Below are 57,671 nucleotides of genomic sequence, written 5' to 3' on the forward strand. Positions count from 1 at the left end.
GCAAAAAACCCCTAATCGGGCAGATCAGAAGGTGTTGAAGCCTTCTTAAACTGGCGAATAGGGGTTATTAGGTTTCTATTTAGGTATTACTTTTTGCTTGCAGCTGGGGATGTCTCTACAGAAGTTAAACGGTCGTAGAAGTCTACGAAGTTATTTCTTTCTGCGGAATCAAGCAATGCCATTGCCGTACGCGGATGCTCATCAAGAGCACCAACGATCATGTAAGGAACGAGGTAGCCCCAATCCCATTTCTCGCGCATCGAGATCATGTGTTTCTCAATCAGACCAAGAACAGGACGAACGTCGTAACGAGCACCTTTGAGGTAGCTGAGCAATAATTCAGTTGTACAGTTACCAGCGGCACGGCCCATGCCGTACACGGAGGAATCCAAGAACGTTACGCCTTTGTTAGCCCCTGCGATCGTGTTAGCGAAAGCTAGCTGCATGTTGTTGTGCATATGTAAGCCAAGTTCTTTCTCAGGAAGCAAACGTTGGAATTTGGATACCAGGTAGTCGATATCCTTGTTGTCCATGCTGCCATAGGAGTCTACAACGTAGACCACGTCTACAGGGCTTTTGTTGATTTCTTCAAAAGCTTCTGTCAGCTCATTCTCCATTACGTGGGAAAGCGCCATGATGTTCAGGGATGTTTCGTAGCCCATGTCATGGAATTTTTGTACAAGCTCAAGGCCTTTATCAACATCTTTGATGTAGCAAGCTACACGGATAAGGTCAAGTAAACTGTCTTCACGAGGCAAAATGTCATTCTCATCCACACGTCCAATATCGACTAGAGCGGAAAGCTTTGTATCTGTCTTCTTGGTGATCACGTCACGTAAGAAAGATTCGTTAAGGAATCTCCAAGGGCCTGAAGAACCGCCTTTGAGCAGCTTCTCGGAGTTTTTGTAGCCAATTTCCATATATTCTACGCCGGCAGCACTTAATCCGCGGTACATGTCTTGGACAAATTCTACGCTAAAATCCCAATCGTTCACTAAACCGCCATCTCGAATCGTACAATCCAAAATCTTATGCTGGTGATGCTTTCCCATACTCGTATTGCCCCTTTCGACAGCACTTGTCGCCTTCTGATTTTGCTATATTATCACTTATGAACAGGTGGCTTGTCAATGATGGCGTAGGGTTTGAGATCAACTTTTCAGGGAGGATATGGTAATCTAGAAGAGACAGACCAGATCTCACGAAGGGAATGACGTGAATGAATCGAAACGAATGGACATTAGCGAGAGAAGTTGCCACGAAAGCGGCTATAAAAGCAGGTACACTTGCCAAGAAACGTTTCGGTGGTCAATTAAACCTTCAGCACAAAGATGAGCGGGGTGATCTGGTTACAGAGGTCGATGTGCAGGCAGATCATCTCATTGTAGATGACATTCTGAGCATGTTCCCTACGCATCGTATCTATAGTGAAGAAGCGGGCGAGGGTGGCGCAGCAAGCGATTGGGTCTGGCATGTAGATCCGTTGGACGGAACGAATAATTTCGCGCTAGGCATTCCTTTATACGGCGTTTCGATTTCATTGAGCTACCAAGGGCGTATCGTGCTGGGTGTTGTGCATGACTCGGCTATGGAACTTACCTATGTGGCTGTTCAAGACGAGGGTGCTTGGCAAGGGGATAGGAAGCTCGTAGCGAAGCCTTACGGGACACTAACGAAGTCCACGATTTCTTGGATTCAAGGGCATGGCGTGGGCAAGGACAATCAGGAAGCATTAGCCGTGAGGTATCATCTGGAGCATTCGGTCAAAAGAGTGCTGCGCATGTGGGCGCCATCGCTGACGTGGGCGATGCTGGCAAGAGGCGATTTGCACGGTGTTGTTCTGTTTAACTCCGAAGGGGAGGATCTGTATGCGGGCCTGTTGCTGGCACAGGAGGCTGGTGTGAAGGTCACAGATTTCGAGGGCCGGCCGGTAGCGTTACTCGGAGGAAGCTCAGATGTACATGGAGGAGCTGGAACGGAGAAGGCTATTTATTTGGTAGCGGCTGTGCCTGAGCATCACGGGGAGCTGCTTCAATTCGTCCAGGAAGCATTAGTGAAGAAGGTATAAGCTTCTCGCATAGGATAGGAACAATTGGCGAAACCTAAAGGCAGACTTTCCATTTGAAGGAAGAAAGGATGCTGTGGGATGAAGGACTTTGTTCCTATCTTTTTTGAATTTGATCAAAGGCGGGATGCGCTGCTGGCGCTAGATACCTTGGAGGAGCTCGGCTACAAGCCGGAGCTGCTGGAGGCAGAGCGCGCGACGCTGCACATCCACTTGGATGAGCAGGAAATCACGTCAGCGCTCGAGATTGCGCAGTCGCATGGCGGGCGTCATGTGGATCAGCCGCAGCTGCCATCGGAGCAGGCGACATACGCCATGGCGTATGATCTAGAGGGCTCGATCCGCATACCCGCGCACACGGTGAATGAGGACTGGTCCGACAGCTATGCGGCGTCTGCGGGTGTGGCAGAGCGCGATGCGCTGCCGAGCGATGACGAAGCGGCGTTCGATCCGTCGGCCGATGACTATAATCATTTTAGCGCCGGTATTCGGATTTAACCGAGCGGGCTGGAAGAACCCAAGGGGCGTATCCTTGGGTTCTTTGTTGTGGATAAGCATGGCTAGCGGTCATGCGATTGGGCTATGTTTCACGGGAAAAGATGCGAATATGCAAGCTATTCGAAGGGTTTCGGTCAGCGGCTGCTGTCTAATTGCAGAAAGTGCCATCCTTTTGCACCCTAGTCGGCCGAAAACAGGGGCAGGCGGCCGGAAAAGATGCATTTCGTATCTATTTCGGATAAAACGATGATTTGAGCGGAAATTGCTTCGCTTTCACAGTTTTTTGCTGAAGAGGAGGGGCGTGTAAGTTTATTTTGAACCAGGATCAATTCGTTGTAACCTTCCGCTACCCGCATGCGTTTGGTGTAATAAGGAAGTTATTTGAAGAAGGAGTGGTTCGCATGGGGAGCAGGAGGAAGTTCGCCACGGTGGTTGGTAGGGTCATCGTGATTAGCATGGTTAGCGTTCTAGTTGGATGTAGTGCGCATCAGGCCGATGTTCGGAGCACAAGCAGCAACACGCCTACACCGAGCCCTGTAACGAGCCCTACGACGGGCTCAACGACGCAACCAACGCCAGGCGTGACTGCATCGCCCTCCCCTGAGCCCGTTTCCACTGGATCGTCGCCGACGGCGAATCCGACATCACAACCAACCTTACCTGCACCTACAGCTAAGCCTCAGGTAACAGGAAGCCCGAAGCCGGTCCCAGTTGCAACGGCACCGAACTTTGCGACCCCGGTGGATGCGCAGAAAGTCATCGAAGCCCGAGCGCAAGAAGCAATAACCGCGATCAAGGACAAGGACATGACTAGGCTTGCGAGCCTTGTGCATCCGCAGCTGGGCGTGCAGTTTTCACCGTATTCGTACATCCGCACAGCGACGGACATACAGGTTCAAGCCAGTAATCTTGCGGCGCTTTGGGCAAGTACGAGTCTTACACACTGGGGCACGCTGGATGGTTCAGGTGATCCGATTGATCTCACCTTTCCGAATTACTGGGCCAAATTTGTCTATAACGCCAACTTTGCTGGCGCGCCACAAATTAGCTATAACACGATCCTTGGCAAAGGAAACATGATCAATAATGTGTTCAATGTGTATCCGACAAGCGCCTACATTACCGTTGAATACTATTTTCCTGGTTTTAATCCACAGTATCAAGGTATGGATTGGACCAGTTTACGAATTATATTTGCTTATGCTAGTTCACAATGGTATCTCGTTGCTATCGATCATGATCAGCATACGATATAGACGAATCTATTGATTTTTCATATAAATCAAGTTAAAACCGAATGTACTGTTCTTACTAAAGGAGAGATCGTTCGGTTTTTTCTGTAAATTGGTAAAATTATTCATTGACAAGAGATGTGACATGTCATATATTATTCACAATTAAACCGAGTAAAACGGTGGGAATAAGGAGATGGTTACTGTGCAGAACAATTTAGTATCTGCGTTTCAAACGAACTGGGTAAGTTTACTCATTTCTATTGTGGTTATCGGATTCATTGCTTTTCTAGGCAAGAAGAAAGTAAGTTTCGGTAATCGTGTCTTCATAGGTTTAGGGCTTGGTATTGTGGTTGGTGTTATTTTAAACCAAGCGGGACTGCAATTTAAAAGCATTTCGACGCTCGGAACGATTTATGTTAATTTGATTAAAATGCTAGTTATGCCTCTGGTACTTATTCTTGTTATTAATAGTATTTCGTCATTATCCAGCATGGCTCAACTGCGTAAATTAGGCTTCAAAACAATTGGTTGGTTCTTGCTTACAACAGGTATCGCAGCGTTGATCGGTCTACTTGTTGCTCTTGCGATTGATCCAGGTAATGGTATCGCACAAGCGGTTCCGAAGGATTTTAAAGCCAAAGAAATTCCGACATTCTCTCAAGTAATTCTTGATCTAGTCCCTTCCAATCCGATCAGCGATATGGCAAGTGGGAAAGTTGTACCGGTTCTGATCTTCGCCATTTTCGTAGCAGTAGCGATTGTACAGGTGGGTTCCAAGAAGCCTGAAGTCGTAGCACCATTGAAGTCATTCATTACTTCAGCTGCAGCTGTTATGCACCAAGTAGTTAAGTATGTCATTCGATTGACTCCATATGGCGTGTATGCGTTGATCGCGGCAATGGCAGCGAAATATGGTTGGGACACGTTAGAGCCATTAGCTAAAATTATTTTGACTTCCTACGTGGCATTAATTATTCACTTTGTCGTGGTATTCGGTGGTCTTGTGCTGCTAGTTGCCAAAGTAAATCCTATTAAATTCTTCAAAAAGGCGTATCCAACGATCGCCGTTGCTTTCACAACGCGCAGTAGTTATGCGACGTTGCCTGTGAATTTGGAAGTTATTACGAAGCGTCTGCGCATTTCACCGCGTATCGCGAGTTTCGTGGCACCACTTGGGGCAACGATGAACTTTAACGGTTGCGGCGGCGTTTGGCCGGCGGTTGTGGCGATTTTCGTAGCAAAAGTTTACAATCTTCCGCTTAGCATTTCCGAGTATGCGTTGTTGATCTTAGTAGCTGTCATTTCCTCCATCGGGGTAGCTGGTGTACCAGGTCCAGCATCCATTTCAACAACGGTTGTTTTGACAGCACTTGGCTTACCGCTTGAAGGTATGGGTCTTGTACTTGGCGTTGAAGCATTGATCGACATGGGTCGTACAGCGGTTAATGCAACTGGAACGACAGTTACAGCATTGCTGGTTGCTGAATCCGAAGGCGAATTCGACCGCGCTGCGTTCGATCGTGACGAGGAAGAAGATTTAGAATTGGCGACTGCTTAATAGCGATCGTGAATGAGAAAAGACGAACGACACCAAGGGGGTGTCCGTTCGTCTTTTTGTTTTGGGGGAAGCTGGTCCATTACAACCAGACAGACCTCTTTGTCTAAAACCGCGGGAATACATAACGGACCAGGAAATACAGCAGTCCGAAAATGATAATGATGTAAGCAGCATATTTGATAAAGGTTGATGCGACAAGTCCCTTGTCATATTTTTGCTCAATTCGCTTCTGCTCAATATCCACGCTTTTCATCGGTTCCATTGTTTTCAGCTCCCTTGTTTGGTGTGTGGTTTACCTTTACCCAATAATACCCCGTAGGGCGGGAGCTGAAACAGTGGACAGCTACAGACGGAACAAAAAGTAGATGCCTTGTATTTTTAAAGATGAAGCTGCTACTGCTCGTCGAATAACTGGAAAACATACAGCTAATTCCGTCGTTTCTATCCCGACTCTCCATATAAATGGAAAACTTCCAGCTATTTCAGCGCTTTGGGCTCAATTCGAGCAAAAGCTGTGAAAATAGCTGGAGGAAACCCAGTTATTCGCTATTAACATGAAAATATGTGAAATTAACTGTAGTTTATGCCGTTAAGTGAATTCATGGCGCGATGCCGTGTCAGTTGACGTTGCAGCCTGATCTCTTAACTAGTACGCTTCGCCCATCGCTGCATGCGTACCCGCCATATACCCCGTCGAGAACGCCGCGGTAATGTTATACCCACCCGTGTATCCGTGGATGTCGAGGATTTCTCCGCAGAAGTACAACCCGCCAACAAGCTTGGATTGCATCGTGCTCGGATCCACTTCTTTGAGCTGCACGCCGCCGCCGGTGACGAAGGCTTCCTCTAAAGACAGCGTCCCCTTCACGATGACGGGGAAGGCTTTTATGAGCTTACAGAGCTCCAACCATTTCTGCTTCGGAATGTTGTCGTACGTCAGCTGCTCGTCCAGCTCGGACTTCGTTAGCAACAGCGGAATCAGCCGCTCGGAGAGTAGAGGCTTGAGCACGTTCTTGATCGCTTTCTTCGCATCGCTCCGCGCCAGCGCCATGCTCTCGTTGTACACCTCGTCGGTGCTCAGATCAGGGAACATATCTATCGTGACGAGCACTTCCTTACGCTCGGATTTGTTCAGTTCCTTCACGACAAACTGGCTGCAGCGCAGCGCGATCGGCCCGGACAGGCCGAAGTGGGTGAACAATAATCACTCCCAAATCTATTGAAATCAACTTAATCTATGAATATACTGGTAAAAGATTAATAATTAATACAGTTAAATTAAGTAGGAGAATTGAAGTTATAGATTTTATTTTCGGTTAAGGTGGGATAGCTTGGGGTATCAAGAACTTCTTAAATTGGTAAACATAATGGACAATAAATTAAGGTTAGAAAGTTTTGCTAGGGTATATACAGAGAAACAGTTGGATGGGTTACATTATGCTAGTTTTCTTCCAGATAAGAATATACTTTCCATTTCAAGACCAGATCATACTACGGTTCATGAAGCTACTTCATTTCTGATATCAAGGAAAAGCGGTGGTAAGGCAATTAATACAGTAAGGAATGAAGCAAATGATATAAAGAAATTCTTAGATTTCATATTGATTTGGGAGATTAAATTGATAGAGTCAGATTTGTTAGTTGTATTAGAAGGGTTTACAGACTATCTACAGTTGATTAGAACGGATGTTGGTATAGAGGATGCTTTAGAGTGGGTAATGCAAAAAACTATTCCCTTAAATATCTGGGGGGGATCAGGGGGGAAAGTCACTAGTATTCACAGAGATGAATTTGGGAAGCTACAACGTTCTGAGATTAGTAGTTACTCAAGTACGAGTATAAATAAGATTGTGCGTACATCTGTGCAGTATATTCAATTCCTAAAGAGAAAGTCTTCGTACTATGCATCACTTCAAATTAACGAACTACCACATAGGAGTAAAAAGTTAAGAGGTTTTATATCGAGTATAGTTGGGGATAAACGAGTTACAACGATCGATATCTTATCGATAACTAGAGATGTAGGAGTTAAGACTCAATACTATGGTTTGAAAAGTTTGAAGGTGGATTCGATATTTACACTGGAACAAACTGATCAATTTATAGAAACTGCAAGTAGTTATCAGGATAAGCTTCTTTTTAATATTTTGCGTTTCTTAGGCACACGGGCAAGTGAAGCAGCAGGAATATGGATAGCTCCTACTTCCATTCCAAACAATTTACTAAGGATGGATTACCATAAAGCTAAAAGGCTAATAAAGCAAGGAATAGAAGGCGATATAGACTTCTACGAAAAAGATAACAAAGGGTTTTGGGTTTGTAAAATAAAGGATAGGGATAATCCGGATTTTAGATCAGGTCATAAACGTGATGGCGAGTATAGGGAGATACCATGGTTATTTTCTCAAGAGGGTTTCTTGAATTTACTTTACGAAGCATTAAGAGAACGTCAAATTTTAATGAGAAACATTGAAGTGGACCATGGATATTTATTTGTATCTAGAAATAGAAGAAATCAAGGACAACCTATAACCGGGAAAGCTATCGCGAAGAAATATGAAAACATTAATAGGCAACTTAAACGAGATCGTGGAATAGACCTTTCTGAAAATAGTCCCCACACATTTAGACATTTCTATGCTACATATCTGTTGAAAAAACTGAATATTCAAATAGATGATGTTAGTAGATGGTTAGGACATAGAAGTACAGAAACGACTCGTACAACTTATTCACACTGGATTCCTAATAGTAATAGTTCAGCAAATGATGGAACGGTACGAGATATATTAGAGACCTTCAAAACAACAAAACAATAAGGGAAAGTGCACAAATGAGTTACAAATGGTTAGAATGGGATGAATTTTCGGAGATATATATGAAAGCTTTCCATAATACAAGAGGGATCATTAAGCCGCGCCAATACTTAAAGCAAAATTTAAACTATCTTAAAGTAATAGTAAATAGATTGCATCATGACTATAAGGACGGAAAACAATGGTTGGAGGCTCCTCTAAATGAAAAAAAAGGGTATAGGGAAGAGTTTTTCACTGAAATGTGCTATATAATCCCATGGTACGCTTATATAGAGAATAAAAATGAAATCGATCAAAATATGATGTTAAAGTACTTTCAATCAGATACAACTTCTTTGCAGATACACTATACTTGGTCAAAGTATTTTGGTCTCGTAACAGACATTGAAGATCAGTGGATTTCTCGGGATGTAACTTTTAGACGTACTGGCTTTAGGAAATGTCTCGGGATGCATACTATTCTTATAATGAAGCCATTTCATTGTTTTAATGATGATGATAGCAAATTCGCAACAACGGTTGGGTATCCGAATACTAATCGATATAATCCAAAGGTACTACAAGACTTGCGTATCAAATTAGGTTATTCTACTATTCGTCTTGCTCAAAAAAAGAAAACGAATAGGGATAAACTTTTAGGACATTTAAATCCAGTTTGGGCAAGTGTTGTATCAAAATATTACAATTATTTGTTAGTTTCTGATGCCAGCGAAAATTACCTAAATAAAATGACTAATATTCTAAACGAATTGTTTGAGTATCTAAATGAAGAGAATAAAAAGGATTGCACATCATTTTCAATAAAAGATTTTAGTAAATTAACCACTAAGTTTAAGCAGGGACGAGTAAAAAAAGAAAATGGTACACGGTATCAACTAAGTAAAGTAAGTCTCTTAAGAAGGTTTTTTGAATGGGGAGTCGGAGAATTGCCTTCATTTTTCCCAACTCATTTAATTTTTCCAGATGAGGAGTGGGCTAGTTTATCAAAGAAAGCGTCAAAGGAATATTTAAATAGTGAAGGTTTTGCTCCCTCTTCGAATGAAATTGCAATGAAAATGGTAGAGGGTATTTATAGATATCTTCCTAAAAATGAAAATGAGGAATTATGTAGGTGGTTTTGGTTGATTGTGGCTAGTGCTCCTCCAAGATTTAGTTATGTAATCAATCTCGAAAGCAAACAAGCATTAAGACCGTTGCCTAATCAGCCTGAAGCTTTTGGGTTATATTCGCAAGACGAAGATAAAGCAGGCAATAAGTATGGGCAATTTCCCATTCTTGATCCGATAGGTTATGAAGCCATTACTGAATTAGAGAAACGAGCTAACCGACTTCAATTAAAACCAATATGGAATATAAAATACAATAGAGAATTTATACACCTGTTCCAGTTCAATCGACCACCATGGATATTGTCAAATTCTGCAGTTCGACGTTTTTTCGATAAAATGAAACTAGAGGTACTAAATGAGGACGAACTTTCTGAGAGAATAAGTGCTCATAGATACAGAACTTTTTTATTAACTCATATAGCAATGAAAACAGGCAGTCTCGAGGCTGTTCGTGTAGCTGCAGGTCATAGAAATGAAGAGATGACAAGGCTGTATTTAAAGAGCAGGGTTTCAAGAAATGCGTTACTTCATCGTGTGCTTTCAAAGTATGAACAAGGTGAAGTGAGTGGTAAATTTTATGTAAGGTTGTTGCAATTTCTAACGTCCGAGGACCCACAAATAGAAGATATGATGAATGCGCTCACAACAGAAATGGCACTTGATGAATTCCTTCTTAAATATGGGAAACGGATGGAGATGGGTTTTTGTTTGAGTCAAGAATCTTGTGATAATTGGTATAAATGCTGGGGTTGCAATAATTTTCTTATGCGCCGCGAGGAAATAAATGATGCGATAGTTGTTCTAGTTAAACAAATTCTTAACTTGAGAACAATGATTAAACATAGCACAAATTATACGTCTAAGAACTCCATAGCGGCAGGTCAAATGAGAACAATTTCTTTAATTATAAAGAGATTAATTGAGCTAGGACTTACGGAGAAAAAAATAGATGAAATGGTACTAGAAGTGATAACCAAATTTACCTTAGAGGGAAGTTAAGTAATGAGTGATTCAGTTAAAGTTGAATATAATCATAGTATTACTTGTGATGTAGGAGTGGATAGACACTTCACGAAATTGGAATGGAAAGATATTTGTTCTGGAGCTTGGGGTAAAATCGAACATCTTACAAAAGTTGATTTAAACAGATTTACTGATGTTACTTTTTATAAATCACTAAACAAGCTCGAAAAGCGTTACGTTAACTATTTACTATTATATCAGCGAATCGTTTGGCCTTGGGAAGATGCCCTAAAAATAAAATTTTTCACACTTCCCCTAGAGAAAGTTAACAATTTCATATGGATTGCAGAAAAGGTTGATATTTATTTTGGGGTATTATTCCAACTAGAATCGAATATTGAATCTAAAAAAAAGCAATTTAAGATTGATATTTTGATTTTAGCGTTTCGTATTTGGGCAGCGGGGTATGGATTTATTAGAAATGAAGGTAGGAAACAAGTTGGTGATGACGTTCTAGAAATCATTAAAAAAGTTATTGATAAACATTGGAGTCGTAGATTAATAAAATTAAGTATAATTCTAGAAAAAGAAAAAGAATCTCCTGTAAAAAAAAGGATAATTGCAAGGGGAGTTCCAAAGCCTAAAATAGAACTTGAAAATAACCAATGGAAGATATTATTTAGCAAATATGATTCAGAACTAGCTAAAAGTTTTCATGATTTTATTTATGACTACTTATTACCACATGTAAAAGATTTAGATATGAAAGCTTTACCACAAAAAGTTAGTCAAACAAGTAATATAAGAACTTCAATCAAACTGATAACATTCGCTACTTGGGTTTCAGAATCTAACCTGTTGAGAAGTTATGTTAAATTATTTTATAGTTTTGGAATAAATTCACCTGCAGAATTAATTACAGGGGGAATAGAGAAGGTAATTATTATTATCAATCGAAAATGGAGTAGGAAAAAAATAAAAAATTTTCGATATGTACTAAGAAAATGGTTAACCTATTACATTGAAAATAATAATCTGAATTTGGTTGTAAACACAGTAATCCCTTCCGTAATGAGAAGGCAATCAAGGGAATTTGGGAAGATTCTTAATTTAGGTAATGCTTATACTTTAATTGAAACCCTATTAGATGAGCAATCACCTTACATTAACGAGAATGATTTATTAGAGTTTCGTTGTAGAAGAGTTTGTCTTATTCAATTAGCAACAGGTTCGAGGGTAACAGCAGTTTGTTTATTGTTTAAAGATTGTATTACTACAGACCATAATGGCGACAAGTGGTTGCATCTACATAAAACGAAGAATGGTAAGCCACAAGTTGTTAGGGCTACTGCCGATGTTCAAAACTGGATTAATCAATCCTCTAAGGTTGCTCCAAAAGAGAAAGTGTACTCTCCGAAAAACAATAACTACTATGGTGATGGTTTAACCGATTATAGGTTATTCGCAAACACAACCGATATAGCCACTTTAACAAGTAACCTAATAGGGAACTTCTTAGTTAAGATTCAAAAAAGACTTTGGCCTGATACCCCATTAAATGAGTATTTCACCTCTCATGACTTTAGGCGAATGCATGCCATTTACATGGTAATGAACAAAAAAAGTAAACATGAGATACAAGATCAATTAGGGCATAGTAGCCCCAATTCATTAATTCCTTATATAGCGACATCCACACCTGAAATTCAGCAATATTACAGTGAGATTTATAAAGAAGGAGTATGGAGTAATGTTTTAAATAAACAAGAAGAACCAACAGATCTTGAACTCGACCCTCTTCTTGAACAAGCTTCAAAAGTTGTACAAACTGAAAATAAGGAACAATTTATTTCATCTCTAATTGAGAAGTTCAAGGACGAAGAAGCGGAGTTTGGCTTCACTAACGATGCTTCATTTATGCCCATAAATAATGTCTCTGCTGGATTCCCGAGATTCACTCATAACTGTGTAGCACATGAAATGCTCAACTGTGGTCATACAGAACTTCATTGTTTCAAATGCAATTACTACAAGCCTGATGATGATAAATATAACGAGCATATTGCCGAAATATTTAGGTTTATGCTATTGGCGTTGCGCGGGGAAGAAATGGCGAAGTCAAAACGTGACTCCATTCAGAAAGAACTAGTTAGTATACGCTCACATGACATTATAGAGCTAATTGATGAATCCTTTCCAAAGTTATTGGAGAAGAAGTTTTCAATTACCCCAAGAGAGATCCCGAAATTGAAAAAAGGTTTATGGGACAAAGCTAAGAGTTACTGGAAAAAACATAAGCAAACCAAGCCAATATTAACTTTTGAAGAAGCACTTCATTACTTGAAAGTAGGAAATTTGGAATGGGTAGGAAAAGAAGCTTTACAATGAGTGAATTGAAATATGAAGCAGGGCAAGTTAAGAGGCATATTATTAACGAGTACAAAAAGGGAAGATTATTAAAAATAGTTAAAAAGGACGTATTTTTACTCATAGCAAATCGTCCTAAAATCAATTTGAAAAGTGACCGTACTCTATGGGAAGGCGAAGTTTGGACTTACCTTGACGAGTGGTATTTGAAATTAGAAAAAGAAGTAGAAGAGATTAAGATATCTCTAGACAAACAAGGTACTAGTGATGAAACTTCAGTTAATCATAAAGATTTAGCTGACCTTATGGAGAGAAATCGCAAACAAAGGGATTTAATCTCTGAGTACAGGAAGGCTCTTCATGTATTAAGAGAAGAGAATGAAAAATTAAGAATCTTGTTAATTGAGAAGCATGGATCTATAGACCTGGTATGAAGATAAGAGACAGGGGAGGTAGCTATAATTAACCAAGAGGCATACTTAAACCAATTAAGTAAAGGAATATCCGAGATGGAAGCTACAGTTGAGAGGCTGCGTGAAGAGATTCAGAAGTTACAAACAGAGCGAGTTGCATTACTGACTGGAAATTCATCTTTATACGAACAACGATGCAAAGTGTTGCCTGATTTTTAAAAAATGCCCCTTATCTTTAAAAAGAGATAGGGGCACTTTTTTATTCTGATAAAGACAATGCTGCATTCTTACCTGCAGTATAACCTGACGAAAAAGCAGCCGTAATGTTGTATCCACCAGTATAACCATGGATATCAAGGACTTCTCCACAAAAGTATAATCCATTCATGAGCTTGGATTGCATTGTTTTAGGATCGATCTCTTTTAGATTAACGCCGCCTCCTGTTACAAAGGCTTCTTCTATGGAGAGAGTACCTGATATTTTGATTGGAAAAGCTTTAATTAATTTGCTTAATGCCATCCAATTTTGTTTAGGAATATTATCGTGTGTAAGTTGTTCATCAAGTTCAGCCTTCTGGAGAAGCAAAGGGATAACCCTTTCATTCAGATATCCTCTGAGAACGTTTTTAACGGCCTTCTTAGGCTCGTTCTTAGTTAAAGCGAGGGTTTCATCATAAACCTCATTTAGGCCCTTATTTGGCTGGAAATCAACAGTAAGGATAGTTTCTTTTAGTCCACTCTTTGATAATTCTTTGACAACGAATTGACTACATCTTAATGCAATGGGTCCAGAAATACCAAAGTGTGTGAAAAGCATGTCACCACCATGAGAAATTAATGGCTTACCTTTACTATTCCATACCGTCAATGTTACATCTCTAAGTGAAAGCCCCTGTAATTCGCGACTTTTAATAAAAGAATCATTAGAAGTTAATGGGACTTCTGTAGGGAAAAGATCAGTAATTGAATGACCTGCATCTTTGGCCCATAGATAACCGTCTCCAGTAGAACCCGTATGTGGGACGGATTTACCGCCGGAGGCTACAATTACATTCTTACTTCGAATAGTTTCCCCAGACTTCAAACGTACACCGTTGACAGAGTCATTTTTATAAATGATGGTTTCGACAGGACTATTAATTCTTATATCTACACCTTGTTTCCGAACTTGATTAACAAGTGCGTCCACAACCGTTTTAGCTTTATCACTTACAGGGAACATGCGGCCGTTATCTTCTTCTTTAAGTCGAATTCCGAGGTTCTCAAAAAACTCAATAATATCCTTGTTACTAAAGTTACTGAATGCACTATGTAGAAAGCGACCATTGCCAGGGATATGTTTGATTAAATCATCTGTTTCTTTATTGTTTGTAACGTTACATCTGCCCCCACCAGAGATCCCAAGTTTACGCCCCAATTTATCTCCCTTATCCAGGAGAAGAACTTTAGCTCCACTTAAGCTGGCAGCTATACTTGCCATTAAACCGGCAGATCCTCCACCGACCACAATTACATCATATGCCATACAAAACTCCTTGACTCATTTTTGCAAATTGTATCATTAATTAGAACTAAACCCAAATAAGAAGAGAATACATAGCTATTTAAATAACAAAATATCCTTAATAATTCTGTAAAGCGTCTTCAACTCATCAATTTTTAGGTTAACCAAAAGAAGATCTATTTTATTAAGGAGTTCATTTTTTTCTTTGTTTGTTCTGTCTTTTTCTTCCTCAAATAATTGAGAGGGGTTAATATTCAACACTTCAGAAATTTTTTGTATCGTTTCAAGCGTAATATTAACTTCTCCTCGTTCTATTTTACCGAGATAGGATTGATCAATGTTTATAAGCGCTCCCAGTTCCTCTTGGGATAGTTGCGCAGCTTTTCTGTAGAATCTAACTCGTTTTCCAACACTAGCAAAGAACTTCGACATAAACTCACCTCTCTACTTAAAGAGTAGGTAAGTGAGTTCAAAGTATGAAGTATAATATACTACTTAATACCATTTGAAAATAGGTGTTTTATAACCTAAAATAAGGTTACACTAACCTACAAGGAGAATAACATCATGAGCAATTTGATGAGCCACCACGTAATTGAAAACGTGATTCAATATAAAATGCGGGGTAAAGTTGCTTATTTAGGTAACTTATCTACAACTTCTGCCTTACAACTCACTTATGTGAAGCCATTTGACCATCCTTCAGGTAAAGGCTATCAACGTCCTGTTGATATTAAAAGATGTAACGATTTTGCTATGTACCTTTCAAAAGGGGATAATGCGTTATTTACCCCGATTTTGTTAAATGCGGAAGCTAAATGGGAGTTCTCAACTTATGATAAAACTAGGCCGTCCTATGGTAGGCTAATATGCAAGGAAAAGGCTTCACTAATGGATGGACAACATAGACTTGGTGGAATCAAACGCTATGCACAGGATACCAACTCAGAAATAAACGTCCCTTTCTTGGCGTTCCACTTTCTCGATGAGGATGAAGAAATTCAGCTATTCGATACAATAAATACAAAGGCAAAAGGAATCGGAATATCTCTTAGTAGATACCTACGCAGATATTCTGATGATTTCAGTTGGATAGCTACTGAGCTTATTGTTCGAAGCGATAGTCCATTTCATTACATTGGCACGATTACTGGTAAAAGGAGTACAGGTAGACATGTTACCTTGCAGAATTTATATAAAATATTAGAGTTTATGTTGAAGGCAAATCATGTAGCAAATTTATCTAAGGATGAAAAACTCATGATAGTCTTGGTGTACTTTAATGCTTTTAAAGAACATTTCAATATGGAATGGTTGGATTATAAGGAATATAGAATCACACATATCGTTTGTTTAAATGCTCTTGCAATGGCAGGGGCTGTGATTTTTGCGAAATGTGTTTCTGAGGAAAAGAAGCAAATTGATTATAAACGTATGGCAAGCTATGTGAAGAAGCTTAAAGCTATAGATTGGTCCAGTTACGGCCCATTTAAGTATATTAAAGGTATAAGTGGTTCCCGAACATTAGCGGCGGAACTGGTCTCGCAGATGTTATCGGAATAATTGAAAGGAAGTAGTTTCTGCAAGGTACAGATTCTAAACAGCGAAGAAAAAGTCCCTTTGAGGTATATGTGGGGACAGCACTTGGCTTTCGGTAAACCATTTTTAGAAGTCGGGTGTACGATCCGTTTACTGGAGAACATTAAAGTAATTGCTGACGAACTGGATGTTCCTGAAGATCAACCCGCACGTGTAAAACGTGGAATTACTCATGAATGGCCGTGGGTTGAGGAGACATCAGGCAATATGACGGATATTTCTGTGCTACCGGCAAAGGGAACTGCTTCGGAAATCGTATATCTAAAAGGATTTGAAGATCAGGGGTGGTATCAATTAGACAATGCACGGCTTAGTGCAGCAATTCGTGTAGAGTGGGATGCCAATTCGATGCCATACTTGTGGTACTGGCAGGAGTTCGGAAGTATGACCGAATACCCTTGGTTTGGCAGGCATTAATAATATTGGTTTAGAACCGTTCTCAAGCTATCCGACTCAGGGCTTATCCGAGACTGTTCGAAATGGAACTGCGGGGTATATTCAAGGAAGAGAGACACGGACGTTTTCAATATCAGTAATTTTGTTGGAATTATAATAAATTTTCTTCAGCACATGAACCGTCGGGATAATCTATCCTGACGGTTCTTTATTGTGATTTTTGTCGAACCGAAAATATGTAAATTAAGTTCGATAAACTTCGTGAGCATAGTGCGAAATAAATTTACGCTGCAAGGTCAGATACCGAGTAACACAGTAGAGTAGAGGGGGAATAGAAGACCAATATAAATCTTTATCTAAGTTATGTGAATAATTGTTATATTTAGAGGTGTGTATAATGAATACAACAGCGACGGGAGTAGCCGACATGATAAAGAAATACAGCTTTGCTCTAGACACGTTTAAAAACATACAAGAACTTATTCGCTTCGTTGATCAAAAGTCTTCGGCTGTTCTTGTAATTTACGGATTCATACTATCCGCGTTTATTGCTACTACGAACAAACTGGACTTTATCAATCCCTTCAGTCTAACTTTCACTAAAGGGATGATTTCCTTACTTGCATTCGTAGTTGGGCTCAGCACTCTGGCTCTCTTACTCTATAAAATTTACATTATTATCAACAAAATTTTACGGCCACGTTTAGCTAATAACTATCTTCCAAACAAACATTCCATTTTTTATTTTGAGCACATTTACAAAATGGGGAAAGACAGCTATCTTGAAGAATTCCAAAATATGAATGAGGATGATTTCGAAAAGGAAGTAGCAGCACAGGTATTTGAAGTCTCCGGAATCATGGTGAAAAAAACGGCGTACCTAAACAAAGTTATGACACACTTGTTTTATTCAATTGCATTGCTGTTATGTTTTATCTTTTTGATGCAATTTCTATCTACGATTGGGGGACCAAGATGGGTTTGAGAAATGATATTGAACAAAAAGTGAAGGCAATTATGGATACTGAATTTATGGTAACAGATGTAGACTATGTACCCGATATTAATGACAGCAGATTAACTTTTGGAAACACAGGTTTACGCTTTGAAGCGACTGTTTTGTTCATTGATATGCGCGGATCCACGAAAATTCTAAACAAACATAACCGGCGAACTGTCGCAAAAATCCACATGGCATACCTGCATACCGTTGCTAAAATTTCAAAAGACCACGGTGGTGAAGTTAGATCATACAACGGAGACAGCATGTTAGTATTTTTCCAAGGAACAACGAATGCATCTATCAGTAGTGCAATACAAGCAGCGATGAAAATGAAATTCATGATTGCCGATAGTCGAGGTGGAATTAATCAATACCTTGCTAAATATTCTGCAATTGATTTTGGCATCGGAATCGATGATAGTAAAATCCTCTGTACGAAAGTAGGTATTTCCGGCGAGAATAATAGAGATGTCTTTTGGGTTAGTAATGCAGTCAATAAGGCTGTAGTACTGAGCGATAATGCAAAATCTCCAAACCATATTAATATTTCAAAATATGTTTATAACAGTCTAACGGATAATGTGAAATATCACGATCCAAAAGGAAAGAGACTTAACATGTGGACTGAGAAGACTTTTAAATACAACGATGTAGATGAAAAATACTATTCAACTAACTTTCAATGGATAGTAAATTAACATTTTTAGTTTTGTGGAGTATTGCTTAAATGGAAGCCAAACGTAGCAACAGTACCTTATAAAATAAGGGGCTAACTGGAAGGCAAGCTATATTAGTGCTTATCACTGTCTGCGGAACGACTATGTTCGTGGGAGTAGTTGTATGAGTGTTGGCTGGCGTCGTAAAGGTATTTAGAAAGAATTAATTACAAGCACCAACAGCAGGCTGTATTCGCTTTATAGGCGTTCCTAGGAGCCTTTCGGGAGGAAATCTCAAAGAGCGTGCAGAGGGCTCTCCTTATGGAAGATATTATTGGTATTCAGTTATTTTCGAAATAATCAATGCTAAAGATTTCTCTAGAGAAGTATAGACTTTGCTCATGGTTGAAATTGTAAAGGTTAATTTAACAACGAGGATATCTCGTTAGACTAATCAATAGAATTGCAAAATCTCTTATATCTTGTTACATTGGATTGTGAATGGGGGGAGTCCTTTGATCTTTGATGTAAAACATGAAGAAAGTAAAACCAAACAAAATCAAAGAAATAACATACTAAATCAAGCTTTTAAATTATTCATTGAGAAGGGAATTCAAAATGTAACTCTGCAGGAAATTGCGGATGCGTGCGCTATTCAGCGCCGTACATTGTACTTTTATTACAATAATAAAGAAGATGTGGCGCTTGAGTTAGTTAAAAACGTTATTTTGGAGTTTAAAAAAGTCTCCGTAGTTTCAAATATTCCGGATTACATAAACACTGGTTATGCTCGCATCGAATATATGCTATATACTTATTTGGATTACTTGCTAAAGAATGAAGATGTTGTTCTATTCACGGTTCAAGCGGATTATTTTTTTCACAAAACTTATGGAAGTGCAAATGCCGATAATGCTTTTATCTCCATTTATGAAGGGCAAGAGCAAATATTTCAGAATGAATTGCAACGCGGAATTAAAGACGGCAGCATCAAACAACAATATGCTCATAATATCGAGGAAGTCTTCTTTGTTTCCAGTTCAGCTGTAATGGCTCTTGCACAACGATTATTATTCCGAGAAGAAATTATTAAAATGGAAGCAGGATACGACAGAAAAAGCGTGTCACTGCTCGTTGAGGTGATTTTAAGCGGCTTAAAGGCATGATCTTCTACGTATCCGTTCGTGGTGAATGGATTTTTTTATCAACATTTATTTCACTTAATGTGAAATAAATGTTGATAAAATACTCATTATGAGATATTATTCGTTTATATCATATAAGGGGGCACACCAATGCTAATCATTCCAAAAATAAATGGCAGCTTTTTAAAGAGGGAACACTATTTTACGCTACAAGACCAACTTGACATTCACATCGGATCTTTCAATCCGTCGATTGTGGACGTATTCGTAAAAAGAATGAGTCAAGAATGTCAGATTCAAGTGAATGTAAGCGCAAACAAAAATGCTGTTATTAAACTTATTAAGAATATAGATACCGAAAATGAAGCATATGTTGTGGAAATCGAGCAGAATGAGATTCGTTTATATGCTCTTGATGATGCAGGTATGACTTGGGCACTGACTTCGATGTATCAAATGATCGTTGAAGCGCAGAAAGAAAATGATGGCAAGCTCGATTGTATATGTTTCCAAGATTATCCAAACTATAGGCACAGAGGATTATTAGTCGATGTTGCACGTCATTTCTTCCATGTTGAAGAAATGAAGAAAATTATTGAAGAGATGTCTTTATATAAATTAAACGTGCTGCACTGGCATTTAACAGACGACCAAGCTTGGCGAATTGAAAGCAAAATTTTTCCGAAACTGAATGAAGTCAGTCCTTCCGGAAATTACTATACCCAAGAGCAAATAAAAGAGATCGTATCCTTTGCGGCTAGTAGAGCTGTAGAAGTTGTCCCTGAAATTGATATGCCTGGACATGCATCAGCGGCTATTGCTGCTTTCCCAGAATTGAGTTGTTTTGATGAACACATTCAAGTTACGGAGAAACCAGGTATTTATAAGGTGATCATGTGTGCAGGCAAAGAGTCCACGTATCATTGGATTTACCAATTAATGGACGAGATCATACCGCTATTTGCCTCCAACCGAATCCATTTGGGAGGCGACGAAGCTCCCAAAGATAAATGGAAAACATGTTCTCACTGCAATGCGTATATGAAACTAAACCAAATTGACAACTACGAAGATTTGCAAGGTGTCTTCACAGAAAAAGTTGCCAACTATGTAACAAACAAGGGGAAGACTGTTACTTGTTGGAACGAGAGCTTAAAGTCGGATCACCTGTCCAAAGATATTGCCATACAGTATTGGATAGAAGCAGAACCGACAAGTTATGTTTATCCGCATTATGAGAAAGGCCAACCGATGATTTTCTCTGAGGTCTTTCATATGTATTTTGACTATCCTTACTGTATAGTGCCATTAAAGAAAACCTATGAATATGAACCTAAGATTAGAGAGAATAAACGTTTGAACGGCGCCAACATTTTGGGGATTGAAGGGGCGATTTGGACAGAAAGAGTTTCTACGAATGAAATTCTCGAATCCATGATATCTCCGCGAATTCAAGCACTTGCTGAGGCCGCGTGGACGGTTGATCGTAACTACGAAGATTTCTTAATTCGTCTAAAGGCACATTTAGAGTATATAGGTTTAAGCAAGCTCGGATCAACGCCGTTTGAAGAAGCCACGATCCATGGTGAACAAGCGAAGGCACAAGCAATTTCATTCTTGCAAGGCTTTATGGGGATGATGGCAAGTCCGGATGTTGAATTAGGTTTATCGCCTGAAGAAATGAAAGGGATGGCCGTGATGTTCATCTCGAACATTTTTGACGAAGAGACAGCTGCTGGTATGTTGAAATCATTAAATTTTTAAAAATTTGATCTGGGGGAACCAACATGAAAGAGCAGACGACAACATACGTAGCAACGCGGTTTGAAAGAATTAGCTACGACATGTTTTTTACAGGCCAAAACATCATCTACATGGTTCTTTCAACGTTCTTAGGCGTTTACTACACTGGAAATCTAGGAATCCCAGCGACAGCTGTTGCTGCTATTCTCCTCGTTGCGCGGATATGGGACGCTTTTATGGATCCTCTACTTGCGACAGTCATTGAAAAATCCAATTTTAAAATCGGTAAATTTAGACCTTGGGTATTGATGGCTGCCTTTACGGTTCCGCTATTTATGTTATTGTGTTTTAGTTTCAACGATTTTCTGATTGGACAAAGTCTAGTAGTGAGAATCATATATGCTTCCGTGACTTATTTTATCTGGGGTACCTTATATGCGGCGGCTGATGCACCGGCTTATGCGCTCTCAACCGCGATGACTCCTGTACCTGAAGAAAGAAATTTGCTTCTCTCATATAATAAGCTCACAGGACTTATTGGCGTCATTATTGGCATGGTTTTATTTCCAACTATACTCAATGCCACGGATAACAATTACTTTATTTCTGTCCTCGTGATGTCCGTTATCGCATTCTTGACGATGATTATGATTCGATTTACCAAAGAAAGAGTGAAACAAGAAGGAAGAAAACAACCTGCAGTTAGTGAAATCTTTAAGTCCATTGCAGGCAATAAATATTTAGTCCTTATTGTTCTTATAGGCATAATTGCCAATGGTACGAATTTCGCAATGACACTCACGCCGTTTGTTGCGTTAGATATTTATGGTGATTCAACAAAAGTGACTGCGATGTTGGGGCTTGGCATTATTCCAATGTTACTAATTGCTCCCCTGTCTCCGCTATTAATTAGAAAATTTGGCAAGAAGAACTTAGCCGTATTCTCCTTTGCGGCTACAGCTATCTTTTCAATTCTGATCTATTTCTTTGCAAAAGATAATTACATGCTGTATCTCTTGCTGTCGCTGATTCGTGGGCTCTTATCTGCGCCGTTTATCATTGTTTCTGCTTTATTCTTTACCGATTGTATCGAGTTTGATGATTACACCAACGGGAAAAGATTTGAAGCTGTTACCTTTGCTGCCCAAACGTTTATGTCTAAACTCGTAGGTGCCATTTCTGGGGGAGTAGGCATGTGGATTATTGGAGTTGCTGGTTATAAAGCAGCTGTTGCAGGCGAAACGGTGACACAAACACCATCTGCACTGAATGCTTTGTGGGCGGCTATGAATATAGGGCCTGCGGTAGGTTCGGTTATTGCCATTATCATTATGCTAAAATTCTATGATTTATCTGAAGATAAGGTCCAGATGATGATTGAATCGAATTTACAAAAAACAAAATAATTATGTGATTAGACGATAGGGCAGTCGATCAAGTTGATCGGCTGTCTTACTTTCTTCGGAATAATAAGTCAATTTACGTTCTGTTTTCTTCCTGTTCAATTCGGAAAAGGCGGTTTTGATGATGCTCAACTATGGTTATGATTGGAATGATTTTATCCATAAGCAACAGGGGTTGCCTTATGATCCTGGAATAGAAGCAGCCAGTGGCTTAGAAAACGTATGGAAAATTAGAACCGTTAACTCTGTTCTGACTTATGAGCTTGCGGTTCCATTTGGTGCCAGTATTGTATCAATTAGTCAAACAATATCCAAATTTATCTCAATAGGTGGCAAGCGGACCGTCACTCTGGATCTCGATACGTTTTCGAAAGAGGCTAAGCATCAAGGCTTGACAGAGGTTCATGACATGCATAGCCATAACTATTATGAATTGATGTATGTTTGTGGCGGGGATGTTCCTATTACGATTGAAGATCGCACACATATATTCCGAGCCGGAGATATCTGTTTGTTGGATTCCAAAACACGACATCTTGAGACATATTCAGAAGGAAATCTAATTTTTTATTTTTGCATGACGAAAGAGTTTGTCAATCGTATTCTTGTGTCTAACAATATTGAAAATGCCATTACGAAGTTTATTTCCAGAAGTTTAAAGGAGAAAGAGAGTTATAAACATAAGAGCTACTTGTACTTAAAGCCAGTCGCATTCAATCCTCAACTTACCAAAAAAATTTCAGCTACGATTGAGCAATTACTTCGTGAGATGTCAAGCAATGATGTTGGCTGCGAGTATATGACGCAAGGTTTGTTGATGCGTTTATTTTCTTTGTTTTCCGATCAAAATTATGAATCAACGGATGAAAGTGTCCTGTTGAAAATCGAGCCTGATTCGCAATTATTTGACAAAATCGCAATGGTGGTACTTCATAGAAATGGCAACGTTACGCGGCAGGAAGTTGCTGAGTATTTACATTATAATTCGGATTATATAAACAGAATAGTTAAAAAACACGTGGGGATTTCATTCTCTGAATATTGTAATGCCATTCGCTTAAATAAAGCAGAGGATCTATTAGTCACTACCATGCGTAGCATCAATAAGATTATTGATGATGTAGGTTTTATTAATAAAACCCACTTTTATAATTTGTTTTTCCAAAAGCATGCAATTACGCCAGCACAATACCGCTCAGAAAAAAAGTTCAACACATGTCTGAATAAGATACTGTCACAAAAGATGAAATCGCTTTCAGACAATGATTTATAAATCCTCTTTGTATACTATAGGTGTAGACACACTACTTGAATCATATAAGGGGATAACCTAATGAACATTCAAACAGAGAAAAATTTTGCAACTTCAAGATGGGAGAGGGTAAGTTATTATAACTATTATTTAGGACAAAACTTAGCGTTTATTATTGTAACTTCCTTTTTATCTGTGTATTACACGACAACATTAGGCATTTCTGCTGCTGTTGTTGGAACCATCCTACTGCTTGCACGCGTTTGGGATGCATTGGTCGACCCCGTACTTGCAACGATTATTGAAAAATCAAACCTAAGGGGCGGTAAATTCAAACCTTGGATTAAGCTTGCATCGTTCACTGTTCCCATTTTAACAGTCTTGTGTTTTGGCTTTGAGCATCAGCTGTTAAACGCGGCTTTAGGACTTAGAATTACTTACGCAGCTGTAACCTATCTCTTGTGGGGCACGATTTTTGCTGCTTCGGATGCACCGTCCTATGCACTGGCTACTGTAATGACGCCTTATCCGGAAGAAAGAAATAAGTTGCTCTCATTTCTTCAAATTAATTCTATGGTCGGCATTCTACTTGGGGTCATTGGATTTCCAATCGTTCTTAACGCGACAAATAACAATTATATGATAACCATCCTTATCTTTTCCGTCATCACTTTCGTATTTATGTACATGGCTCGGTTTACGAAAGAGCGTGTCAAGCAAGAAGATAGACCATCACCATCCGTCAAACAAATTCTAGGGTCGGTTGTCAGAAACAAATATTTAGTCGCAATTATAGGTCTTAGTATCATTTCATGGGGAACCAACTTCGCTCAAGCCATAGCTCCATATATTGGAAGTGATATTTATAAGGACGAAAATGTAACATCGCTCATTTTAGGTGTCGGCCTTTTACCTATTTTACTTGTAGCGCCATTTATACCGGCATTGATCCGGAAATTCGGGAAAATCCATTTGCTAGGTTTTTCGTTTGTAGCAAACATTGTCCTTTCACTGATCATACATTTCGTAGGTCCACATAATTTGAACTTGTTTTTAGCCTTGTCATTTGTGAGAGCGGCTTTAAGTGCTCCGCCTATGATCATCTATTCTTTATTTTTCGCAGATTGCATGGAATACGACTGTTACAAAAATGGTACCCGATTTGAGGCGGCTACTTTCGCTATGCAGACTTTGACGTCCAAAATATCTCTCGCTATTTCTGGAGGGTTGGGACTATGGCTATTGGCTGCGGTAGGATTCAAAGAATCTATAGCAGGACAAACCGTCGTGCAAACGCAACACACGCTTGACGGCATGTGGGCCATTTACAATTTGGGTCCGGCAGTGGGTTGTTTGCTTGGTTTATTTATTCTCTATAAATTTTATGATTTAACCGAAGAGAAAGTAAAAATGATGGTCGATGAAAACATGAAGAGAGCGAGAATAGGTCAAAGTTCTGATGTTATTCAGAGTTCGTCCAATTTTAAAGCTTGATTGGCGCTGTAAATTATGTTTGGAGGAAATGTTATGCATAGAATCGATATTGTTAAAATCAATGAGTACTTGCAAATAGATGATTTCAATTTGAATTTAATTCTTAAGTGTTTGGATGAGATTCATCAATTACCAATTTTGCAAGAACAATTATTAATTGCAAAGCATCAAATTTTTATGGAGAACCAATTTGACTTGTCCGATGAATTAAAAGCAATTGTGGAAAATAATTTACAAGGAGCAAATTTTTTTCCGCTAATTGTACTTTTAGAGAAGTTCGATGACGTATTGAAGTTCTATTCGAAACATAATCTTCCGAAAGAGATCTTGCACCATACCTTTAGCGACGTTAACTTATGGATTCGAAATTATAAAGAAAGATATCAAAAGGACGGATTTGAAGAGATACGATGGTTAAAGAATCATTTTAAAAATGAAATTTTTAGATTAGGACGATTGCAGTTTATTTATAAAAAAAATTATTTAAAAGCAAGAGTGTATAAGCATAAAATGACAAAAGAACTGCTGATTGTACCGCATGATCAGGTTGAATTTGATGATGAGGGGTTTGTGAAATTCACATTCCCGATAGCCGTACCTGGTTTGGATACGAATATAGCTTATTTTTCTTCGGAAGTTACAGAGTCCGAAACGGTTATTAACTCCAATTGCCTCCTGAATAATGGGACTATGATGCAGGGAAATGTGATAATTACCAAAGCAGATTATGAATGTATCTTGGATGAAAACGATTATGTCTTAGACGTACATGTTCCAGGTTATGAACCGTTGGACACACTTAAATGCAAACAATCTTTTGAACAAGCCGTACAATTTTATAATACCTATTTTAGTGAGTACAGCTATAAAGCATTTGTGTGTGACTCGTGGCTTCATACGCCGCATTTCAAGGAAATTCTGGATGCTGATAGCAATATACGCAAATTCAGTTCGTTATTTACTCTTGTAAGTGGTGTTGCTTTGAATTATGCTTTTTTATTCTTTGTTTTTGGTACATCGGACCCTGATTTGGACAAACTGGTGAGAAAAAGCAGCCTGCAAGAAGCAGTTTACAATCATTTGCAGTCAAACAAAAACTTATGCGTAACAAGCGGGTTAATAATGATTGAATGAGATATTGAATAAGGGCTCGTATGAAGAAGACTGTTCATGGACGAGCTCTTGCTGTCATTTTCAAAAAGCTAGTGTATAGGAAAGCTAATTCTCCCATAACCTACCAAGATGAACTGGTGGGAAGGTGTGAAAACATGGCGTTTCTTCTATATTTAGTACTTATTATTTTGTCCACGAAAGTGGCAGGTGATCTATCAGTCCGAATTGGGCAACCTGCAGTGCTTGGAAAGCTTATTGCAGGTATTATTTGGGGGCCAGCACTTTTAGGCTGGATTCAGCCTAGTGAATTTATTTCCCATTTTTCAGAAATTGGTGTTCTGTTACTCATGTTCATTGCTGGATTAGAAACAGATTTGGATAAATTGTTGAGCAATTGGAAATCCTCTTTCGCGGTGGCGGTTGGGGGGATCATCCTACCTTTTATTGGCGGCTATGGGATTTCTGTATCTCTCGGACTTTCGAACACACAGTCGCTTTTTATAGGATTACTGCTATGTGTCACTTCGGTTAGCATATCCGTTCAAACCTTAAAGGAAATGAACCAATTAGATTCTAGAGAAGGGACGACGATTCTGGGAGCAGCTGTTGTGGATGATGTGATTGTTGTTGTCCTACTTGCCGTTATGATGAGTTTACTTGGTACAGCGGGGGATACATCTATCCTATTTCTCATTCTGAAAAAGACTGTATTCTTATTCGCAATCGTCTTACTTGGATGGTTTATTGTTCCAATGATGATGAGAATCTTCTCACGTTTAAACGTCAGTGAAGCTGTCATAAGCGCCTCACTCCTATTTGTTTCGCCTTTGCCTATTTTGCAGAAATGATGGGCATTACTGGAATTATAGGTTCATTTGCAGGTGGGATTGCTGTCTCGTAAACCAAATATAAGCACGATGTAGAAACAAAAGTTGAACCGATTGCTTTTTCCTTATTTGTCCCTGTTTTCTTTGTAAGTATAGGATTAAACATTACATTTAAGGGATTAAGTAGTCATATCGTGTTTATTCTACTCGTTGCTGTTATTGCGATTGTGACAAAGATAATTGGAGGAGGGCTGGGTGCCCGCCTAACTGGATTTAATCTACACGATTCGCTAGCAATCGGATCTGGGATGGTTTCAAGAGGAGAGTTGGCACTCATTATTGCAGCGGCTGGTTTAGAATCAGGACTCCTGATGGAGGAATATTTTACGTCAATTGTTATGGTGGTCATTTTGACTACATTAATAACTCCACCGATGTTGAAGGTGTTTTTCAGAAAATGATGTTCGTATTCGTTTAAGACCATTCAACATTTCTCAGGGGTTATATTTGAAGGCTTGCGTATTTAGTGATGCCTAAAGAGTGATTTTCCTGGATTATTTCCTTTAAAACTAGTTGTGTTATGGCACGCAATGCTTGTTTTTCCACCTAGTCACATCCAAATAGAAGTTCCCCGTTACGGTCAGCTCCAATGAGATCAGCTCCATCCTCGGCATCCCTTATTCGAACCTTCCATAACCTCAAGTCTTTACCTTCAATATTAACCTTCGATCAGTACTAAATCCAAATTACCAAAACATGTATATTAAAGAGTGCTTATTGGCATATTACTTAGTACTTAGTTTTGTTGAAAGGAAAGCATATGACAATCACTCCTTCCCTTCAAAATACGTTTGTACTATTGAAAGAGGCGTTCTCATCAAGTACGGATTTAAAAATGAAAACAATGAAGTTCCCCCATTGCGAATATGGGTTATTTTACTTAGATACGATGATCGATACGACGGTTTTTCAGGATCATATAGTAAAACCGCTAACTGAAAGACCTGATATAACTGTCGAGGAAGTTATTACCCTCCGGGTTATTGAAAAGTCAGAGACCTTCCAAGAAGTAGTCAATGCCATCGTTCAAGGGAAGACCGTATTGCAAAAAGAAGGCGAATGTGTTTTGTATCTTCTTGGTACTGAACTGCAGAAAGAACGTTCAATTAACATTCCTACAAAGGAACGGGTGCTAAGAGGTTCAAATGAAGCTTTTATAGAAAACTTAGATACGAATATTAATATGGTTAGGAAAAATGCTCCTTCTGCCAATCTTGTTGTCAAGTATTTCACGCTAGGCAGGGTCTCGAAAACCAGAGTTGCAGTGGTCTCCATTAAGGGAATCGCAAACCCCGATGTTGTTACCATGATTGAACGACGGCTCCAACAGATAGATATTGATTATTTGGAAGCACCTGGATTTATTCAGGAATTTATTCAAGATAAACGTTTTTGTCTGTTCCCACAAGTTCTGACAACGGAGCGGCCGGATCGAACGAGAGCTTATTTAATGGAAGGAAAAACAGCCATCTTCACAGAAGGTTCACCTGATGTGACGTTGATGCCAGTATCATTTTGGGCTTTCTTTCAGTCTCCAGATGATTATCAAATTAATTGGTTCTTTGGAAGTATTTTTAGGTTACTGCGAATATGCTGTTTTTTTATTGCCATTGGTTTACCTGGGTTGTATATTTCGTTGGCTTCATTCCAATCCTATGTGCTTCCGTTAAATGTCGCATTGACATTTCAAGGCGCATTAAAATACATCGCATTGCAACCTGTCGTTGAGACAGTTCTCATGCTGATAGCCCTCGAAATTTTAAGAGAAGCAACCGTAAGGCTTGCGAATCCTATTGCGCAAGCCATAGGTGTAGTAGGCGGGATTGTAATTGGAACTGCCGTGGTGCAATCCAATCTAGTTTCTAATACCGCGGTCATCGTAGCTTCGTTTACAGGGCTAGCTTCCTTTATCATACCTTCCTATGAAATGAGCAGTTCGGTCCGGGTCATTAACTATCCTGTGATCTTTCTTTCTTCGATTTTTGGTATGGTTGGCTTCGTTTTTTCTCTTTTTTGCCTACTTGTCTATTTATGCCGCATGAACACAATGGGGCTTCCTTATTTCTATCCGGCACTGTTCGGTAGTGAGGCTAAAGATACACTCATTAGAGCGCCGATTTGGAAATTAAGAGAACGACCGAAAGAAGCGGCGCCTCTAAATCGGCTTCGCCTTAGAAAACCTAAAGGGTGAAATAAAGGATGAAGGAAGAATCCATAACGAATAAACAGCTCTTTTTCCTTGTGTTGCTTGCGCAGATAGGCAGTCGAGTATTGACCTTGCCTTACGCTGAGGTTGAATATGCCGGTACAAATGGCTGGCTGGCAGTGCTTCTTGGGGGATGCGTCGCACAAATCTGTATTTTCATCATATGGATGCTTGGTAATCAGTATCCCTCACAGCATATTTATCAGTACCTCAAAACCAGTGTTGGAAAGCTGCTTGGCGGTACCTTAACTATTGTTTTTGGATTGTATTTCATGTATTCTGCGCTCATTGTCTCCCTGAGATATGTAGAAATGTTAGACCGATGGGTACTACTACAAACACCATGGTGGGTCATTTTGCTCATGTTTTTCATTGCAAGTGGATATGCAGCTATGTCTTCCTTACGTGTGCTTTCATTCATTAGTAAAACAGTTTTCATAATCCTCGTTCTAGGATGTGTTCTGATTATTTTTAGTGGATTAAAGCAAGCTGATATTAGATATGTTCTCCCTCTATGGCATGGCGGAGGAACTTCATTTGCATATGGCGTATTCCAAGGATTTTTAGCGTGTTTGGCATTTGATATACTTTTATATGCCTATCCCTTTGTACAAAAAGGGAAGGGGAAGATACTTAAAGCAACAACATATGCGAATGTATTGTCAACCGTTATGTATGCCTTGGTAGTACTGATTTGTTCGTTGAATTTTACGCCTGAGCAAATGAGTAGAGTACCTGAGCCCATTATTTTTATATTAAAACAATACAATTGGGAAGTCATACAAAGCATAGATATTATATTTATCATCTTTTGGTTCGTGATTGTCGCAACAACTGTTTACGTCTATTTATTTTTGACCTCGAAAGCTATTAATCATATAGGGGAAAAAGAAGGAAAGAACCATGTGCTATGGGTGTGGATATCTACGGGGATCTGTTTCACGCTAGCTTGTTGGATTTCCGCAGACAAAAAAGCAATCTCGTTCGTAACGGGCTCGCCATATGAAATCAGCAGTGTAGTTTGTGTATTTGTCATACCTTTGCTGTTATTGATAGTGTCCAGCATTTCGCACGCAAGGAGAAGAAATCTATGAAACAACTTGTCTGTTCCATATTCATACTACTGATCATGAGCGGTTGTTGGGATCAGAATCGGATCAAAGATCTCGAATTGGTTGATGTAGTCGGATTAGATACGGTTGGGAAATCCAATCTTACTAAAATGAACCTCGCGATATCATCACTCAATGAAGCTCATCAGGGCGGCGGAAAACCTGGTATGGAATTGATTACAGCGCAAGGTGGCAGTGTGGGTGATGCTATAGAGAATATTGATTATAGAACCGCAGGCGGACTGTCATTTAATCAAAGCCGGTTGTATATCTTAAGCAAGTCGTTTGCTGCTAAAGAACCAACTGAAGATATGGAAATATTTGGGAGAGTTGCGAGTTGTCCATTAACATCTAGTGTAGTCGTGTATGATGGTGAAGTAACTGATCTTCTTGCTATGAAGAAAAAAGAGGGGAAGACCATTGCCAACTATTTGGTGGTTTTGTTACGTCATGCGGAATCTCTACACAACACGCCAAAAGAAACATTGCTTCGATTTATCGTTGGAAAAGCTGATCCCTACGGGGATTTGGCATTACCCTTAATTAAAATGAATGGTGATAACATTCAACTTTCTGGCGCAGCTTTATTTCGTGAAGGCAAATATTCTGGCATTGATTTATCCCCTAACCTAACTAAATTGAGTATGCTCTTGAAAGGAGAGAACGGAACAGGAGTTTCTCTGATCATAGAATCAGGGGGGGATACCTACGAATTATGGGTAAAAAAGGCTAGTAAAGATTTACACGTTAAATCTAGTGATAACAAGGTTAACGACATCATACTGCCTTTACATATACAAGCTGTGCTAACAGATGCCGGCAAGAATAATAAGGCCAAAGCGTTGTCACAAAGCAAAATCGATGACCTGGAACGTATGTTATCAGAGGAGATAAATAAACAGGCTTTACAAGCCATTAAGACATTACAGAAGGCGAATTGCGACTATTTGGAACTCGCGCGTGAAATTCATGCGTTTCATTATAAGGAGTGGAAGCAAATGAACTGGCGGGAGGATTATCCGGAAATGAATATTCGTCCAGAAGTTAAGCTTCAGATTTTGAATTCGGGTGTAATGCTTTAAGAATGTAATTCTACTGTTTATTGAAGGCCTCACCTCCTTCGGAGAGGCGGTAGAAACGTTTTTGGATTTTGAAAATATGATCTCAAGAAAGGAGAAATATCTTTTCGGTTTATCCACCGATAAGTTATTTCTCCTTTTTGATTAATACCCCGAACTGAATTATAAAAAAACCACCCCTAACTTAACCTTAATTTTCTTGCATTACAATAGTAAACATTATTAACGAACTTTATTTTCCTTGATCACTGATAAGCCTCGTTATATGCCTTTAGAACTCTAATTCTTATGCGAAGAATAACAAGTGTAAAATAAAAAAAAAAAGCCCTCTAAAAGTGTTAATTTAAATGGGGATTTCACTCTATGCACTTATGCATGTGGGTGATTCATCCGCCATATCGCCGCGGTGCGCGATAATCGGTTTGCCCTTCGCGTTCAGCACGCTCAGCGTCACGTCGCGCAGCGACAGTCCTTGCAGCTCGCGGCTGCGGATCCAAGGCTCCTTCGAGGTTAACGGAACCTCGGTAGGAAAAAGCGGCGTGATGGTATGCCCGCCCGCCTCAGCCCACGCATATCCGTCTCCCGTGGAGCCAGTATGCGGCACCGAGCAGCCGCCGGAGGCGACGATCACAGCGTTGCTGTGAAGCGTCTCGCCGCCCTGCAGCTGGACGCCGCTGACGCGGCCGTCCGCGTACAAAACCTTTTTGGCCGGACTGTTGGTCCGGATCTCCACACCCTGCCGCCGGACTTGGCCGATCAACGCGTCGACGACGGTTTTGGCCTTATCGCTGACGGGGAACATCCGACCGTTGTCCTCTTCCTTGAGGTGGATGCCGAGATTTTCAAAAAAATCAATAATATGCTTATTGCCAAAATGGGTCAAAGCACTATAAAGAAAGCGTCCGTTGCCAGGAATATGCTTGATCAATTCATCCATATCCTTATTGTTCGTTACGTTACATCTGCCGCCGCCAGAAATACCGAGCTTACGCCCCAGCTTATCTCCTTTATCGATGAGCAGCACGGTTGCGCCGTCCTTGCTTGCAGCAATGCTGGCCATCAGGCCCGCAGAACCGCCGCCAATTACAATTACATCATAAGTCATCCGAATAGAGCCCCTGCCTCGCGAAATTTGAAAGTCGGTTATCGGTTGCACGATTACCGTTTATCCTTGCATCATAGCACGCGAGAGGCCTTATATTCAAAAGATACACACAGTCCGTGGATAATATGTTGATAAAACAGCCCTATTTGTGGGTAAGTAACAGTTGTTATGTGGATAGATGGATCCAAATTGTGGATAACTAGCATTCTGATCCAATTCCATCCACAATCCGCCTGCACGGCTGACCATTTTAAGACAAGCTATCCAGACGATCAACACCCTGCCTGTTATTAAAATGATAATGATCCACCTGCAAGTCGAGCCATCTCTGTCCAAGAGAGGCCTCTTGGCCATAATAGTGCAGCTGCCCTTGTTTTGAAAGCACAATAGCCTCACAGGAATCGCTGCGTTTGGCAAGCAGGGAGAGACCCTCTTCCATGCCCAGGGAGCCGAGCAGTCTTGCCCATACGTGGCACTCTACGAGATCTTGGCCCGCGACGGTGCATTGCAGTACATCACTGCTAGCGTAGCTCTCGCTGTCTTCCAAGGGGCTGTAGGTGGACAGCGCGCCATCTGTCATGACGACAGCACCAAGCTTGTCGTTATGATTCCAAGGATTTTGAATACCAACGATCCAGGGATCTAATCCCTGTTCTTGTTCTTGCTCCTGTTCTTGCTCTTGCTCTTGTTCCTGCTTGTTGCCGCCACGCCCCCAAACCGCTACATCGCCATCCGCAACAATGAGACCCTGTGAGAAGGATAAGGTCTTCTTGATATAGTCGACTAAGCGTTTCAGCGACCAGCTTTTCTCGATGCCTTGCAGATGAATGCTTGTATGCTGGGGCAGCGTAACGGACTTCATCGTCGGATTAACCTTCCAACCTACATGGCTAGGGGTCCGTTTGAGCGTCTCGGTTGTTGAATCTATATATAGAAGCGGTGTGTAATTACCGTCGGTGATCGCTTGATACATTTCGGCTAGGAAGAGAACTTCCAGCATGGGATTGGACACAAGGCAGCTTTCACCGGCCAATGTATTTAAAAGGTTAATTTCACTGTCCGCCAGCTCAGGGCTGAACCGCTTTTCCTCACGGCCAAACCAGTCTCTGCCGATTTCATGTATACGTAACTGTTCACGCTCCTCACAGGGGAGCAATAGGTCAATGGCCGAATCCATCATTTGAAAATGAAAAGGAAGGAAGGCTTGCGTAGTCTTGGTCATCAGGGTTTCCTCTTTTCTTTCGAGTCCTTACTTATCTAGGTTCAGTATAAGGGGGCTAACTGAGATTCAATTGATTGTTAGCTGAAAGATAGCTGAAATTTGTCTGATCTTCTTTATATAGTAGAAGGAATACTGGAGCCGGATCTTTTTGCGGGGTTCGGCTTTTCTTCGCGCGCCCAACTTTCAGCAAGTTTTCAGCCCCTGCTCAGATTGCTTTTAGGCAGGATATGGGATACTGATTGTAGAAGTCCTGTACGATTGAAAACCGGGGGAGACGATACAGATGCGCCAATTAAAAGGGATTAAAATATTGCTTGTCGATGACGAGCCACACATCTTAGAATTTCTGGAGCTGGGGCTCACGAACGAAGGCTTCGAGGTAATGACGGCCCAGGATGGCATTAGTGCGATCTCAGCTTGCAATAAATTTCAGCCTCATATCGCGATACTGGATGTGATGATGCCAGGGATGGATGGCTTCGAGGTATGCCGGATGATCAAGAAGCAGGAGAATATCGCGGTGATCATGTTAACTGCCAAAGATGAAATTGATGATCGGGTGAAGGGGCTAACGCTTGGAGCCGATGATTACATGATCAAGCCGTTCAGCTTTGAGGAGCTGCTCGCCCGGATCTACGCGCGAATTCGGAACCATTTTCCAAACTTGTTCGGGGAAGTCATCATTGGACCTCTTCGTATGGACGATCGCCGCAAGGAAATCAGCATGAATGAACGTGTATTGGAGCTGTCGCCTACGGAGTATGAATTGCTTAAATTTATGGCGATTAATCATGGGCTTGTACTAAGCAAGACGATGATTCTTGATAAAGTATGGGGCTATGATTTCGGCGGCGAGGAGAATATTGTCGAGGTGTACATACGTTCTTTACGCGACAAGCTGGGTGATAAAGAGCATAAACTGATTCGTACGATTCGCGGCGCTGGGTATCGGATGGATTTGACATGAATAAGCGCGGCTGGTTCGCCGATGCGTTCGTGACCCGCTCTTTGAAGTTTCAATTACTCTCCCGCACGTTATTGGTGATGTCTGCGCTGCTGCTGTTAATTGGTGTCTTTCAATATGTGTTCATGCAGCAGTTTATGTATCAGAATAAAGCAGAAACCATCCGCAACCAGCTTGCTGCGCTGCCGCCCAATGTGTGGCTTCGTGTGGAGGAGGGGCAGGATAAGAACTCAAGTCCTTTCTTGCCGAGACAGGATTTTCGGAACAACAATCGGCAGGATAGTAATGTTGGCGGGAACGGGAATCCGCGGATTTTCGTGCCGGATCTAACGATAGCGCTGATTGATGACAAGGGTGCTTATAAACTCATCTCGTCACAGGATGAAACATCCACGCTGCAGCTTGATGCCAGTAAGTATCTGGATATTTTAAAAAATAAGGGAAAAATACAGGATCATCTGATTCTCGACGATAGCAGTGGAAATGAACAATTGGTTGTGTTTCATCAAATTGGCGGTGACCCAGATCGCTCCCGTGGCTTTCAAGGGCTCATCCAAGCGAGCACAAGCACAGCGCCCATTAAAGATGTGCTGCTGAGGCAACTGCTGACCTTCTTGTTCCTCTCGATGTCGGCCATGATTATCGGCCTGCTGGGTTTCTTGCCCGTGCTGCGCAGGACACTCGTTCCCCTCTCGAATATGGTCGACACGGTCAAAAGCATCGATGCAGGCAACCTGAACGAACGGTTCCCAGCTCATCAAGGGCAGGTAGAGATGGATCGATTAGCCACTTCGTTCAATAGTATGCTAGAACGGTTGGAGTTTTCATTCGAGGCGGAAAAGGAAGCCAAAGAGCAGATGCGCCGCTTCGCGGCGGATGCATCACACGAGCTCCGCACACCGCTGACCTCCATTCATGGCTTCCTGGAGGTGCTGCTGCGCGGCGCCTATCAGCAGCCAGAGCAGCTGCTGAAGGCGTTGAAGAGCATGCACGGCGAGTCCGTGCGCATTAATAAACTCGTCGAGGATCTCCTCTTACTCGCGAGATTAGATCGTACGCCGTCTTTCACGAAGACGGAGGGTGCTTTAGATGATATGCTCCATGAAATGGAGCATCAACTGCGTCTGCTCGCAGGCGAGCGTCAAGTCTCGTTCTTACTAGAACCGGAGACGCGTTGTCTCTACGATTCGGATAAAATGAAGCAGGTTGTGCTCAATCTGTTTCACAACGCGGTCCAACACACACACCCGGAGACAGGCGAGTTGAGGCTCTCCGTAGTTCAGAAGGACGCGTACGTTGAAATCGCCGTGCGCGACAATGGACCTGGGATTGCGCCGGAACATCTTGCGCATCTGTTCGATCGTTTCTACCGCATCGATTCCTCGCGGGCGAGGCGGAGTGGTGGGGCGGGACTGGGCCTCTCGATTACACGTTCTATTGTGGAGCTGCATGGCGGATCCATTGCTGTGGAGAGTGCCGTCGGGGTAGGAAGCACGTTTATCGTTCGGCTGCCCAAAAAATAAGAGGTGGAAGGCTGACGAGTACCTGTTTAAATCAATGATTTCGTTCGTTGGCCTAGTTTTCAAAAGAGGGTGTCCCCAATTGGGGACACCCTCTTGATTTTGTTTATAGATAATAGAGTGAAAGCTTGAAAAATAAGCGAGGAACATACTTCCGGCTAGGCATCAGACATGAGCGAAGACGGATCTATGTGATTTGACGATTACCGATTGATACCATGCCTCCCAGTCTGCTTGATTGGGTGATTGAACATACGCGGATATAGGCGTCGTGCATTGCTTAAAGCCTGTTCCGCCGAGTACGAACAGTAAGTTAGGGTACTCGCTTAGACTTGCTTCGATCCAACGCTCCGTCATTTCCACATACGTAGGATTACTTATCGAAATCGCAATGACTGAAATGTTTTTCTCCTCAATTAATGTAGCCAAGTCGCCTAAAGGTGTATTCGGCCCTAAGTAAATGACCTCGAGGCCTTTGGTTCGTAAAAATAAGCTGAACAACATGAGACCAATGTGATGGTGTTCACCCTCGGGACAGAATGCTATCGCTGTAGGAAGATGAGATTGAATAGGAAGTATTCTAAAAAAATGAATGATGCGCTGCATAATCAATTGGGATGAGAAGTGTTCCTGGGCAGTCGATATGTTGCCATTCTCCCATTCCGTACCTAACCGGACTAACACAGGATTAAATACATTGTAAAAAACGTCTTCATAGTGATAGAGCGAAAAAGCTAGATCAATTGCTTCATGAGAGGTTGCCGTATTTAGACCGATTAAATTTATATACAGTCTTTCAATAAGATCATGACTAGTTTTATAGATAGGGGATGCTGGAACTTCCTTGGATGGCGTTTTAGACTTTTTTTGTTTCAGCAAGCAGACAGCTTCACCAATCTTCATGTTGTGATCCGTCAGTTGATTTTTTAACCATTTAAGGGTACTTATATCCGATTCACTATATAAGCGATGTCCCCCATTGCTCCGAAAAGGGGTAACGATCTGATACCTATTTTCCCAGGCTCGTAAAGTTACTGTAGGAATCTCGAGTATTTCAGAAGCCTTCTTAATGCTATACATATCTTGTACACCTCAGAAGTATTATACACAATTAGTATCCCTTTGGTAATTGTTTCTTGTATAACTGATATAATTATTGTATAGTTTCCTTAATAAAATTATACAAAAATTATACATAGATAGAATAAGGCGGTTTGCATAATGAGTGTTATATCGACTAGAAATCATGCCAGCACACAGGTGTTGGATGGAAATTCTGTACTTGCTGCAATTGAGCAGTCATTGGCTATGATTGAGTTCGACGCCCAAGGGAAAGTAGTATGGGTCAACGACAATTTCGCAAAGGCTATGGACTATGAAACAACAGAAATGTTAGGGCTGTCGCATAAGAAGTTTTGCACTTCGGAATTTGTGAATAGTTCTGAATATACCAAGCTTTGGAATGATCTAAAGAGCGGGCGTCCTTTCCAAGAAAAAATATTGCGGGTCACTAAGAATCGGCATCTTCGATGGTTTGAGGCAACATATACACCTATTATGAATACGGAAGGCCAGGTAGTGGGTGTTCTGAAGATTGCAACGGATATTACGAAGCGAGAAAACGCGACTACAAAGTTAACGAACGATTTGCAAGAAATGGCGGAGGATCTTTTGAAACGCGCGGAAAAAGGGGTTTCTAGCAGCTACGAAATTGCATCAGCGATCGATAAGGTTGTTGGAGAATCTAATGATAATATGCATGCCCTCCAATTGATGGAGCATAAAGCCGACGCTGTTCAACAAACGACGAAGTCAATCCGAGACATTGCTTCGCAAACCAATTTACTCGCTTTGAATGCGGCAATAGAGGCAGCGCACGCAGGACAGTATGGGCTGGGCTTTAATGTGGTAGCGAGTGAGGTTCGCAAGTTGGCTAAGCAAACGGAGGAGGCAGCTAAAGAAGTGAACTCCACACTTCAGGATATTGCCGTTCAGGTAGTAGAAATCTCTAAAGGTATAAAGCGTACACAAATGGTGATATCAGACAGTCAGCTGCGCACACAACAGGCTGTTGATGAATTTATGGACATTGGTCAAGCTGCACGTCAACTAGATAGCCAAGCCAAGGCACTAGGGGAGTTACTATAAAGTAAACTGAGCCAATAATATGGAAATAGAGCACGTGTATTCGCATGATACAAAAGGGGTCAGCCGTCAAACGGTTGGCCTCTTTCGCGTCTGCTATCGTACCATTTCCTTTTTCAGCCAATGCTCAGGTACTTCTCAACCAACCTTCAGTTCATACTCAGATGGGCTTCAGGTAAGGGGTCTATACTTGGTTTTGTAAGGGAAACACAAATCTAAAGATGAGGTGGAAACAAATTATGAAAAAGATAAGCAAAAAAATTCTCGCAGGTTCACTAGTAGCATCTTTCGTCATCGGAGTTGGTTTAGTAGGAGCCTTACATAATGAAGCATTCGCAGATACAGCAGCAGGCACATCAACGAGCACAACAACTCCGAAAGCTGGACATGGCGGCAAAGGTTTTAACGATATGGGCCGTGGACAATTCGGTGATCGCGGTGGTTTTAGAGGCGGCAATGTAATCAAAGAAACGGCAACGATCTTGGGCGTTGAAGAAAGTGCGGTTCAAGATGCGTTGAAAGCTGGTAAAACATTAGCGGGCTTTGCCGTTGAAAAAGGATTAACGAAGGAAGATTATTTGCAAAAGCTTATCGCAGCTGAAACAACATCCATTACGGCTGAGGTAACAGCAGGGAAATTGACGCAAGCGAAGGCGGATGAAGCGATTAAAGGCCTAAGTGACCAATTAACGAAGCAAATTGATGGTACTGGCTTTAAGGGCGGCTTTGGCGGCGGTCCTGGTCAAGGCGATCGTGGCGGCTTCCGAGGCGGCAATGTGGTGAAGGAAACAGCAACGATTCTCGGCGTAGAGGAAACGGCTGTTCAAGAGGCATTAAAAGCGGATAAAACCTTAGCTGAATTTGCGGTTGAAAAAGGATTGACGAAGGAAGATTATTTGCAAAAGCTCATCGCAGCTGAAACAACATCCATCACGGCTGAAGTGACAGCAGGGAAATTGACGCAAGCGAAGGCTGATGAAATTATCAAAGGTCTAAGTGATCAATTAACCAAGCAAATTGACAGCAAAGGCTTCAAAGGCGGCTTCCCAGGTGGCGGTAAAGGCGGCCCTGGAGGTCCTGGCGGATTCGGTGGCTTCGGCGGCGGACTATTCGGCAATTCGGAAGCAGTAACTACGATTCTAGGTATTACACAAGATGAGCTCAAAACGGAGTTAGAGTCCGGTAAATCCCTAGTGGACATCGCAACTGCGAAAGGCATCAGCGAAGATGATCTGATTAGCAAAATCAAAGACAGCATGACAGATTCCATCAAAAAGTCCGTCGAGCAAAAAGGAACGGCACATAGCCGTCCAGATGGCAGACAAGGACGTCCTAAAGCACCTGCGGACACAGCAACGCCTGCACCTACAGCAACAAACTAAGGGAAAGATATGAAAAGCTGCTCGCTTCGCGAGCGGCTTTTTGTGCGTGCGAACCTAATGAGGAAGCGAGGGTTGTCTTCATTTTCAGCAAACACTCAGCTTTCGTTCAACTTACTTTCAGCCCACACTCAGACTGGTTTCAGTCGTTCCTAGTAGACTACATCTTGTGAAGAATGTTAGGCCTAGACAGGGTATGACTAGGTAAATCGGGAGAGGGGTATGACGGATGACATTAGGCAAAAAGAAAAAATGGCTCATAGTAGCTTTAGCTGCCATCCTTTGTGGGGCGGGTACATATTACTATGTACATAATAATGCGAAACCAGCAGCCGCAGCCACACAACAAACGACAATGAAAGTGACCAAGGGAGAGATATCCTCAACGGTATCAGGAACGTCTCAATTGGATGCTAAGGATAAACAGAATGTTGTGATTCCGATGGATGGGATCATCAAAACGATGAATTTAACTCAAAACCAAGCCGTCAAGAAAGGCGATGTGCTTGTTGAACTTTCCGTACCCTCTACAGAAACGAATTTGAAGGAAGCACAAGTAACCCTGCAGCAGCTGCAAAGTGATTTGGCAGAGATGCAAGATGAGCAAGGACATATGAGCGTATCGGCTCCGATTTCGGGTAAGCTTTCGTTGCCTGCGAACCTTGATGTAGGCAGCCAAGTCAATAAAACAACCAAGATTGGGACTATTTCAGATACCTCACAATATAAAGTAAGCTTGCCGTTCTCCCTGCAAGAAGCTGTTCAGTTGAAAAAAGGCGATCCAGTTGAACTCAGCGTAGATGGCTATTTACTCTCTAAAGTGGGAGCAGTCGACACGATCGGGCATGAGATTCAAGCCGATAGCAACGGGAATAAAGTCGTACTGGTCAATGTGCTGGTCGACAATGATGGCACGCTTTCAGCGGGTCTGAAGGTGAAGGGCAGCATCGGCAGCGGGACGACCAAAATCGATTCTTCCGATAGTGCGGCACTAGCGTATGTGCGCACGGCTTCCGTTTTCTCCGAAGCAAGCGGTACGGTGAAAACGATGAATTTTAAAGACGGGGATACCGTTAAACAAGGCAGCTTGATTGCATCGCTGTTCAACGACGATATGAACAAGAATATTATCGCGAAACAGTCAGCGATTGAAAGTCAGAAGATTCGTGTTGACGATGCGCAGCAAAAGGTTGATCAATTAACGATCAGAGCCCCATTTGATGGCGTGTTCTCAGCGGATTTTGCCAACAGTAAAAGCAATGTCCTTCGGAACTATCCAGCAGGTGCGCAAATTCTTGCCAATACAACGCTAGGTGCCGTTGCAAGCTTAAGCACGATGCAGCTCGCAATCGCAGTGGATGAGCTCGATTTGACAAGTGTGAAGGTCGGTCAGAAGGTTAACGTGAAGGTGGATGCGATAGCTCGGGGATCTTTCACGGGTGAAGTAACATCAGTCTCAAACGTAGGTACAACGTCAAACGGTGTTACCACCTACGATGCTGTTGTTGCTATACCGAATACGGCTCAGAATGATTTGAAATATGCGATGACAGCGACAGCTGAAATTTTCATTCAGGATAAGAAAGATATTCTCGTGGTTCCGATTCAAGTGGTCACGACGACGAAGGGCAAATCGACCGTAACTGTTAAAAAAGCTGACGGTACAACGGAAGAGCGCGAGATCAAAGTCGGTATTCGCAGTAAGACGCAAATGGAAGTACTTAGCGGCCTAAGCGAAGGCGATGAAGTCGTCATGCCAGTACGTAAAGCAACAACGACGACGCAGCAACAAGGCTTCCCAGGCGGAGCTGGCGGGTTCCCAGGTGGTGGTGCCGGCGGATTCGGCGGCGCAGCAGGCGGCGGTGGCTTTACGGGTGGCGGAAATGCTGGCGGCGGTACACGTCGGGCGGATTAAGCCAGCCTTCTCGGAAAGGAGTGAATAGGATGAATATCATTGAGCTGAATGGGATAACGAAGAGCTACACACGTGGCACGGAGGAATTGCAGATTTTACGCGGGATTACCCTGCATATTGCAGAAGGCGACTTCGTCGCTATTATCGGGCCCAGCGGATCGGGTAAATCGACCTTAATGAATACAATCGGGCTGCTCGACAGCCCGACGTCAGGGAACTATACACTCGACGGCGTAGCGACGGAGAAAATGTCAGATAACGGGCTTGCGGAACTCCGCAATCGGAAGATTGGCTTTATCTTTCAGCAATTTAATTTGCTGCCGAGGCTCACAGCGATGGAAAATGTCGAGCTCCCTATGATCTATGCAGGAATCCCGCCGAAACAACGGCGAGAACAGGCGCAGCGCATGCTGGAGAAGCTTGGTATGGGCCAACGCGGACATCACAAGCCAAGTGAGCTTTCAGGCGGACAGCAGCAGCGTGTTGCGATTGCTAGAGCTTTGGCCATCAGCCCCTCATTGATCCTTGCGGATGAGCCGACCGGGGCACTGGATTCGAAGACAGGCATCGAGGTGCTTCAGTTAATCAAAGAATTGAATCAACAGGGAAATACCATTGTTCTCATTACGCATGACCATCATATTGCGGACAATGCCAAACGGGTTGTTGCCCTGCGCGACGGTGAGATCATCAGCGATATTCGCAACGAAGCATGGTCCGTAGAAGTGCCTCAGTTAGAGGAGGCGCATTCATGAGAATTTGGGAACTTTTCCAAATGGCGATGGCAACGATTCGTTCTAATCCGTTGCGAACCGTTTTGACCATGCTGGGCGTTATTATCGGGGTTGCCTCGGTTATCACGCTTGTATCGATTGGGCAAGGGACTTCGAAGGCGATTGAGAAGCAATATGAAGGGCTCGGAACCAATCTGCTGACCGTGACATTATTGGGAAATGGTCGTGCAACACAGCTCAATTACGATGATTTGATGACGCTGGAGGGTACGGCAGGCATCGCAACGATTGCGCCAACCATGACACAGAACAGTTCCATCAAGTATGATCGGACAACAGAAAGCTACAATGTGATTGGAACGAATGACCGTTATTTGGATGTACAAAAAGGAAAAATGGCCAGCGGACGTTTCCTAGCGGAGGCTGATCTGGATTACCGCAATCACGTTGCCGTTATCGGGACGGAAGTAGCCACAAAGTTCTTCGGCAAGGATGATCCGGTTGGCGAAGAAATTAACGTAAAAGGCTACATGTACACCATCATTGGTGTTCTTCAAACGAAAGGCTCCAATACGAGCGGAACTTCATTGGATAGCTCGGTACTCGTACCGTTGCCGACGATGAGCAGGGACTTTAAACTTGGCAGCATCCGGACCGCTTATGTCGAAGCCTCCTCTGGCGATCTTGTCGCCCGGGCACAAGTCGCGTTGGAAGCTTACTTATACCAGAAATTTAAAAGTACATCAGGTTATAACATTTTGAACTCATCTGAGCTCATTAGTGCAAGGCAATCTGCTTCCAGCACATTGACCAATCAATTAGTTGCTGTCGCTGCAATTTCCTTGCTTGTAGGCGGGATCGGGATCATGAATATCATGCTCGTCACCGTGAGCGAGCGAACGAGGGAGATTGGGATTCGGAAGTCAATTGGGGCGAAGCGAAGAAATATTTTGCTGCAATTCCTAGTCGAGGCAACTTTAATCAGTGGGATGGGCGGTTTAATTGGCTTGATTGTAGGGATTAGCTTATCACTTGCCTGGCCTTATATTAATCCAAGCCAACAAACAAGCTTATCGCTCAATATCGGTCTCTATGCATTCTTATTCTCAGCACTTGTCGGCGTTATTTTCGGTTTATACCCAGCTAATAAAGCATCGAAATTAAAACCTATCGACGCCCTGCGTTTCGATTAGGCTACAGGAGGTTTGTAACATGATTCGTAAACTAACATCGATCTCACTTAAACAGACAAGTCTGGCTGTACTGCTGACAGGAAGTTTCATGGCTGCTTCATGGGCAGTTCCACTGCCTTCTGCACATGCCGCAAACGAAGGCGTATTTATTTCCCAGAATTCGTATTTCATGTTGAATAAAGCAGCACTTTCATCTTCATCCCTACAGTTCTCCGTATTATTCCATAATGGGGAAAATCAAACGTTGGATTTTAACAAGTATGGTGTTCGTGTCACAGATAGTGCGGGCCATAGTTATACCGCTAATCTCAGCGAGAAAAAAAGCGGACTTGTAACCGGTGGTACGGAGGATAGCTTCCGGTTCTATGCTAATCTGCCTGCGGGTGAATCCGCTAACGATCTGAAAGTGGATGTATTCCGTTGGGATTACAATAAATCCGATTTCATGAATCATCTAGGTGAACTGCCTGTCTCTTCCGTTATTCAGGAAGGGCAGCTTGAAGCGCCAGAGGAAATTATTAATTTGCATTCGCTGGACAGCACACTGCCTAACGATGCTTCGCTTGCTTTCCAACTAGGTCAGAGCGTACGCGTGACAGAAAATGGTAAATGGTACATGTACACACAAGTAGCGGCGAAAAATTTAGGCTCCAGCAGCGTGGCTGTGCCCAAAGGTCTACTCGTTAGACTCGTGGACGCGAACGGGTTGAAATATACCTCAACGATCGCGAGCGGGTCGGACACTACGATTTTGCCAAGCCAGTCCGATACGTTGACACTCAAAACGCTCATTTCCAAAGGCATGCCTTTGACAGGGCTTTCGCTTGAGTACTATTACCTCAATCAAACGGAAGACGTTTCACTCGGTACCTTGAACATGAATGCGTCGCTGGGCACCGTAGCCCTAGGCGTTAAACAAAAATATGCGGGGCAACAAGACAGTGAAAATGTCACCGTGAAAGCAAGCTCGTCCACCTATTCCAAGCAAGCTGATGGTGTTCACGTTCAGACGGTCGTGACACTTAGCAACGACGGTGACGTGGTCGCGCCAGTGCCTGCTTTACAAGCATCCTACCAATTCGGGGATTCGGGTACATCTGTATCCTCGACAGATAACAGCACGCGCAGCGGCTTCTTGGCTCCGCAGGAAACCGCAACGTATTACTTCAACGCAACATTGCCGACGGGTGTAGATCCGAATGCAGCGCAGCTTGTGCTGTGGGAGAAGGCGTCGACCACGAATAGCGGAGGCTCAGCTTCGACAGGAACGGGTACGACTGCTGGTACTGGCAGCGCTGCTACGACTCCAACTACAACTACAACGGGGCAACAGCCTGTGGCTGTGTTCTTGCTGAAAGGTGCGACAGAAGCGAAGAACGGCTTCACGACAGCTGTAAACTATGACCTGGGCAGCAAGTTCGTATTTAGTAATAATAACGTTGTAAATGCGAATCTTGATGTTTCACTTGTAGAGATTCATGCCCATGAGAACGATGATCTTGGCTACAAAACGGCAATTGCCAAATACAAAATCACCAACAATGGTACGAGTACGCTGGCTCTGCCAGATCTGCAGAATGAGCTGATCGATGGCAACGGCAACGCCTATACAGGCACTCGCCAAACGGCAGCTGCTACACAGATTACACCAGGAAGCTCCTACGTTGTCAGTTACTCGTACTTATTGCCGAATAAAGAAGTAACGAGTGACAACACATTTGCCTTGAATGTGTATGATGATAAGTCTGTTTCCGAAGGCAACGTATCCATTGGCACATACAAAGTGGCTCTGCAGGACGAGGATGCGGGAGATACCATTTCCATCTATCCATTCTCGCTCAAAATCAATGACAGCACACTCAGCTGGAGTTATGGCAGCGGTACGTACACGTACAATCTCAGCTTGGATATGGATATTACCCATGAAGACCAAGTCATCATCGATTCGAACTTCTCCAAAATCGAATTCGAAATGGTCGACTCTACGGGCCGTATCTTAGGCTCACAAGATGAGGCATTGACAGGTGCAGGCAAATTAACGAGCGGCAGTCAAAAAATCTCCATTGCTGGCGTGAAAAATCAGCAAATCGATTCCGGTGTCGTAGTTAATATGTACGAAGTGATCAATACGCCAAACGGAACGGCTAAGCGCCTTCTGAAACAATTTAAATAAAAGTAAACAAAAAAAGTAACTGCCCAAACCGGCTTATGGCCTGGTGTTGGGCAGTTTTTTTGTAATGGGAATAAGAGATTAATATATTACTTGTTACCCCATATTAGGAATGCGGCAACTGTGGCAATCAGGATACAGAAGAGGGTGAAGAACGTGATCTTCCAAGGGCTCCTTGGCACACGGCCAGTTACGCTTCCCGTTTCTCCGTTCACCATGTAACGATATGTTTTATTTCTGTACATATAGCTTGCATTCCATACCGGCAATAAGATGTGTTTGTATGTCTGATCTGAATAGTCGGTTCGGATGTTGAGGTTTCGGAATTCATCTCCGCTAAGTGAACTCTGGATTTCTTTCTCGAGCTGGTCATCCACGTGTGATTTCGCTTGGTTCCAACCCTCTTGCAGTGAAATGGTATAACGCTCAGCCATAAAGCCGCTCAAATACTCGGGTTTGTAGGCAGCAAGTTGGTCCAGTTTGAAGTCATTTAAATTGTGAAGCAGGGCACTGTCGTATTGTCCAGAGGCAGGAATAAGCACGTCGTTAAAATATTGGCTGTATGTGCCGTTGTCCCAGTGCCACACGGTATAACGGACTTGTTCCGTATAAGTTTCAGTCTTGCCATCGACAACCCGGGTACGCGTTTCGGCTCGGTAATGGTAGACCCCGATTTCAACCCTATACGATGAATCAGTACTTGTATCGAACGTCCAGAAGGGCACATAAATCCCATTTAGATTAGAATTGACGGAACGCTGCTTGAACGCATTGGGAATGAACCACTTTCTTTTGCGCCAGACGTTAAATGCTTGCGTCGCTTGTTCGCGAGAAATGTGAAACGGTATCACCGATTCGGGGCGGATGCTGCCTGGATTTCCCTGTGGCAGCACTTTGGGTGACCCGCAGAACCCGCATACGGTTGCGGTTTGGATCGCAGATATGAGCATTTCACCACTGCAGTTGCTGCATTTAATGACCTGCTGCTCCGTCCCCCAATCCATGAGGGAAGCGTCGTTTTCATCGGAAAAATCGAGCTCATGTTCCTGTGGCCCCGTCTTCATGCCACTTGCTATGGGCTTCTCGCTGCCGCAATAGCGGCATTTCAGAGTCTGACTGACTGTATCGAACTGCATCTGGCCACCGCATCCCGCACAAGGGAAGACTGATGTCTGATCGTGTACTTGTATAGGCTCATTGGCCCCCATTATAAATCACCCTTTACAGTTTAGTACCGCAGCCTGAGCAGAATTTGGCTCCAGGCGTTAACGCGCCTCCGCATTCGTGACAGAAACGGTGCTCGGGGCGAGCGGTTCCGCACTCAGGGCAGAATTTGTCGCTTGCACGCAACGCGTGATTGCATGTAGGGCATGGCTCTGATTTGCCGTCGTTATCGTTATTGGCAGGGGACGCTTCTTCCTGATGATCCGTCGTGCGGGGCTGCTGCCCATCGCCCGTCATCATCTGGTTGATCATTCGTCCCATGGCCATGCCTGCTCCGAGGCCGGCCCCGGCTCCAGCCAATCCGTCACTAGGATTGTTGGCCGCTTCGCGGATGGCTTCAGCCGTTTGATATTTCATATATTGATCCAGGTTCCCCGCGATATTCATCGACGATCTACGGTCGACCATTTGTTCAACATCCTCGGGAAGTGAAATGTTCTCAATGACGAATCCAGTCAGCACAAGTCCAATGGCTTCAAAGTTCGGCTGCAGCTTGGCTGAGGCCTTCGAGCTAAGTTCGTCATAGTGCATGGCTAAGTCGATGACCGGAACACCGGATTCAGCCAACAGGTCGCTCACGCTGGAGACGATCATTGTTTTGAAGAAACCCGATATTTGTCCCGGATTGAAATCTCCCTGTGAGCCGAAAATTTCTTTCATAAATAAAGCGGGATCCTTGATCTTAAACGAATAGTTTCCGAAGCCGCGTACACGGACCAGGCCGAAAACGTTATCGCGCATCATGACAGGATTCGTTGTGCCCCATTTCTGATCGGTGAAAGTGGTTGTGTTAACAAAATACACATCCGCTTTAAAGGGCGAGTTGAAGGCGTATTTCCACGATTTGAGCGCAGTCAGTACAGGCATATTCTGCGTACTCAGTTCGTATCTGCCTGGGCCAAACACATCTGCGATTTGTCCTTCGTTCATGAAGATCGCCGCTTGCCCTTCACGCACAGTCAGCTGTGCGCCCATCTTGATCGCATTGTCATAAGCGGGGAAATGGTACACGAACGAATGGGTATCTTCGATCCACTCGATAACTTCGATAAACTGGCCTTTAATAAACGAGAAAATTCCCATGGTCATCCTCCAATTCGTTATTCCTAAAATATGATGGCGTTGCCATTCCCAATATTTTCATTATACGGTAAAAGTCCTGAGGCGGGTATAATTTCAGTCTTCTAAACTGTAAAGGGAGAATTGAAACAATAAAATTTCGAATATATTTAACTATTCCTACCCACAAACTTGGAATTTGTGTATAATGAACATATGGAGAGTTCAAATTATGGAATGGAGGATGACCAGGATGCAGTTACTTACAAGTAGTGATTACGATTGTGTCGATGAAGTACCTCTACATCGCGTGCGTGGCAATCAGTTAGGTATTCTGCTCAGTATCGTTGTCAGTGTGCTCACACAGCAGCTATGGCTTCTGCTACTCCCTTTGATTGTACAGTTGATCAGTCGTTCGTTCGGCATCAAATATAATTTATTCGTTCGTTTGTTATCGCCTTTATTTCCTGCCAGTGCTAGAACAGAAAGCCGCGAACTGCTGCGATTCAATAATTTGTTAGCTATTCTTTTTTTGGTTGTGACATTAGCAGCGTCTGCGTTTAGCTTATCAATCGTGGCTTACATTAGTCTTAGTATGCTTACAGTGGCGGTTGTCTTGGCGTTAAGCGGGTTCTGTTTGGGGTGTTTTATGTACTTTCAGTGGAAGCAGTTTCTGATTAGGAGGAAGGCATCTTCTTGAAAGGGATAGATAAAGTGAAAGGGCAGTTCCGAAAGGTGAGTAACCTTGGGGGACTGCCCTTTTGTGTGATAGCTGTGCCGTCATTCAAGGACGGCGCAGCCGTTGATTCAGGTTCCCATGCGAACCGATGCGAGCATAAAACTGTAAACATACATCTTTATTAGGGGAAATAGACGGTATTCCGATGAATACCTGCGAAAATACATCCTTTTTTACCAAATAGGCATGAAAAGGATAAATATGGGTAAAAAGGATGCGGATTTGCATCCATTCTGTTAGATCGTGGCTACCCTAGAGGAAAAAATGTAGATTTGCATCTTTTTTAGTTCGAGAGGCTAGAAGACGGCTCAGCCATTTAATTTATGGTGACTACGGATGGGAAAATTGAACTACTTCACATCATACCCCTTGGCGATGGATGGTTCGATCCATCGCTTTTCGGTGTGCTCCCGGCGCAGAATCACGACGCGCTCGGGGTAGACGTCGACGATGAGACTTTGGCTCAGCGACTGGGTCTCGGGCTCGTTCTGGGCGCTCCATACCTCACGGATGGAGGCGCTGGAAGCGGCAAGGAACTTCAGCTGCTTCACCTGGTTGGTCGTCTCAACGTTCCAGTGGGTGTGCCCACTGAACAGAATGACGTTCGGGTGCGCGTCGAGCAGCGCACGCAGTTCCTGGTGCTGGACGACGCCCAGCTCCGTGTCGGTGCCATCCAGCGTCCGCGGCAGCGGCTGGTGAAGGAACACGAACACGGGCTTGCCGGCGTCCGCCGCGCTCGCGTCCGTGAGCCGCTCGCGCAGCCAGCTGAGCTGCGCGGGAGAGAGGAACGCATCCTCTTTGATGGATGCGTCCACGTCTCGATACGCTTCCCCGCTAAGGAAGAGGAAGTGGTAGCCCTCCACGACAAGCTCGTGATACGGCTTGTCATACCCCCAGATGCGGTCGAATAATGCGACCGCATCACGACTAGACCAAGACGGATTCAACTTCGTATAATCCGTCTCGCCCTCCGGCGTGCGCCACACGCCGTAGAAGTCGTGGTTGCCCATGGTCGCCTGCACAGGGGCATGGGGTTGATGGCTAAGCAGCGCCATCAAGCTGCGGTAATCGCCCTCACTGCCATTTGTGAGGTCGCCATTCAGGACAAGCAGCTTGCTGTCCGGACGCAGCTCGTGGTGATCCGCGAGCGCTTGTTTCAGAAGCTGCTGGGAAGCCGAGTCCGACGACATAACATGAATGTCGCTCATCACAGAGAAAGAAAACAACGGTGTAGCGGTTTGCGGCGCCACTTGTACAGTAGCTTGTACAGCCGCTTGCTGTGACGTGCTAGTAGACTTGAGTCCTTCCCCAGTAGGGTTAATCAGCGCCAACCCCAACAACACCACCAAGCTACTCCGTATGATAGATAGAAACATAGAAAAACCTACCTTCCTATAAAATGTGTCATGATGAGCTTGCTCTATGTCTTTTAACCATCTCTTCCTGTATGTAATCATGTCTTGTCCTTTTTCTTTATCTCGCCTAGCTCCCAGCCCTTCTCCTACTGGTATTCCCCGCTAAAAAGCCAATTATTTAACTGCCCAATTATTGTAAATCACTTGACTTCAACGTTATTCGGTTGTATGGTTAATTACATGAGTAACTAACCAATGTAGCGACGAAAGCGGTGGTGAGAATTGTGGGATTTATGATGGACGATAGCCGCCCGATTTTTGTGCAGATCGCAGAGCAGATTGAAGATGACATAATCGAATCACGCATGCCGGAGGAGTCTCAAGTCCCGTCTACGAATCAATTTGCAGCCTTTTATCAGATCAATCCGGCAACAGCGGCGAAGGGTGTAAATTTGCTGGTGGATCAAGGGATTTTATACAAGAAGCGTGGAATTGGCATGTTTGTAGCGGAGGGAGCGAGAATCAAGCTGATGGAGAAGCGTAAAGAACTCTTTTATGAGCAATATGTGGTGACGATGGTGAGGGAAGCCGAGAAGCTGGGGATCACAGTAGAGCAGTTGACCGAAATGGTGCGGAGAGGGGAGAAAGCCTGATGACGAACGTTGTAGAGGTTAAGGGACTCACGAAGTCCTATGGCAAAGTGACAGCTGTGGATGATGTAAGTTTCAAGATTGAGGCTAACAAAATTTATGGCTTACTCGGCAGAAATGGTGCAGGCAAAACGACCATCATGCATATGATCTCCGCACAGCAGTTTGCGACAAGCGGGGAGTTGAAGGTTTTTGGCGAGGAGCCTTTTGAGAATAGCAAGGTGCTTAATCAGATTTGTTTTATCAAAGAGAGCCAGAAATATCCGGATACCTTCCGAATTATCGACGTGCTCGAAGTTGCCAAGACATTATTCACCAATTGGGATGACGCGTACGCACACGCCCTAATTCAAGACTTCCGCCTCCCGATCAAAAGGAGAATTAAGAAGCTGTCTCGAGGGATGTTGTCCTCCGTGGGGATTGTGGTTGGGCTTGCCAGCCGCGCGCCATTGACGATTTTCGATGAGCCATATCTTGGTTTGGATGCAGTAGCTCGCGTACTGTTCTACGATCGATTGCTTGAAGATTACGCGGAGCACCCGCGGACCGTTATTCTTTCCACGCATCTGATTGATGAAGTGAGCCGTTTGCTGGAGCATGTACTTGTCATCGACAATGGCAAATTGATTCTAAATGAAGATGCCGACGCGCTCCGTGGCCGTGCTTGTACGGTTTCGGGTCTGAAATCAGCGGTTGACGCCTTCACACGTGGCAAAGAGGTGCTTGAGCGCACTGCAATTGGCTCCGCTGCAACAGCGACCATTATGGGCAACTTATCGGTACAAGATCGGAAATATGCCGAAGAACTAGGACTTGAATTTGCTACCGTATCGATTCAGCAGCTGATCGTGAATTTGACACGTACACAAACGGCGAGCAAGGGGGCTGATTTTCAATGAATCGCATCAATCAAGTGATGAAGCTTCAACTCATTAATAAAAAGCTATGGTTTACGATTCCTTGGGTCATTCTAGGCGTTAATTTAGTGATAAACTACATTATTGCCTTGTCAGTTGACACAGGAGAAACCATGAATACGGGCTCCATTTCATCGATTTACGTTTATACTTTCGTAGCAGGAACACTGACGCTCAAAGAAACCTTCCCATTCGCAATAGGTTTAAGCATCCGAAGGAAAGATTATTTCATTGGTACGGCGCTTACCGTTCTCTTTGTAAATGTGGTCTCGTCGATCGCTTTGGGGGTGATGTCTGGGATTGAAGAAGCGACGAATGGGTGGGGCGTGCAGCTGCATCTATTTAAAATCGGAATTTTTGACAATGTATCGTTCATAGGGATGTTAGGTATTCATTTTAGTATCTTAATTCATGCTTTTTTCCTTGGGTTTGCGATTTCGAGCTTACACCGTCGTTGGGGAAGCATGGCCATGTACACGTTCTTTACAGCGTCGTTGGTGCTGGGAACAATCGCTTCGTATACCATGACTCACTATGGTAAATGGGTCGATCTCGGACATTGGTTGGCTGATCATTACTTGACATTGTTTTGGTGGACGATTCCGTTGGTCATGATCTATTCGATCGTCTCCTACGGGGTGTTGCGAAGAGCAGCTGTGTAAGTCTTGTTGTTTAAAATAGTGCCTTAACTAGCAAAACGAGCTCCAGAAGATGAACTTCTGAGGCTCGTTTTTTGTTTTGATTTTAAGTTATGTGCTTAACCTGTAATCTTTGCAATATAGTCATCCAGTTGTTTGAACGTACCGCCGAAGCCTTCTTCCATGGAACCTTTCATCGATGCGAAGAAATTCATTTCTTCTTCCGTAGCGTTGATTGGACCGCCGCGCATCGTCAGAATCGTTTTTCCATCCTCTTCTACGAACGATAAGATATTCATAATTTCAAGTGGGAAAACAGGGCTGAAAGGTGCACGAATCACGTTAGCTTCGGGGTCTGAGAATGAATTTACATAGGAAAGCTTCTCCGGTGCATCAACATCGTGATAGACGAACTTCCCATACATTTCAAAACCTTCTGGTGTTTTCATTGAGTAATGGAACATGCCGCCCGGGCGAACATCCAAAGTTAAGACGGTTAGCTCCATGCCTGTAGGCCCCCACCATGCGGCTAGGTGTTCAGGTGTAGTAAATACCTGGAATACAAGCTCGCGAGGGGCATTAACGATACGTGTAATTACCAATTCTGTACCCTCATTATTCATTTCAAAAGTGTTTGCTGTGTGTTGTTGTGTCATTTGGAAATCCTCCATTTTTATAAAATAGTTTGACTGTTCATGTGCTCACTTACTGTTGTTGTATAAAGATTAACTTCGATCAGGTGGCTTGTTCTCCTTAGCTTGTATCGCCTCCAGATAACTTTCCAACCGATCGAATCGGGTTTCCCACAGGCGCCTGAAGGAACCCAACCATGTGTCGATTGCTTGCAGGGACTGCGGCCGCAGCTTATATACCCTCCGATTCGCAATCGGTTGCACATCAACGAGTCCTGCCTCGCTAAGCACGCGTAGATGCTTGGATACTTGCGGCTGGCTAAGGCCAAGCCGTTCAACAATTTCCCCGACGGTCAAGGGACCGTCCCGCAACAGCTCAACGATGTGTAAGCGGTGGGGTTCGGCAAGAGCACTGAATATCGTATTCATGTACACAATATACCTCGAACGGAATATTCCTGTCAAGGAATATTCAAATGGCAAATGCTGCACTGGGAGTTGGGACGTTAGGGACTTAATGCATTCTGACTATAATAGACTGTCCTCAGCCTTGATGATCTAACCTAGGAAGTTGGGGGGATTGGATGCATACAAGGATACCCGCAATCTTCTAGCATTTTGCCGAAAGACTACTAAAAATTTCATAGGATACGTATACAAACACAATTTTTGGACGAATCTAGTAGCTATTACTCTATTAATTTTGAGGAGGAGCTATGATGTTTCGTAAAATATGTGTTTCGACGTTAACCTTGACGCTATTGGTGGGATTCTGGTTTATGCAGACCAAAGCATTTTCCTATCCGACAAGTGAAGATGAAGGGGGCATGTCGCCAACGTATGTCGCCTCAACTAGCGGGAACTCCGATCAACCTATAGAAGCGGCTCAATCTGGAGCTCAGCAACAGGTAGCTGTGCAGCATGCTACGACCGAGTATAAAGTAAGCAAAGGAGATACACTTTATAAAATAGCTAGAAGCTTCGACATCTCCGTAGACGATCTCATCAATGCGAATAGTATTTCGAATCCGAACGCTCTCACTGTCGGTCAGAATTTGACGATTCCAGTGCTGGATTCAGCAGCGGACTCGACAGATGGACAGCCTAAGATTATTAAAAAGGTGCTGAATACCACGCTAACCGCATATACCGCAGGTTTTGAGTCAACGGGCAAAAAGGCCTCTCACCCCAGCTACGGTATCACCTACAGTGGACTGAAAGCCAAGGAGGGGCGTACGATCGCCGTTGATCCCAATGTTATTCCATTAGGTTCTACCGTGTTTATCGAAGGCATCGGGATTCGGAAAGCTGAGGATATCGGCTCAGCCATTCGCGGTTCACGAATTGATGTGTTTATGAATGATTTGGACCAGGCACAGGAATTTGGTGTGAAAAAGAATGTCAAAGTGTACTTGTTAGACAAGGAAAACGTGTAGATAGCATATAGATGCAGGAAAGACCGACGTCATAGACATCGGTCTTTTTTTATTTTAGAAATGTTAGACAGGCACAAGGGTATGCTGATCCACCCAATCTACTAAATCAGCTAAGAACCGCTCCCGCCCTAGGTCATCAAATGGACGATGCCGCATCGACTCGTAAACATGCTGCTTTTTATTTCGTGAACCCACCATGTCAAAGAAATGTTGCAGCTTTGCAGGGGGCGTTAGTTGATCTTCAAGACCATATTGTAGGAGGAAAGGGAACTGTAACGCGTGCGCTTGACTGATGAGTCTTGGAACTGCTTGGCTTAAACCAAGTCCTAAGCCTGGCGTTACTGTGCTATGACGCAACGGGTCTGATTGCAGCTTCGCAATCATGTCGGGATCTTGTGATAATCCTTCCACGCTGCCTGATTTCTGAATGGTGAGCTGCGGTCTCAGCTTCCCTAGCAGCCTAATGAGCCATTTTTCGAAAGTGGTCATTTCATACGAAATTGCAGGGGCAATCAACACGAGTCCATGAAGGCCAGCTCCCCAATTGCGTGCATAGTCCGCACTAATGACGCCGCCCATACTATGACCGATGAGAAAGAGAGGCAGCTGAGGCGTCTCGGATCTGACGAATTGTCGAAAGGCATGTAAATCACCTATGTACTCATCCCATTTACGAATAAAACCGCGGATGCCTGGGCTTCTTCCATGTCCACGCGCATCCGCGGAATATACCAGATAACCAGCCTCTACAAGTGCTGCACACAGATTCACTAATCCACCGCTGTGGTCCCCATGGCCATGGACGGCAATGATGACGCCTTTTGGTTCCTCGGACGGAGCAGCTTTTCTATAGAAAAGCTCGATTCCGCCAACTCCTTGAAATGTGCCCTCCATAACGTTCATAAGAGAAGCCTCCTTATCCAGTGTATGTTTCATTTTACCATAGCAGGTAAATCGCAATCTCAATAAATTTAGCCAAGCTAGCAGCCGAAAGCCCGTCTATCAGAGGTCGTAGACCCACCCCGACTAAGGTCTAGGAGCAAATACCGTCCACGGTCCGTTTTGGAAAGTCGCGATTTTACCTAGAATAAAGACATGAACAAGACAACAGCAAACAACGGAAGGCGGTGACGAAACGATGAAAAGAAATACAGGGTTCGCTGCTCTGCTAATCGCATTCGGCGCACTGATTTTATTCAATAAGCTAGGCTTTCACTTGGGCCATATCGTAGGTTCGGTGATGGGGTTAATTATTCCAGTCATTATGGTTGGACTTGGCTACCTAGGGATTAAGAACGGTAACAAACTCGGATGGATCATTGCTGGAATCGGGATCATCATTCTCGTAAGTAAATTAGCAAGCTGGATTATCATTCTGCTAGCTATCGGGTTAATTGGGTATGGGGTTTCGATGTTAAAAGGTAGAACGGCACAACGATAAGCACGAATCGAATACAGAGCGTGAAAAAAAGGTGGAATGAAGATGAGCCTATTTAGGCGGATGAAAGATATAACCGTAGCAACCTTGAATGAGCACTTGGAGCGGTCGGAAGATCCGGTACGCTTGATTGATCAATACTTAGCGGCGCAGCGTGAACAGCTTCAGCAGTCTGAAAGGCTGTATCAACAATGCGTCAGTCACGCAGCATCGCTTAGACAGCAGTATTTAACGGCGCTGGAGACGAAAGAAAAGCGCGAGCATCAAGCGCTACTGGCCTTGAAGGCCGGCGAAGAGCACATGGCCCGCATCGTGCTGCAAGAGAAGCTGCAGGCGGAAGAGAAAAGCGTGCAATACCATGACTTGTATGAGCAGGCGAAGCAGTCCATCCTTGAGCTTGATGAGGAACTGCAGCAGCTAAAAGCTGATTACAAAGAAGTCGCAGACAAACGCAGCTACTACTTGGCTCGTATGGAGTCCGCCCGCTTGTTACAGCGTATGCACGCAAGAAATGGGATTTCGCAAGATGGAGCGCCGCGGATGTTCGGACGCTTGGAAGAGCGCGTAACCGATATGGAGCTGCATGCCAGAACGCTTCGCGATGTCCGCCGAATGGGCCGCGAGAGCATCTACAGTGGGGGCAACCCAGCTGTAGATGCGGAAATGGAAGCACTTCGCAATAGACTGAAGCAGGAGGGAACACAGGATCATGAACAAACTATATCGCTCACGAAGAGATAAGAAACTTACGGGCCTATGCGGGGGACTTGCAGAAGCCATGAATGTAGATGTCACACTATTACGTTTACTAGTCGTGATCACAACGTTTTTCACCGGAGGCACCGTTATTTTCATCTACTTTGTAGCGGCGATTGTGATTCCGAAGGAACCTGGGTTTGATCAGCCCCCATTTGATCCCTACGCAAGTTCGTATGGTCGTCACAACTATACATCAAGCGGAGCGTGGAACCAGCATAAATCGCATAACCACCAACCGCAACAACCAACGAACTATGTGCCTTATGAGCCAAGCAAAGCAACGAACAACATCGATGAGATGATGAAAGACATTGAGAAGAAAGCCTTGCAAAAAGAAGTCGATGAATTAAGAGCCAAAGTCGCTCGCTTCGAAAAACAAACTATGGATAGCAAAAAAGGAGACGTGTAATCATGGGCGTATTTACAAGAATGAAGGACATGACAAAAGCATCAATTCACGAGGTATTGGATAAAATTGAGGACCCGATCGTGATGTTGAACCAATATCTGCGCGATATGGAGCAAGAGATCGCACAAGCTGAGGTAACTGTTGCACGCCAAATCGCAAGTGAGCGCAAGCTGAAACAGCGCCTGGAGGAATCCGTTCGCCTAGTGGCGGACCGCGAAGCGAAAGCTTCCGTTGCGATCAAAAATGGCCAAGAAGCGATTGCTCGTCAAGCTGTTGAAGAAAAATTGTACCACGAAGATAAAATCGTTGAGTACACAGATCTGCACGCTTCTGCGAAAGCACATGCTGACGAATTGACACAGCAATTGCACGAAATGAAAGATGAATTCTACAAAATGCGCAACAAACGCAATGAGCTTGTGTCCCGCGCTCAACTAGCGAAAGCGAAGAAA

At 43.1% G+C, this 57,671-nt stretch carries 50 protein-coding genes and 3 pseudogenes (1 of these 53 running past the window's edge); 39 read left to right on the forward strand and 14 right to left on the reverse strand.

Annotated features, from left to right (window positions below; all coding sequences use genetic code 11):
• Positions 1–86 precede the first annotated feature (86 nt).
• Complete coding sequence (locus tag A8709_RS07020) at positions 87–1,052, reverse strand: aldolase catalytic domain-containing protein (protein WP_065851471.1); 966 nt, start codon at positions 1,050–1,052, stop codon at positions 87–89.
• Positions 1,053–1,219: 167 nt separating this feature from the next.
• Between A8709_RS07020 and A8709_RS07025 the strand changes: the two genes are divergently transcribed.
• The 4 genes from A8709_RS07025 to A8709_RS07040 all read left to right on the forward strand — a co-directional run bounded on the left by A8709_RS07025 (position 1,220) and on the right by A8709_RS07040 (position 5,356).
• The gene (locus A8709_RS07025; RefSeq protein WP_065851472.1) at positions 1,220–2,068 is read left to right on the forward strand and encodes an inositol monophosphatase family protein; all 849 of its coding nucleotides are present in this window, start codon (positions 1,220–1,222) and stop codon (positions 2,066–2,068) included.
• Between the two features lie 78 nt (positions 2,069–2,146).
• Positions 2,147–2,563 carry a hypothetical protein gene (locus A8709_RS07030; RefSeq protein ID WP_065851473.1) on the forward strand — a complete coding sequence of 139 codons (417 nt, stop codon included), beginning with the start codon at positions 2,147–2,149 and terminating at the stop codon, positions 2,561–2,563.
• A gap of 401 nt (positions 2,564–2,964) precedes the next feature.
• Complete coding sequence (locus A8709_RS07035) at positions 2,965–3,819, forward strand: hypothetical protein (protein ID WP_141692452.1); 855 nt, start codon at positions 2,965–2,967, stop codon at positions 3,817–3,819.
• Between the two features lie 181 nt (positions 3,820–4,000).
• Positions 4,001–5,356 (forward strand): dicarboxylate/amino acid:cation symporter, encoded by a 1,356-nt coding sequence (locus A8709_RS07040; RefSeq protein ID WP_065851475.1) that lies wholly within the window; start codon positions 4,001–4,003, stop codon positions 5,354–5,356.
• A gap of 103 nt (positions 5,357–5,459) precedes the next feature.
• On the opposite strand, the gene A8709_RS34450 is transcribed toward A8709_RS07040, so the two are convergent.
• Together A8709_RS34450 and A8709_RS07045 are read right to left on the reverse strand one after the other, a co-directional pair.
• On the reverse strand, positions 5,460–5,618 hold the full coding sequence (locus A8709_RS34450) for a hypothetical protein (RefSeq protein ID WP_167357022.1): 159 nt from the start codon (positions 5,616–5,618) through the stop codon (positions 5,460–5,462).
• Between the two features lie 384 nt (positions 5,619–6,002).
• A pseudogene (locus A8709_RS07045) lies at positions 6,003–6,560 on the reverse strand (aminoacetone oxidase family FAD-binding enzyme); the annotation flags it as partial.
• Between the two features lie 127 nt (positions 6,561–6,687).
• Between A8709_RS07045 and A8709_RS07050 the strand changes: the two are divergent.
• Genes A8709_RS07050 through A8709_RS07065 form a run of 4 tightly spaced genes read left to right on the forward strand, consistent with a single transcriptional unit; the run spans position 6,688 to position 13,045 of the window.
• Entirely contained in the window at positions 6,688–8,175 is a 1,488-nt protein-coding gene (locus A8709_RS07050) for a tyrosine-type recombinase/integrase (protein ID WP_065851476.1), read from the forward strand.
• 14 nt (positions 8,176–8,189) lie between these two features.
• On the forward strand, positions 8,190–10,280 hold the full coding sequence (locus A8709_RS07055; protein ID WP_065851477.1) for a site-specific integrase: 2,091 nt from the start codon (positions 8,190–8,192) through the stop codon (positions 10,278–10,280).
• Between the two features lie 3 nt (positions 10,281–10,283).
• Positions 10,284–12,632: a site-specific integrase gene (locus A8709_RS07060; RefSeq protein WP_065851478.1), complete on the forward strand. Its 2,349-nt coding sequence runs from the start codon at positions 10,284–10,286 to the stop codon at positions 12,630–12,632.
• The gene (locus A8709_RS07065; RefSeq protein ID WP_065851479.1) at positions 12,629–13,045 is read left to right on the forward strand and encodes a hypothetical protein; all 417 of its coding nucleotides are present in this window, start codon (positions 12,629–12,631) and stop codon (positions 13,043–13,045) included. The genes A8709_RS07060 and A8709_RS07065 overlap by 4 nt, the downstream gene beginning before the upstream one ends.
• A 238-nt stretch (positions 13,046–13,283) precedes the next feature.
• Here A8709_RS07065 and A8709_RS07070 read toward each other — a convergent pair whose 3' ends face one another.
• Together A8709_RS07070 and A8709_RS07075 are read right to left on the reverse strand one after the other, a co-directional pair.
• Positions 13,284–14,549 carry a BaiN/RdsA family NAD(P)/FAD-dependent oxidoreductase gene (locus A8709_RS07070; RefSeq protein ID WP_065851480.1) on the reverse strand — a complete coding sequence of 422 codons (1,266 nt, stop codon included), beginning with the start codon at positions 14,547–14,549 and terminating at the stop codon, positions 13,284–13,286.
• 75 nt (positions 14,550–14,624) lie between these two features.
• The gene (locus tag A8709_RS07075) at positions 14,625–14,960 is read right to left on the reverse strand and encodes a helix-turn-helix domain-containing protein (protein WP_065851481.1); all 336 of its coding nucleotides are present in this window, start codon (positions 14,958–14,960) and stop codon (positions 14,625–14,627) included.
• Between the two features lie 135 nt (positions 14,961–15,095).
• On the opposite strand from A8709_RS07075, the gene A8709_RS07080 reads away from it, so the two are divergent.
• The 14 genes and pseudogenes from A8709_RS07080 (at position 15,096) to A8709_RS07145 (ending at position 31,619) form a co-directional block, all read left to right on the forward strand.
• Positions 15,096–16,091, forward strand: coding sequence for a DGQHR domain-containing protein (locus A8709_RS07080; RefSeq protein ID WP_065851482.1), 996 nt, complete (start codon positions 15,096–15,098; stop codon positions 16,089–16,091).
• A 57-nt stretch (positions 16,092–16,148) separates the two neighbouring features.
• Positions 16,149–16,544, forward strand: coding sequence for an aldose epimerase family protein (locus A8709_RS07085; RefSeq protein WP_141692454.1), 396 nt, complete (start codon positions 16,149–16,151; stop codon positions 16,542–16,544).
• A 376-nt stretch (positions 16,545–16,920) separates the two neighbouring features.
• Positions 16,921–17,508 carry a Pycsar system effector family protein gene (locus A8709_RS07090; RefSeq protein ID WP_065851484.1) on the forward strand — a complete coding sequence of 196 codons (588 nt, stop codon included), beginning with the start codon at positions 16,921–16,923 and terminating at the stop codon, positions 17,506–17,508.
• The gene (locus A8709_RS07095) at positions 17,499–18,224 is read left to right on the forward strand and encodes an adenylate/guanylate cyclase domain-containing protein (protein ID WP_065851485.1); all 726 of its coding nucleotides are present in this window, start codon (positions 17,499–17,501) and stop codon (positions 18,222–18,224) included. Before A8709_RS07090 ends, A8709_RS07095 begins: the two co-directional genes overlap by 10 nt.
• Before the next feature lie 473 nt (positions 18,225–18,697).
• The gene (locus tag A8709_RS07100) at positions 18,698–19,348 is read left to right on the forward strand and encodes a TetR/AcrR family transcriptional regulator (RefSeq protein WP_065851486.1); all 651 of its coding nucleotides are present in this window, start codon (positions 18,698–18,700) and stop codon (positions 19,346–19,348) included.
• A 129-nt stretch (positions 19,349–19,477) separates the two neighbouring features.
• Entirely contained in the window at positions 19,478–21,091 is a 1,614-nt protein-coding gene (locus A8709_RS07105; RefSeq protein WP_065851487.1) for a beta-N-acetylhexosaminidase, read from the forward strand.
• A gap of 23 nt (positions 21,092–21,114) precedes the next feature.
• Complete coding sequence (locus A8709_RS07110) at positions 21,115–22,476, forward strand: MFS transporter (RefSeq protein WP_065851488.1); 1,362 nt, start codon at positions 21,115–21,117, stop codon at positions 22,474–22,476.
• A 118-nt stretch (positions 22,477–22,594) separates the two neighbouring features.
• The gene (locus tag A8709_RS07115; protein WP_084224723.1) at positions 22,595–23,746 is read left to right on the forward strand and encodes an AraC family transcriptional regulator; all 1,152 of its coding nucleotides are present in this window, start codon (positions 22,595–22,597) and stop codon (positions 23,744–23,746) included.
• 60 nt (positions 23,747–23,806) lie between these two features.
• Entirely contained in the window at positions 23,807–25,219 is a 1,413-nt protein-coding gene (locus A8709_RS07120; protein ID WP_065851490.1) for an MFS transporter, read from the forward strand.
• A gap of 33 nt (positions 25,220–25,252) precedes the next feature.
• On the forward strand, positions 25,253–26,353 hold the full coding sequence (locus tag A8709_RS07125) for an acyltransferase domain-containing protein (RefSeq protein ID WP_065851491.1): 1,101 nt from the start codon (positions 25,253–25,255) through the stop codon (positions 26,351–26,353).
• A 134-nt stretch (positions 26,354–26,487) separates the two neighbouring features.
• Positions 26,488–27,620 (forward strand): annotated as a pseudogene (locus A8709_RS07130) (cation:proton antiporter).
• A gap of 359 nt (positions 27,621–27,979) precedes the next feature.
• The gene (locus tag A8709_RS07135; protein ID WP_065851492.1) at positions 27,980–29,410 is read left to right on the forward strand and encodes a spore germination protein; all 1,431 of its coding nucleotides are present in this window, start codon (positions 27,980–27,982) and stop codon (positions 29,408–29,410) included.
• A gap of 8 nt (positions 29,411–29,418) precedes the next feature.
• Positions 29,419–30,519 carry a GerAB/ArcD/ProY family transporter gene (locus A8709_RS07140; protein WP_065851493.1) on the forward strand — a complete coding sequence of 367 codons (1,101 nt, stop codon included), beginning with the start codon at positions 29,419–29,421 and terminating at the stop codon, positions 30,517–30,519.
• A complete protein-coding gene (locus A8709_RS07145; protein ID WP_065851494.1) occupies positions 30,516–31,619 on the forward strand; it encodes a Ger(x)C family spore germination protein in 1,104 nt (367 codons plus the stop codon). Before A8709_RS07140 ends, A8709_RS07145 begins: the two co-directional genes overlap by 4 nt.
• 391 nt (positions 31,620–32,010) lie before the next feature.
• Here the strand turns inward: A8709_RS07145 and A8709_RS07150 are convergent.
• Together A8709_RS07150 and A8709_RS07155 are read right to left on the reverse strand one after the other, a co-directional pair.
• Positions 32,011–32,721 (reverse strand): annotated as a pseudogene (locus tag A8709_RS07150) (aminoacetone oxidase family FAD-binding enzyme); the annotation flags it as partial.
• A 250-nt stretch (positions 32,722–32,971) separates the two neighbouring features.
• Entirely contained in the window at positions 32,972–33,943 is a 972-nt protein-coding gene (locus A8709_RS07155; protein ID WP_065851495.1) for an FAD:protein FMN transferase, read from the reverse strand.
• 283 nt (positions 33,944–34,226) lie between these two features.
• On the opposite strand from A8709_RS07155, the gene A8709_RS07160 reads away from it, so the two are divergent.
• Together A8709_RS07160 and A8709_RS07165 are read left to right on the forward strand one after the other, a co-directional pair.
• Entirely contained in the window at positions 34,227–34,910 is a 684-nt protein-coding gene (locus tag A8709_RS07160; protein ID WP_065851496.1) for a response regulator transcription factor, read from the forward strand.
• Positions 34,907–36,430, forward strand: coding sequence for a sensor histidine kinase (locus tag A8709_RS07165; protein WP_065851497.1), 1,524 nt, complete (start codon positions 34,907–34,909; stop codon positions 36,428–36,430). The genes A8709_RS07160 and A8709_RS07165 overlap by 4 nt, the downstream gene beginning before the upstream one ends.
• Before the next feature lie 162 nt (positions 36,431–36,592).
• Here the strand turns inward: A8709_RS07165 and A8709_RS07170 are convergent, their stop codons facing one another.
• Complete coding sequence (locus A8709_RS07170) at positions 36,593–37,507, reverse strand: MerR family transcriptional regulator (RefSeq protein WP_065851498.1); 915 nt, start codon at positions 37,505–37,507, stop codon at positions 36,593–36,595.
• 141 nt (positions 37,508–37,648) lie between these two features.
• Between A8709_RS07170 and A8709_RS07175 the strand changes: the two genes are divergently transcribed.
• From A8709_RS07175 to A8709_RS07200, 6 genes are all read left to right on the forward strand, one after another.
• Complete coding sequence (locus tag A8709_RS07175; protein ID WP_065851499.1) at positions 37,649–38,575, forward strand: methyl-accepting chemotaxis protein; 927 nt, start codon at positions 37,649–37,651, stop codon at positions 38,573–38,575.
• 236 nt (positions 38,576–38,811) lie between these two features.
• Positions 38,812–39,954, forward strand: a complete 1,143-nt coding sequence (locus A8709_RS07180) for a hypothetical protein (RefSeq protein ID WP_065851500.1) — start codon at positions 38,812–38,814, stop codon at positions 39,952–39,954.
• A gap of 226 nt (positions 39,955–40,180) precedes the next feature.
• On the forward strand, positions 40,181–41,866 hold the full coding sequence (locus A8709_RS07185; RefSeq protein WP_065851501.1) for a permuted SH3 domain-containing protein: 1,686 nt from the start codon (positions 40,181–40,183) through the stop codon (positions 41,864–41,866).
• Between the two features lie 29 nt (positions 41,867–41,895).
• Positions 41,896–42,621: an ABC transporter ATP-binding protein gene (locus A8709_RS07190; protein ID WP_065851502.1), complete on the forward strand. Its 726-nt coding sequence runs from the start codon at positions 41,896–41,898 to the stop codon at positions 42,619–42,621.
• Positions 42,618–43,793 (forward strand): ABC transporter permease, encoded by a 1,176-nt coding sequence (locus A8709_RS07195; protein ID WP_065851503.1) that lies wholly within the window; start codon positions 42,618–42,620, stop codon positions 43,791–43,793. The genes A8709_RS07190 and A8709_RS07195 overlap by 4 nt, the downstream gene beginning before the upstream one ends.
• Before the next feature lie 19 nt (positions 43,794–43,812).
• Positions 43,813–45,966 carry a hypothetical protein gene (locus A8709_RS07200; RefSeq protein ID WP_065851504.1) on the forward strand — a complete coding sequence of 718 codons (2,154 nt, stop codon included), beginning with the start codon at positions 43,813–43,815 and terminating at the stop codon, positions 45,964–45,966.
• 86 nt (positions 45,967–46,052) lie between these two features.
• Here A8709_RS07200 and A8709_RS07205 read toward each other — a convergent pair whose 3' ends face one another.
• Complete coding sequence (locus A8709_RS07205; protein ID WP_065851505.1) at positions 46,053–47,171, reverse strand: TFIIB-type zinc ribbon-containing protein; 1,119 nt, start codon at positions 47,169–47,171, stop codon at positions 46,053–46,055.
• Between the two features lie 13 nt (positions 47,172–47,184).
• Entirely contained in the window at positions 47,185–48,270 is a 1,086-nt protein-coding gene (locus A8709_RS07210) for an SPFH domain-containing protein (protein WP_065851506.1), read from the reverse strand.
• Between the two features lie 229 nt (positions 48,271–48,499).
• Here A8709_RS07210 and A8709_RS07215 point away from each other — a divergent pair, with 229 nt between their 5' ends.
• Positions 48,500–48,946, forward strand: a complete 447-nt coding sequence (locus A8709_RS07215) for a DUF4395 domain-containing protein (RefSeq protein ID WP_065851507.1) — start codon at positions 48,500–48,502, stop codon at positions 48,944–48,946.
• Positions 48,947–49,335: 389 nt separating this feature from the next.
• Here the strand turns inward: A8709_RS07215 and A8709_RS07220 are convergent, their stop codons facing one another.
• A complete protein-coding gene (locus tag A8709_RS07220) occupies positions 49,336–50,235 on the reverse strand; it encodes a metallophosphoesterase family protein (protein WP_208607652.1) in 900 nt (299 codons plus the stop codon).
• A 398-nt stretch (positions 50,236–50,633) separates the two neighbouring features.
• Here A8709_RS07220 and A8709_RS07225 point away from each other — a divergent pair, with 398 nt between their 5' ends.
• Genes A8709_RS07225 through A8709_RS07235 form a run of 3 tightly spaced genes read left to right on the forward strand, consistent with a single transcriptional unit; the run spans position 50,634 to position 52,569 of the window.
• Positions 50,634–50,993: a GntR family transcriptional regulator gene (locus A8709_RS07225; RefSeq protein ID WP_425262313.1), complete on the forward strand. Its 360-nt coding sequence runs from the start codon at positions 50,634–50,636 to the stop codon at positions 50,991–50,993.
• Positions 50,993–51,889: an ABC transporter ATP-binding protein gene (locus tag A8709_RS07230; protein ID WP_065851510.1), complete on the forward strand. Its 897-nt coding sequence runs from the start codon at positions 50,993–50,995 to the stop codon at positions 51,887–51,889. Before A8709_RS07225 ends, A8709_RS07230 begins: the two co-directional genes overlap by 1 nt.
• A complete protein-coding gene (locus A8709_RS07235) occupies positions 51,886–52,569 on the forward strand; it encodes a hypothetical protein (protein ID WP_065851512.1) in 684 nt (227 codons plus the stop codon). The genes A8709_RS07230 and A8709_RS07235 overlap by 4 nt, the downstream gene beginning before the upstream one ends.
• Positions 52,570–52,664: 95 nt before the next feature.
• Here the strand turns inward: A8709_RS07235 and A8709_RS07240 are convergent, their stop codons facing one another.
• Together A8709_RS07240 and A8709_RS07245 are read right to left on the reverse strand one after the other, a co-directional pair.
• Complete coding sequence (locus A8709_RS07240) at positions 52,665–53,201, reverse strand: SRPBCC family protein (RefSeq protein ID WP_244163120.1); 537 nt, start codon at positions 53,199–53,201, stop codon at positions 52,665–52,667.
• 69 nt (positions 53,202–53,270) lie between these two features.
• Complete coding sequence (locus A8709_RS07245) at positions 53,271–53,606, reverse strand: ArsR/SmtB family transcription factor (protein WP_065851514.1); 336 nt, start codon at positions 53,604–53,606, stop codon at positions 53,271–53,273.
• Positions 53,607–53,896: 290 nt separating this feature from the next.
• Here A8709_RS07245 and A8709_RS07250 point away from each other — a divergent pair, with 290 nt between their 5' ends.
• A complete protein-coding gene (locus A8709_RS07250) occupies positions 53,897–54,613 on the forward strand; it encodes a 3D domain-containing protein (protein ID WP_065851516.1) in 717 nt (238 codons plus the stop codon).
• A gap of 63 nt (positions 54,614–54,676) precedes the next feature.
• Here the strand turns inward: A8709_RS07250 and A8709_RS07255 are convergent, their stop codons facing one another.
• Positions 54,677–55,516, reverse strand: a complete 840-nt coding sequence (locus A8709_RS07255; RefSeq protein WP_065851518.1) for an alpha/beta hydrolase — start codon at positions 55,514–55,516, stop codon at positions 54,677–54,679.
• A 235-nt stretch (positions 55,517–55,751) separates the two neighbouring features.
• Here A8709_RS07255 and A8709_RS07260 point away from each other — a divergent pair, with 235 nt between their 5' ends.
• The 4 genes in view from A8709_RS07260 to A8709_RS07275 are tightly spaced (at most 42 nt apart) and all read left to right on the forward strand, a layout consistent with a single transcriptional unit that may run on beyond the window.
• Positions 55,752–56,054 carry a LiaF transmembrane domain-containing protein gene (locus tag A8709_RS07260; RefSeq protein WP_065851520.1) on the forward strand — a complete coding sequence of 101 codons (303 nt, stop codon included), beginning with the start codon at positions 55,752–55,754 and terminating at the stop codon, positions 56,052–56,054.
• Between the two features lie 42 nt (positions 56,055–56,096).
• Positions 56,097–56,792, forward strand: coding sequence for a PspA/IM30 family protein (locus A8709_RS07265; RefSeq protein ID WP_065851522.1), 696 nt, complete (start codon positions 56,097–56,099; stop codon positions 56,790–56,792).
• Positions 56,761–57,219, forward strand: a complete 459-nt coding sequence (locus A8709_RS07270) for a PspC domain-containing protein (protein WP_065851524.1) — start codon at positions 56,761–56,763, stop codon at positions 57,217–57,219. The genes A8709_RS07265 and A8709_RS07270 overlap by 32 nt, the downstream gene beginning before the upstream one ends.
• 2 nt (positions 57,220–57,221) lie before the next feature.
• On the forward strand, positions 57,222–57,671 hold the 5' portion of the coding sequence (locus tag A8709_RS07275) for a PspA/IM30 family protein (RefSeq protein ID WP_065851525.1). The gene runs 246 nt beyond the window's last position; 450 of the gene's 696 nt are visible here — the first part of the coding sequence; it begins with the start codon at positions 57,222–57,224; its stop codon lies off the right edge, out of view.

The sequence above is a fragment of the Paenibacillus pectinilyticus genome, from assembly GCF_001700435.1.
Taxonomy (GTDB): domain Bacteria; phylum Bacillota; class Bacilli; order Paenibacillales; family NBRC-103111; genus Paenibacillus_E; species Paenibacillus_E pectinilyticus.

What these genes read in the sequence shown, in the direction of transcription:
- A8709_RS07225 (WP_425262313.1), top strand. Translation starts at nt 50,634, where the DNA reads ATGATGGACGATAGCCGCCCGATTTTTGTGCAGATCGCAGAGCAGATT.
- A8709_RS07190 (WP_065851502.1), top strand. Translation starts at nt 41,896, where the DNA reads ATGAATATCATTGAGCTGAATGGGATAACGAAGAGCTACACACGTGGC.
- A8709_RS07070 (WP_065851480.1), bottom strand. Translation starts at nt 14,549, where the DNA reads ATGGCATATGATGTAATTGTGGTCGGTGGAGGATCTGCCGGTTTAATG.
- A8709_RS07055 (WP_065851477.1), top strand. Translation starts at nt 8,190, where the DNA reads ATGAGTTACAAATGGTTAGAATGGGATGAATTTTCGGAGATATATATG.
- A8709_RS07020 (WP_065851471.1), bottom strand. Translation starts at nt 1,052, where the DNA reads ATGGGAAAGCATCACCAGCATAAGATTTTGGATTGTACGATTCGAGAT.
- A8709_RS07235 (WP_065851512.1), top strand. Translation starts at nt 51,886, where the DNA reads ATGAATCGCATCAATCAAGTGATGAAGCTTCAACTCATTAATAAAAAG.
- A8709_RS07210 (WP_065851506.1), bottom strand. Translation starts at nt 48,270, where the DNA reads ATGGGAATTTTCTCGTTTATTAAAGGCCAGTTTATCGAAGTTATCGAG.
- A8709_RS07135 (WP_065851492.1), top strand. Translation starts at nt 27,980, where the DNA reads ATGACAATCACTCCTTCCCTTCAAAATACGTTTGTACTATTGAAAGAG.
- A8709_RS07180 (WP_065851500.1), top strand. Translation starts at nt 38,812, where the DNA reads ATGAAAAAGATAAGCAAAAAAATTCTCGCAGGTTCACTAGTAGCATCT.
- A8709_RS07270 (WP_065851524.1), top strand. Translation starts at nt 56,761, where the DNA reads ATGAACAAACTATATCGCTCACGAAGAGATAAGAAACTTACGGGCCTA.
- A8709_RS07025 (WP_065851472.1), top strand. Translation starts at nt 1,220, where the DNA reads ATGAATCGAAACGAATGGACATTAGCGAGAGAAGTTGCCACGAAAGCG.
- A8709_RS07160 (WP_065851496.1), top strand. Translation starts at nt 34,227, where the DNA reads ATGCGCCAATTAAAAGGGATTAAAATATTGCTTGTCGATGACGAGCCA.
- A8709_RS07125 (WP_065851491.1), top strand. Translation starts at nt 25,253, where the DNA reads ATGCATAGAATCGATATTGTTAAAATCAATGAGTACTTGCAAATAGAT.
- A8709_RS07095 (WP_065851485.1), top strand. Translation starts at nt 17,499, where the DNA reads ATGGGTTTGAGAAATGATATTGAACAAAAAGTGAAGGCAATTATGGAT.
- A8709_RS07165 (WP_065851497.1), top strand. Translation starts at nt 34,907, where the DNA reads ATGAATAAGCGCGGCTGGTTCGCCGATGCGTTCGTGACCCGCTCTTTG.
- A8709_RS07250 (WP_065851516.1), top strand. Translation starts at nt 53,897, where the DNA reads ATGTTTCGTAAAATATGTGTTTCGACGTTAACCTTGACGCTATTGGTG.
- A8709_RS07090 (WP_065851484.1), top strand. Translation starts at nt 16,921, where the DNA reads ATGAATACAACAGCGACGGGAGTAGCCGACATGATAAAGAAATACAGC.
- A8709_RS07120 (WP_065851490.1), top strand. Translation starts at nt 23,807, where the DNA reads ATGAACATTCAAACAGAGAAAAATTTTGCAACTTCAAGATGGGAGAGG.
- A8709_RS07170 (WP_065851498.1), bottom strand. Translation starts at nt 37,507, where the DNA reads ATGTATAGCATTAAGAAGGCTTCTGAAATACTCGAGATTCCTACAGTA.
- A8709_RS07080 (WP_065851482.1), top strand. Translation starts at nt 15,096, where the DNA reads ATGAGCAATTTGATGAGCCACCACGTAATTGAAAACGTGATTCAATAT.
- A8709_RS07155 (WP_065851495.1), bottom strand. Translation starts at nt 33,943, where the DNA reads ATGACCAAGACTACGCAAGCCTTCCTTCCTTTTCATTTTCAAATGATG.
- A8709_RS07060 (WP_065851478.1), top strand. Translation starts at nt 10,284, where the DNA reads ATGAGTGATTCAGTTAAAGTTGAATATAATCATAGTATTACTTGTGAT.
- A8709_RS07145 (WP_065851494.1), top strand. Translation starts at nt 30,516, where the DNA reads ATGAAACAACTTGTCTGTTCCATATTCATACTACTGATCATGAGCGGT.
- A8709_RS07185 (WP_065851501.1), top strand. Translation starts at nt 40,181, where the DNA reads ATGACATTAGGCAAAAAGAAAAAATGGCTCATAGTAGCTTTAGCTGCC.
- A8709_RS07265 (WP_065851522.1), top strand. Translation starts at nt 56,097, where the DNA reads ATGAGCCTATTTAGGCGGATGAAAGATATAACCGTAGCAACCTTGAAT.
- A8709_RS07205 (WP_065851505.1), bottom strand. Translation starts at nt 47,171, where the DNA reads ATGGGGGCCAATGAGCCTATACAAGTACACGATCAGACATCAGTCTTC.
- A8709_RS07260 (WP_065851520.1), top strand. Translation starts at nt 55,752, where the DNA reads ATGAAAAGAAATACAGGGTTCGCTGCTCTGCTAATCGCATTCGGCGCA.
- A8709_RS07110 (WP_065851488.1), top strand. Translation starts at nt 21,115, where the DNA reads ATGAAAGAGCAGACGACAACATACGTAGCAACGCGGTTTGAAAGAATT.
- A8709_RS07175 (WP_065851499.1), top strand. Translation starts at nt 37,649, where the DNA reads ATGAGTGTTATATCGACTAGAAATCATGCCAGCACACAGGTGTTGGAT.
- A8709_RS07255 (WP_065851518.1), bottom strand. Translation starts at nt 55,516, where the DNA reads ATGAACGTTATGGAGGGCACATTTCAAGGAGTTGGCGGAATCGAGCTT.
- A8709_RS07195 (WP_065851503.1), top strand. Translation starts at nt 42,618, where the DNA reads ATGAGAATTTGGGAACTTTTCCAAATGGCGATGGCAACGATTCGTTCT.
- A8709_RS07030 (WP_065851473.1), top strand. Translation starts at nt 2,147, where the DNA reads ATGAAGGACTTTGTTCCTATCTTTTTTGAATTTGATCAAAGGCGGGAT.
- A8709_RS07075 (WP_065851481.1), bottom strand. Translation starts at nt 14,960, where the DNA reads ATGTCGAAGTTCTTTGCTAGTGTTGGAAAACGAGTTAGATTCTACAGA.
- A8709_RS07105 (WP_065851487.1), top strand. Translation starts at nt 19,478, where the DNA reads ATGCTAATCATTCCAAAAATAAATGGCAGCTTTTTAAAGAGGGAACAC.
- A8709_RS07230 (WP_065851510.1), top strand. Translation starts at nt 50,993, where the DNA reads ATGACGAACGTTGTAGAGGTTAAGGGACTCACGAAGTCCTATGGCAAA.
- A8709_RS07115 (WP_084224723.1), top strand. Translation starts at nt 22,595, where the DNA reads ATGATGCTCAACTATGGTTATGATTGGAATGATTTTATCCATAAGCAA.
- A8709_RS07035 (WP_141692452.1), top strand. Translation starts at nt 2,965, where the DNA reads ATGGGGAGCAGGAGGAAGTTCGCCACGGTGGTTGGTAGGGTCATCGTG.
- A8709_RS07065 (WP_065851479.1), top strand. Translation starts at nt 12,629, where the DNA reads ATGAGTGAATTGAAATATGAAGCAGGGCAAGTTAAGAGGCATATTATT.
- A8709_RS07240 (WP_244163120.1), bottom strand. Translation starts at nt 53,201, where the DNA reads ATGACACAACAACACACAGCAAACACTTTTGAAATGAATAATGAGGGT.
- A8709_RS34450 (WP_167357022.1), bottom strand. Translation starts at nt 5,618, where the DNA reads ATGGAACCGATGAAAAGCGTGGATATTGAGCAGAAGCGAATTGAGCAA.
- A8709_RS07245 (WP_065851514.1), bottom strand. Translation starts at nt 53,606, where the DNA reads ATGAATACGATATTCAGTGCTCTTGCCGAACCCCACCGCTTACACATC.
- A8709_RS07140 (WP_065851493.1), top strand. Translation starts at nt 29,419, where the DNA reads ATGAAGGAAGAATCCATAACGAATAAACAGCTCTTTTTCCTTGTGTTG.
- A8709_RS07215 (WP_065851507.1), top strand. Translation starts at nt 48,500, where the DNA reads ATGCAGTTACTTACAAGTAGTGATTACGATTGTGTCGATGAAGTACCT.
- A8709_RS07200 (WP_065851504.1), top strand. Translation starts at nt 43,813, where the DNA reads ATGATTCGTAAACTAACATCGATCTCACTTAAACAGACAAGTCTGGCT.